This is a genomic window from Paenibacillus turpanensis (genome assembly GCF_011421635.1).
Lineage (GTDB): Bacteria > Bacillota > Bacilli > Paenibacillales > YIM-B00363 > Paenibacillus_AK > Paenibacillus_AK turpanensis.
In genome coordinates this window covers 173,015-229,420 of the sequence record NZ_WTLI01000005.1, presented here as the reverse complement: position 1 = coordinate 229,420, position 56,406 = coordinate 173,015, and the positions used below count along the sequence as shown (strand labels likewise).

48 protein-coding genes, 1 rRNA gene, 1 pseudogene and 1 riboswitch (1 of these 51 running past the window's edge) are annotated in these 56,406 nt (G+C 49.6%); of the genes and pseudogenes, 42 read left to right on the top strand and 8 right to left on the bottom strand.

Annotation, left to right across the window (positions count from 1 at the left end):
- The 11 genes from GQS10_RS06760 to GQS10_RS06705 form a co-directional block, all read left to right on the top strand.
- Positions 1 to 664 (top strand): 23S ribosomal RNA (locus GQS10_RS06760); the annotation flags it as partial.
- 344 nt (positions 665 to 1,008) lie between these two features.
- Positions 1,009 to 2,607: an ABC transporter substrate-binding protein gene (locus GQS10_RS06750; protein ID WP_424991770.1), complete on the top strand. Its 1,599-nt coding sequence runs from the start codon at positions 1,009 to 1,011 to the stop codon at positions 2,605 to 2,607.
- Positions 2,608 to 2,738: 131 nt separating this feature from the next.
- Positions 2,739 to 3,734 carry an ABC transporter permease gene (locus GQS10_RS06745; protein WP_207952170.1) on the top strand — a complete coding sequence of 332 codons (996 nt, stop codon included), beginning with the start codon at positions 2,739 to 2,741 and terminating at the stop codon, positions 3,732 to 3,734.
- Positions 3,731 to 4,546, top strand: coding sequence for an ABC transporter permease (locus GQS10_RS06740; protein WP_166240351.1), 816 nt, complete (start codon positions 3,731 to 3,733; stop codon positions 4,544 to 4,546). Before GQS10_RS06745 ends, GQS10_RS06740 begins: the two co-directional genes overlap by 4 nt.
- 18 nt (positions 4,547 to 4,564) lie before the next feature.
- Positions 4,565 to 5,518 carry an ABC transporter ATP-binding protein gene (locus tag GQS10_RS06735; RefSeq protein WP_166240349.1) on the top strand — a complete coding sequence of 318 codons (954 nt, stop codon included), beginning with the start codon at positions 4,565 to 4,567 and terminating at the stop codon, positions 5,516 to 5,518.
- Positions 5,511 to 6,128, top strand: coding sequence for an ABC transporter ATP-binding protein (locus GQS10_RS06730; RefSeq protein WP_166240347.1), 618 nt, complete (start codon positions 5,511 to 5,513; stop codon positions 6,126 to 6,128). The genes GQS10_RS06735 and GQS10_RS06730 overlap by 8 nt, the downstream gene beginning before the upstream one ends.
- A 319-nt stretch (positions 6,129 to 6,447) precedes the next feature.
- A complete protein-coding gene (locus GQS10_RS06725) occupies positions 6,448 to 7,662 on the top strand; it encodes a glycosyltransferase family 4 protein (protein ID WP_166240345.1) in 1,215 nt (404 codons plus the stop codon).
- Positions 7,663 to 7,863: 201 nt separating this feature from the next.
- On the top strand, positions 7,864 to 8,631 hold the full coding sequence (locus GQS10_RS06720) for a thiazole synthase (protein ID WP_166240343.1): 768 nt from the start codon (positions 7,864 to 7,866) through the stop codon (positions 8,629 to 8,631).
- Positions 8,632 to 8,644: 13 nt separating this feature from the next.
- Complete coding sequence (gene thiH, locus GQS10_RS06715; RefSeq protein WP_166240341.1) at positions 8,645 to 9,802, top strand: 2-iminoacetate synthase ThiH; 1,158 nt, start codon at positions 8,645 to 8,647, stop codon at positions 9,800 to 9,802.
- Between the two features lie 62 nt (positions 9,803 to 9,864).
- The gene (locus GQS10_RS06710) at positions 9,865 to 11,205 is read left to right on the top strand and encodes a radical SAM/SPASM domain-containing protein (RefSeq protein WP_166240339.1); all 1,341 of its coding nucleotides are present in this window, start codon (positions 9,865 to 9,867) and stop codon (positions 11,203 to 11,205) included.
- Between the two features lie 173 nt (positions 11,206 to 11,378).
- Positions 11,379 to 12,482: a TIGR04053 family radical SAM/SPASM domain-containing protein gene (locus tag GQS10_RS06705; RefSeq protein WP_166240337.1), complete on the top strand. Its 1,104-nt coding sequence runs from the start codon at positions 11,379 to 11,381 to the stop codon at positions 12,480 to 12,482.
- 564 nt (positions 12,483 to 13,046) lie between these two features.
- Here the strand turns inward: GQS10_RS06705 and GQS10_RS06700 are convergent.
- Both GQS10_RS06700 and GQS10_RS06695 read right to left on the bottom strand, forming a co-directional pair.
- A complete protein-coding gene (locus GQS10_RS06700) occupies positions 13,047 to 15,404 on the bottom strand; it encodes a lamin tail domain-containing protein (RefSeq protein WP_341805019.1) in 2,358 nt (785 codons plus the stop codon).
- Positions 15,405 to 15,754: 350 nt separating this feature from the next.
- Complete coding sequence (locus tag GQS10_RS06695) at positions 15,755 to 16,249, bottom strand: hypothetical protein (protein WP_166240335.1); 495 nt, start codon at positions 16,247 to 16,249, stop codon at positions 15,755 to 15,757.
- Between the two features lie 300 nt (positions 16,250 to 16,549).
- On the opposite strand from GQS10_RS06695, the gene GQS10_RS06690 reads away from it, so the two are divergent.
- The 11 genes from GQS10_RS06690 (at position 16,550) to GQS10_RS06640 (ending at position 27,376) form a co-directional block, all read left to right on the top strand.
- On the top strand, positions 16,550 to 17,011 hold the full coding sequence (locus tag GQS10_RS06690; RefSeq protein WP_166240333.1) for a flavodoxin: 462 nt from the start codon (positions 16,550 to 16,552) through the stop codon (positions 17,009 to 17,011).
- The gene (locus GQS10_RS06685) at positions 17,004 to 17,888 is read left to right on the top strand and encodes a WD40/YVTN/BNR-like repeat-containing protein (RefSeq protein ID WP_166240331.1); all 885 of its coding nucleotides are present in this window, start codon (positions 17,004 to 17,006) and stop codon (positions 17,886 to 17,888) included. The genes GQS10_RS06690 and GQS10_RS06685 overlap by 8 nt, the downstream gene beginning before the upstream one ends.
- Before the next feature lie 180 nt (positions 17,889 to 18,068).
- Complete coding sequence (locus GQS10_RS06680) at positions 18,069 to 18,611, top strand: hypothetical protein (protein WP_166240329.1); 543 nt, start codon at positions 18,069 to 18,071, stop codon at positions 18,609 to 18,611.
- 221 nt (positions 18,612 to 18,832) lie between these two features.
- Positions 18,833 to 20,068, top strand: a complete 1,236-nt coding sequence (locus GQS10_RS06675; protein ID WP_166240328.1) for an efflux RND transporter periplasmic adaptor subunit — start codon at positions 18,833 to 18,835, stop codon at positions 20,066 to 20,068.
- An 11-nt stretch (positions 20,069 to 20,079) separates the two neighbouring features.
- Positions 20,080 to 20,694, top strand: coding sequence for a TetR/AcrR family transcriptional regulator (locus GQS10_RS06670; protein ID WP_166240326.1), 615 nt, complete (start codon positions 20,080 to 20,082; stop codon positions 20,692 to 20,694).
- A gap of 30 nt (positions 20,695 to 20,724) precedes the next feature.
- Positions 20,725 to 23,862 (top strand): efflux RND transporter permease subunit, encoded by a 3,138-nt coding sequence (locus GQS10_RS06665; RefSeq protein ID WP_166240324.1) that lies wholly within the window; start codon positions 20,725 to 20,727, stop codon positions 23,860 to 23,862.
- A gap of 295 nt (positions 23,863 to 24,157) precedes the next feature.
- Positions 24,158 to 25,045 (top strand): SMP-30/gluconolactonase/LRE family protein, encoded by an 888-nt coding sequence (locus GQS10_RS06660; protein ID WP_166240322.1) that lies wholly within the window; start codon positions 24,158 to 24,160, stop codon positions 25,043 to 25,045.
- A gap of 14 nt (positions 25,046 to 25,059) precedes the next feature.
- Complete coding sequence (nfsA, locus tag GQS10_RS06655; RefSeq protein WP_166240320.1) at positions 25,060 to 25,809, top strand: oxygen-insensitive NADPH nitroreductase; 750 nt, start codon at positions 25,060 to 25,062, stop codon at positions 25,807 to 25,809.
- A gap of 142 nt (positions 25,810 to 25,951) precedes the next feature.
- The gene (locus GQS10_RS06650) at positions 25,952 to 26,350 is read left to right on the top strand and encodes a hypothetical protein (RefSeq protein WP_166240318.1); all 399 of its coding nucleotides are present in this window, start codon (positions 25,952 to 25,954) and stop codon (positions 26,348 to 26,350) included.
- Between the two features lie 69 nt (positions 26,351 to 26,419).
- Positions 26,420 to 26,755, top strand: coding sequence for a hypothetical protein (locus GQS10_RS06645; RefSeq protein ID WP_166240316.1), 336 nt, complete (start codon positions 26,420 to 26,422; stop codon positions 26,753 to 26,755).
- 57 nt (positions 26,756 to 26,812) lie between these two features.
- The gene (locus GQS10_RS06640; RefSeq protein ID WP_424991768.1) at positions 26,813 to 27,376 is read left to right on the top strand and encodes an SMI1/KNR4 family protein; all 564 of its coding nucleotides are present in this window, start codon (positions 26,813 to 26,815) and stop codon (positions 27,374 to 27,376) included.
- Positions 27,377 to 27,420: 44 nt separating this feature from the next.
- Here GQS10_RS06640 and GQS10_RS06635 read toward each other — a convergent pair whose 3' ends face one another.
- Complete coding sequence (locus GQS10_RS06635) at positions 27,421 to 27,606, bottom strand: hypothetical protein (protein ID WP_166240001.1); 186 nt, start codon at positions 27,604 to 27,606, stop codon at positions 27,421 to 27,423.
- A 215-nt stretch (positions 27,607 to 27,821) separates the two neighbouring features.
- Between GQS10_RS06635 and GQS10_RS23065 the strand changes: the two are divergent.
- From GQS10_RS23065 to GQS10_RS06625, 3 genes and pseudogenes are all read left to right on the top strand, one after another.
- A pseudogene (locus GQS10_RS23065) lies at positions 27,822 to 27,947 on the top strand (IS1595 family transposase); the annotation flags it as partial.
- A 17-nt stretch (positions 27,948 to 27,964) separates the two neighbouring features.
- Entirely contained in the window at positions 27,965 to 28,432 is a 468-nt protein-coding gene (locus tag GQS10_RS06630) for a VOC family protein (protein WP_166240312.1), read from the top strand.
- A gap of 328 nt (positions 28,433 to 28,760) precedes the next feature.
- Complete coding sequence (locus GQS10_RS06625; protein ID WP_166240310.1) at positions 28,761 to 29,018, top strand: hypothetical protein; 258 nt, start codon at positions 28,761 to 28,763, stop codon at positions 29,016 to 29,018.
- A 41-nt stretch (positions 29,019 to 29,059) separates the two neighbouring features.
- On the opposite strand, the gene GQS10_RS06620 is transcribed toward GQS10_RS06625, so the two are convergent.
- A complete protein-coding gene (locus GQS10_RS06620) occupies positions 29,060 to 31,150 on the bottom strand; it encodes a copper amine oxidase N-terminal domain-containing protein (RefSeq protein WP_166240308.1) in 2,091 nt (696 codons plus the stop codon).
- A gap of 238 nt (positions 31,151 to 31,388) precedes the next feature.
- Here GQS10_RS06620 and GQS10_RS06615 point away from each other — a divergent pair, with 238 nt between their 5' ends.
- Both GQS10_RS06615 and GQS10_RS06610 read left to right on the top strand, forming a co-directional pair.
- The gene (locus tag GQS10_RS06615) at positions 31,389 to 31,991 is read left to right on the top strand and encodes a hypothetical protein (RefSeq protein WP_166240306.1); all 603 of its coding nucleotides are present in this window, start codon (positions 31,389 to 31,391) and stop codon (positions 31,989 to 31,991) included.
- Between the two features lie 27 nt (positions 31,992 to 32,018).
- A complete protein-coding gene (locus GQS10_RS06610; protein WP_166240304.1) occupies positions 32,019 to 32,180 on the top strand; it encodes a hypothetical protein in 162 nt (53 codons plus the stop codon).
- A gap of 140 nt (positions 32,181 to 32,320) precedes the next feature.
- Here GQS10_RS06610 and GQS10_RS06605 read toward each other — a convergent pair whose 3' ends face one another.
- Together GQS10_RS06605 and GQS10_RS06600 are read right to left on the bottom strand one after the other, a co-directional pair.
- Entirely contained in the window at positions 32,321 to 34,093 is a 1,773-nt protein-coding gene (locus GQS10_RS06605; RefSeq protein WP_166240302.1) for a PAS domain S-box protein, read from the bottom strand.
- 124 nt (positions 34,094 to 34,217) lie between these two features.
- Positions 34,218 to 34,979, bottom strand: coding sequence for a spermidine synthase (locus GQS10_RS06600; protein WP_166240300.1), 762 nt, complete (start codon positions 34,977 to 34,979; stop codon positions 34,218 to 34,220).
- A gap of 225 nt (positions 34,980 to 35,204) precedes the next feature.
- Here GQS10_RS06600 and GQS10_RS06595 point away from each other — a divergent pair, with 225 nt between their 5' ends.
- The 14 genes from GQS10_RS06595 (at position 35,205) to GQS10_RS06530 (ending at position 53,047) form a co-directional block, all read left to right on the top strand.
- Positions 35,205 to 36,005 (top strand): undecaprenyl-diphosphate phosphatase, encoded by an 801-nt coding sequence (locus tag GQS10_RS06595; protein ID WP_166240298.1) that lies wholly within the window; start codon positions 35,205 to 35,207, stop codon positions 36,003 to 36,005.
- A gap of 146 nt (positions 36,006 to 36,151) precedes the next feature.
- The gene (locus GQS10_RS06590; RefSeq protein ID WP_166240296.1) at positions 36,152 to 36,670 is read left to right on the top strand and encodes a PadR family transcriptional regulator; all 519 of its coding nucleotides are present in this window, start codon (positions 36,152 to 36,154) and stop codon (positions 36,668 to 36,670) included.
- Between the two features lie 34 nt (positions 36,671 to 36,704).
- On the top strand, positions 36,705 to 37,376 hold the full coding sequence (locus GQS10_RS06585; RefSeq protein ID WP_166240294.1) for a FusB/FusC family EF-G-binding protein: 672 nt from the start codon (positions 36,705 to 36,707) through the stop codon (positions 37,374 to 37,376).
- 146 nt (positions 37,377 to 37,522) lie between these two features.
- A complete protein-coding gene (locus tag GQS10_RS06580) occupies positions 37,523 to 38,407 on the top strand; it encodes a nicotianamine synthase family protein (protein ID WP_166240292.1) in 885 nt (294 codons plus the stop codon).
- Between the two features lie 115 nt (positions 38,408 to 38,522).
- Positions 38,523 to 39,842: an opine metallophore biosynthesis dehydrogenase gene (locus GQS10_RS06575; protein WP_341805017.1), complete on the top strand. Its 1,320-nt coding sequence runs from the start codon at positions 38,523 to 38,525 to the stop codon at positions 39,840 to 39,842.
- A gap of 180 nt (positions 39,843 to 40,022) precedes the next feature.
- Positions 40,023 to 41,849: a cache domain-containing sensor histidine kinase gene (locus tag GQS10_RS06570; RefSeq protein WP_341805015.1), complete on the top strand. Its 1,827-nt coding sequence runs from the start codon at positions 40,023 to 40,025 to the stop codon at positions 41,847 to 41,849.
- Complete coding sequence (locus tag GQS10_RS06565; RefSeq protein ID WP_166240288.1) at positions 41,836 to 43,539, top strand: response regulator transcription factor; 1,704 nt, start codon at positions 41,836 to 41,838, stop codon at positions 43,537 to 43,539. The genes GQS10_RS06570 and GQS10_RS06565 overlap by 14 nt, the downstream gene beginning before the upstream one ends.
- A 139-nt stretch (positions 43,540 to 43,678) precedes the next feature.
- Positions 43,679 to 44,647: an ABC transporter permease gene (locus tag GQS10_RS06560; RefSeq protein WP_424991767.1), complete on the top strand. Its 969-nt coding sequence runs from the start codon at positions 43,679 to 43,681 to the stop codon at positions 44,645 to 44,647.
- Positions 44,648 to 44,659: 12 nt separating this feature from the next.
- The gene (locus GQS10_RS06555; protein WP_166240284.1) at positions 44,660 to 45,556 is read left to right on the top strand and encodes a carbohydrate ABC transporter permease; all 897 of its coding nucleotides are present in this window, start codon (positions 44,660 to 44,662) and stop codon (positions 45,554 to 45,556) included.
- A gap of 74 nt (positions 45,557 to 45,630) precedes the next feature.
- On the top strand, positions 45,631 to 47,337 hold the full coding sequence (locus GQS10_RS06550) for an ABC transporter substrate-binding protein (protein ID WP_166240282.1): 1,707 nt from the start codon (positions 45,631 to 45,633) through the stop codon (positions 47,335 to 47,337).
- 101 nt (positions 47,338 to 47,438) lie between these two features.
- Positions 47,439 to 49,493 (top strand): beta-galactosidase, encoded by a 2,055-nt coding sequence (locus GQS10_RS06545; RefSeq protein WP_166240280.1) that lies wholly within the window; start codon positions 47,439 to 47,441, stop codon positions 49,491 to 49,493.
- Between the two features lie 205 nt (positions 49,494 to 49,698).
- On the top strand, positions 49,699 to 50,577 hold the full coding sequence (locus GQS10_RS06540) for a sulfite exporter TauE/SafE family protein (protein ID WP_166240278.1): 879 nt from the start codon (positions 49,699 to 49,701) through the stop codon (positions 50,575 to 50,577).
- Positions 50,578 to 50,655: 78 nt separating this feature from the next.
- Positions 50,656 to 50,734, top strand: a riboswitch (ZMP/ZTP riboswitch).
- Positions 50,735 to 50,854: 120 nt separating this feature from the next.
- Positions 50,855 to 51,538, top strand: a complete 684-nt coding sequence (locus GQS10_RS06535) for an MOSC domain-containing protein (protein ID WP_166240276.1) — start codon at positions 50,855 to 50,857, stop codon at positions 51,536 to 51,538.
- 171 nt (positions 51,539 to 51,709) lie between these two features.
- A complete protein-coding gene (locus GQS10_RS06530; RefSeq protein ID WP_341805014.1) occupies positions 51,710 to 53,047 on the top strand; it encodes an MATE family efflux transporter in 1,338 nt (445 codons plus the stop codon).
- Positions 53,048 to 53,199: 152 nt separating this feature from the next.
- On the opposite strand, the gene GQS10_RS06525 is transcribed toward GQS10_RS06530, so the two are convergent.
- Positions 53,200 to 54,987, bottom strand: coding sequence for a sensor histidine kinase (locus tag GQS10_RS06525; protein ID WP_166240272.1), 1,788 nt, complete (start codon positions 54,985 to 54,987; stop codon positions 53,200 to 53,202).
- Positions 54,974 to 55,690, bottom strand: coding sequence for a response regulator transcription factor (locus tag GQS10_RS06520; RefSeq protein ID WP_166240270.1), 717 nt, complete (start codon positions 55,688 to 55,690; stop codon positions 54,974 to 54,976). The genes GQS10_RS06525 and GQS10_RS06520 overlap by 14 nt, the downstream gene beginning before the upstream one ends.
- A 175-nt stretch (positions 55,691 to 55,865) precedes the next feature.
- Here GQS10_RS06520 and GQS10_RS06515 point away from each other — a divergent pair, with 175 nt between their 5' ends.
- Positions 55,866 to 56,406 carry the 5' portion of an ABC transporter permease gene (locus GQS10_RS06515; RefSeq protein ID WP_166240268.1) on the top strand. The gene runs 149 nt beyond the window's last position, so 541 of the gene's 690 nt are visible here — the first part of the coding sequence; the start codon lies at positions 55,866 to 55,868; its stop codon lies off the right edge, out of view.

Sequence of the window (56,406 nt, the reverse complement as noted above, 5' to 3'; positions counted from 1 at the left end):
AAGCCGCAGCGAAAGCGAGTCTGAATAGGGCGAATTAGTTCGTGGACGTAGGCCCGAAACCGTGTGATCTACCCCTGTCCAGGGTGAAGGTGCGGTAACACGCACTGGAGGCCCGAACTCACTAGCGTTGAAAAGCTAGGGGATGAGGTGGGGGTAGGGGAGAAATTCCAATCGAACTCGGAGATAGCTGGTTCTCCCCGAAATAGCTTTAGGGCTAGCCTCGGGTGCCAGTCGTGGAGGTAGAGCTACTTTTTGGGTGCGGGGCCCGCCAAGGGTTACCAAGTTCAGAAAAACTCCGAATGCCACAGACTGTCAGGCCCGGGAGTCAGACGGTGAGTGCTAAGATCCATCGTCAAGAGGGAAACAGCCCAGACCATCAGCTAAGGTCCCCAAGTGCGTGTTAAGTGGGAAAGGATGTGGAGTTGCACAGACAACCAGGATGTTGGCTTAGAAGCAGCCACCATTGAAAGAGTGCGTAATAGCTCACTGGTCGAGTGACTCTGCGCCGAAAATGTAACGGNATCTTTATGTCGAGAATGGAACCGTTGTAGTTGATGTGGATGGCGCCTTAGCTTTAGATCGCCATTTCACGATGGATGCGGGGACGTTAACGCTTGCAATGGATGATGACAGCAGTCAAATTACGGTTGATGGAAGCCTGCATCTTGATGGTGGAGTTTTAAACTTAGATTTCTCTGACTATAAGATCGAAGGCTCCAAGAACATTACCCTTATTACTGCAAATACGATTTTAGGAGAATTTGACAGTGTGATCGCTGATGGTTACGAAGTTACTCTCACTTATGAGAAAAACCGTATCATTGCGCATGTAAAAGCAAAATAAGCATTACGTTTCAGTTCATATGAATGACAAACTCCCTTGTTTCTATTCGAAGCAGGGGAGTTTGTGCATTTTTAAAATGACTCCCATGCCAACGTGTGTTACAATTACTAACGTTCGTAACACAATTATACATAGAATAGTGGGTAGGAGTGGTGAGTCGGTTGATCAAGCATCGAATTCCTTTGATTTTGATCTGTACGATTATAATTTCTCTTGTTTTATCGGGCTGTTTTTCCAAGCAGGGCGGGGAGCAGCCGCCAGCTGCAAAGGATGAGCTCATGCTCGCCGTCGGTTCCGAGCCGGAAACCGGCTTTGATCCGACAACAGGCTGGGGGCGCTACGGCTCGCCTTTATTTCAGAGCACGCTGCTCAAGCGCGATCATAACTTGAAGATCGTTAACGATCTGGGGGAGGGTTACGAGGTCAGTCAGGACGGTAGGGTGTGGACCGTCAAGCTGCGCAAGGATGCGTTGTTCTCTGATGGAAAGCCCTTAACTTCAGCGGATGTAGTATACACGTTCCAAGCGGCGGCCCAAAGCGGCTCGACGATTGATTTGAGCAACCTTCAGCTTGTGGAAGCACAAGACGAGCATTCTGTCACATTTACGCTGAAGGAGCCGCAATCCACCTTCCTGCAAATGCTGGTCAGCACAGGCATCGTACCGAAGCATGCACACGGCAAGCAGTACGCGCAGCAGCCAATTGGCTCGGGACCGTATAAGCTAGTGCAGTGGGACAAAGGCCAGCAGCTTATTGTTGAGGCGAACCCGAATTACTACGGCACAAAACCATTTTTCCAGAAGATTACGTTCCTATTCTTAAGTGAAGACGCTGCTTATGCAGCCGCGAAGGCAGGCAAGGTCGATGTGGCGTACATCCCCGCCTCGTTCAGCAAGCAGCAGGTGCCCGGCATGAAGCTGGAGGCCGTGCAGACCGTCGACAACCGTGGAATTATGTTCCCGGTTACGCCCGAAGGAGAGCGCACGGAAGAAGGCCATCCAATCGGTAACAAGGTTACGTCCGATCCGGCCATTCGGAAAGCGGTCAATATCGCGATTGACCGGGAGCAGCTGGTGCAGGGTCTGTTGGAGGGTTATGGAACGCCGGCCTACACCGTCAATGACGGTCTCCCGTGGTATAACCCGGAGGCAGCCGTGAAGGACGGAGATATCGAAGGCGCGAAAAAGCTGCTCCGCGATGCCGGATGGAGCGACACGAATGGGGACGGCATCGTAGAGAAAGGCAACCTGCAGGCGGAATTTATGCTGCTTTATCCTTCAAGCGATACGATCCGCCAGTCGTTGGCGATCGCCGCCGCAGACCTGATCAAGGAAATCGGCATCCGCATTCGTGTTGAGGGAAAAAGCTGGGATGAGCTGGAGAAGCTGATGCATTCAAACGCTGTGCTTTTCGGCTGGGGCAGCCATGACCCGCTGGAAATGTATAACCTTTACCACAGCAAATACGCTGGGGCGGAGTACTACAATCCGGGCTATTACAACAATGTGAAGGTCGACGAATACATGGATCGAGCGTTACGGGCTCGGAGCGAGGAGGAAGCCAATAACTGGTGGAAAAAGGCTCAATGGGATGGTGAAACGGGTCTAAGTGCGAAAGGCGACGCACCTTGGGCGTGGCTGGTGAACCTGAACCACTTGTATCTCGTTCGTGAAAATTTAAGCATCGGCAAGCAAAAGATTCATCCTCACGGTCACGGCTGGCCGGTGACGGACAACATCGAAGAATGGAAGTGGATCGAATAGCTTCTAATCCTGGTGGATGAAGGATCAATGAAGCTATCACCAAAAATCATTGCAGAGCAAGGCAGGGAAGCTTACTATAACTCTACTTTGTGAGCGTGCGGATACGAACTCCGTAAGGAGAATTTATATCAATGTCACTGTTATTATCAAATCTATCCTTCCTATTGAAAAAGGGCATCAAGCTCGTAGTTCTGCTAATTGCAGTCAGCGCGGTTTCATTTATGCTGCTGAATGCTTCTCCAATTGATCCAGTTCAGGCGTACATCGGTGCCGACATGCTGCATGTCAGTGCCGAGCAGCGTGCGCAAATCGCCGAATATTGGGGGCTGAACGATCCGCCGCTGCAGCGGTATGGCAAATGGCTTTCCGCCGTGCTGCACGGGGATCTAGGTACCTCCATGATGTACCGCGCGCCGGTAGCTGAGGTAATCGGCGAACGGTTTTTGCATTCCTTTGCGTTAATGAGCGCGGCTTGGTTTCTGTCGGGTATCATCGGTTTCAGCGCGGGCTCTCTTGCTGCCATGAAGCAGGGCACATGGATCGATCGTCTGATCAAATGGTACTGCTATACGTTGGCATCGACTCCGGCGTTTTGGCTTGGATTACTGCTGCTGATCGTATTTTCCGTATGGCTGGGATGGTTTCCGATTGGCATGGGGGTGCCGGCCGGGGTGCTGGCGGAGCAGGTGACGCTGCTGGATCATCTTCGCCATATGGTGCTTCCCGCGCTTACACTGAGTATTGTCGGTATTTCCGCAGTGGCGCTTCATACCCGCGAAAAGCTTATTGAGGTGTTGAACAGCGACTACGTCGTGTTTGCGAGGGCGAAAGGGGAGCACGGCTTTCGCTTGTATTGGCGGCACGGCCTGCGTAATATCGCGCTGCCGGCCATTACACTCCAGTTCGCCTCCTTTAGCGAACTGTTTGGCGGCGCGGTGCTGGCGGAGCAGGTGTTTTCGTATCCGGGCCTTGGGCAGGCGTCCGTGGAGGCTGGTCTTCGCGGCGACGTTCCGCTTTTGCTCGGGATTGTCCTTTTTAGCGCAGCTTTCGTGTACACCGGGAATGCTGTAGCTGAACTGCTGTACCGCCTCGTCGATCCGAGGACACGGAAGGGCGGTGGGTTATGAACCGCAGACTTCAGACGGTAGGGTACGGCATACTATGCGTCGTTATTTTGCTCGGTATCGTTTTGACCGGATGGCTGACGAGCAGCGAGGCGATCGCAACGCATCTTGACCAGCGTAATTTGGCGCCTTCGTTGGCGCATCCCTTCGGTACGGATTGGCTGGGTCGAGATATGTTTACCCGCACCGCCAAGGGACTGCTGCTTAGCATAGGCGTCGGCGTAATGGCAGCCGCGTCGAGCTCGGTGATTGCGTTAGCGCTTGGGGCGGCGGCCGGAGCTCTCGGCGGAGCTGTCGACCGCATCATCCGTTGGGTGATGGACCTTTTTCTGAGTGTGCCGCATCTCATTAGCTTGATCTTGATTTCGTTTATCGCAGGAGGCGGGGTGCGCGGAATCGTGCTGGGCATCGCGTTTACGCATTGGCCCAGCTTATCCCGGCTCATTCGAGCGGAGATTTTGCAGCTTCGCTCGGCGGAATACGTTCAGGCTTCCCGCAGGCTCGGGCGGTCGCGCTGGTGGGTTGTCAGCCGCCATATGCTGCCGCATGTCGCGCCGCAGTTTGCCATCGGACTGCTGTTAATTTTCCCGCATGCGATCCTGCATGAAGCGGCGCTTACTTTTCTTGGCATGGGCCTATCGCCGCATCAGCCGGCTATCGGCGTCATTTTGTCGGAATCGATGCGTTACTTATCAACGGGGATGTGGTGGCTCGCCTTTTTCCCTGGACTTTGCCTGCTGCTGGTCGTCCGTCTGTTTGATAGGATCGGGGAAAATGTGAGGCGGCTCGCGGATCCGCGACAATCGCATGAATAGAAGTAGGAGGGTGATCAGATGAGCGGTAGAAATGTAGAAGCAGCGGGGCTGCCCCTCCTTTCTATAGAAGATCTGTCCATATCTTTCAACCAGTATCGTGGCTGGTTTCGTCAAGAAAAGGTGCAGCCGATTCATGGGCTGCATTTGCAGCTGAGGGCGGGGGAGGTTGTCGCCGTGGTGGGCTCCAGCGGCTCCGGCAAAAGCCTGCTGGCTCACGCGATCCTCGGAATTTTGCCGGGCAACGCAGAGGTTCGCGGGTCAATGCGCTTCGACGGCCGCGAGCTGTCGCCTGAGCTGCAAGCGAAGCTGCGCGGACGGCAGCTTGCCCTTGTGCCGCAATCGGTCAATTATCTCGACCCGCTGATGCAGGTCGGCAAGCAGGTGCAGGCGGCCGTGAAGGGAGGCGACGCTGTGCGCAAGCAGCGGGAGGCGTTTCGCCGGTACGGCTTGGCGGAGCAGGTGGACCGCCTGCTCCCGTTCCAGCTGTCCGGCGGTATGGCGCGCCGCGTGCTGGTGTCGACGGCGGCGGTCAGCGGCGCCCGCGTCATTATTGCCGACGAGCCGACGCCGGGGCTCGACGAGGCCTCGCTGGACGAGGCGCTCGCGAGCCTGCGCGAGCTCGCCGATGAGGGTGCTGCGGTCATGCTGATCACGCATGACATCGCCTCGGCGCTGCGGATTGCAGACCGCGTCGCCGTATTTTACGCCGGGACCACCGTTGAGGTGGCCCCCGCGGAGGATTTCGCCGGCGACGGCGGGGCGCTGCGCCACCCGTACAGCCGCGCGCTGTGGCGGGCGCTGCCGCAGAACGGCTTTGCGCCGGCGCCCGGCGCGCAGCCGCAGCCCGGCGCGATGCCCGCCGGCTGCTTATATGCGCCGCGCTGCGAGCTGGCTGCGCCGCCGTGCGCGCAAGCCCGCCCGGAGCCGCGAGAGCTGCGCGGCGGAATGGTGAGGTGTTTCGCAGATGCTTGAAGCAGCGCAGCTTGCATATCGGTATGAGCAGCGCGGAGCGTGGTTATTCCGCGCGCTGAATCTAACGCTCGAAGCAGGCGAGTTGCTCGGACTGACGGGGCCGAGCGGCTCCGGCAAGACGACACTCGCACGCATTCTAGCGGGTTATGAGCGTCCCGGGGAGGGAAGCGTCCTGCTGGACGGCAATCCGCTTCCGGCGAACGGCTACCATCCGGTTCAGCTCGTCATGCAGCATCCGGAGAAGGCGGTCAATCCCCGCTGGAAAATGGACCGTATCGTCCGGGAGGGCTGGGACGTCGACGACGCAACGCTGTCCCGGCTCGGTATTGAGCGTGAATGGTTGACTCGCTGGCCGGGGGAGCTTTCCGGCGGGGAGCTGCAGCGCTTCTGCATTGCCCGCGCCCTCGGGCCGCAGACGCAATACTTGATCGCCGATGAGATGACGACGATGCTGGATGCGATCACGCAAGCGCAGATTTGGCACGCGGTGCTTGACATCGCAAGGGAACGCAGCATCGGCGTGCTTGTGATCAGCCACGATCAAGCGCTTGCCAAGCGTTTATGCCACCGGATTGTAGATTGGAAAGACATCTCCTTGGGACAGAGCTAACAAACTGACGCTTCCTTTTTTCGACTAATAAGGGTGGGGGCTCTAAAGCCCCTTCCAGAATAGGCGATTTCTCCGCATATTCGACGCTTCTGCTTGGCCTCTATCGAATTTTCTCCTAGCTGCTTGTATAGACAAAGTAAAAATCAATCCTCCAAAAGTAAAGGTCCATAGAGTAAGTAAGATTATATAAAATCGTGGTATAATGTCGTAAATTGTTATAAAATAGAAAATAGAGTCGATTAGTATAAGCTTGTTGTTATTACGAATTGGATAATTACAGCTGAAGCACGTCTACATCAAGAAGGAAGCGATTGGAATAATGAAGGAAATACTCATGGTCTCCTATTTTTCTCCGCCCGAGTTGAATGCCGAATCCATATTGATCGCCAAAGCTTTAGGCAAATTGGTCGACAAATATAACATTGATCTCATTACAGCGGGCAATCTTCATGGAAAGAAAGATGAGCAGCTAGCGGATCTAGCTAACTTAGAGGCTGTTAACAGAATTGTAGTGGATACTCTAAATAAACCGGCATGGTTTGGTGAAGGAGCCATAAGAGATTCCATTTGGTACCGGTATGTGGATTATGTTTGGGAGGCAAGGGCCAAGCAGCATTACAGAGAGAAAAAGTATGATTTCATTTATTCAAGATCTCAACCAGGCATCTCTCATATGGTTGCACACCAATATAAAAAACAACTACATATTCCATGGGTGGCGCAGTTTAGTGATCCGTGGGCGAATAACCCTTTTCATAAGTATGGGCAAGCAAGATTGAAGCGAAAAGAAGAGGAAATTGTGCAATATGCTGATGTATTGGTTTTCCCGACCGAGGAAATACGCAAATTGTACGAAAGCACCTATCCAGCGATGGGGATTCGAAGTAAGTCGTATGTAATTCCGCATTGTTTTGAGGATTCTCTTTATCCAAATGAAGCTGGTAGCAAGAAGGAGAAAATGATCGTTTCTTATATCGGTGATTTTTACGGGTTGCGGAGTCCGGTTCATTTTCTGGAGGCAATGGAACTTGCTTTAAAATGGAAGCCTGACCTGGTGGACGTAATGGAGTTCCACATTTGGGGATACCTTGAACCTCGATACAAGGAGCTCATTGATTCGTTTCAAAGTATAAAGGAAATGATACACATTCATAACCAGACCGACTATTTGGATAGTCTTTCTAGAATGAAAACGAGCGACATACTGATCTTAATTGATGCTCCTTCGGAAGAAAACTTGTTTTTATCCTCAAAACTGATCGACTATTTTGGTTCACGAAAACCAATTTTAGGGGTAACACCTGAGGTTGGATCAGCCGCAGATTACTTAAGGCAATTTGGATTCCCGGTTGTAGATCCTTTAAATATATCGGATATTGCTGCTAATCTACTCGACATGATTGACCGGCTGCACTTTTACAAACACCGAGCAGAGAAAAATAATTATACTCCGTTTTCTACCGAGGAATATGTTCGGACACTTTGCTCCATATTCAAAAGTTTGGAGCAAAATCATCGGATGACGGCCGTGTGAGACTTTTATAACGATATACAAACTCCCTTGAGCGGCTTGTGCAAGGGAGTTTTTTTGTTTCGTGCTCAAATGGGATTCGATGCATGATTCCGCGTTGGAGCATGGAAAGATTTCAAACATGCTTGTGATTTTAATCACAAACTAGTTGCAGAAGGTTTGTTATGATATTCGGGACTTTTATCATTCGGAGGATCATGACGCATGGAGGACGTTTTTGTTATTGGAGGAGTGGAGCTGTCGAGCCGATTGTTTGTCGGGACCGGCAAATTCGGAAGGGAGTCGCTCATTTCCGATGTGATTCATTGCTCCGGCTCGCAGGTTGTGACTGTTGCGCTGCGGAGGGTGAATTTGCAGTCGCCGCAAAATCAGGTGATCGCCAGTATCCCGAAGGGGGTTCAGCTGCTTCCGAATACATCCGGTGCCCGCAATGCATTGGAGGCGATTCGGATTGCCAGACTGGCCAAAGAAGCCGGTTTGGGAAACTGGATTAAAATCGAAGTGATTCCCGATCAAACGTATTTGCTGCCGGATAACGAGGAGACGATCAAGGCTACTGCAATCTTGGCCAAAGAGGGCTTTCACGTGTTCCCCTACATGAATCCGGATTTAATCGCAGCACAGCGAATGCAAGAAGCCGGGGCTGCAGCCGTTATGCCGTTAGGTGCGCCAATCGGCTCGAACCGGGGACTGCAGACGAAAGAAATGATTCGAATTTTACTCGAGGAGATCGAGGTTCCTATTATTGTGGATGCGGGGATCGGTAAGCCGTCCGAGGCGGCCGATGCGATGGAGATGGGGGCAGCGGCGGTTCTTGTTAATACGGCGATCGCCTCGGCCAAGCATCCGGCTCTGATGGCCGAAGCGTTTGCAAGCGCGGTTCATGCCGGGAGGCTTGCCTATTGCTCCGGTCTTGGGATGGTTCGGGAGACAGCTTCGGCATCCTCGCCATTAACCGGGTTCCTTGGGTAAGGAGGTTGGGATGATGAGTTTTTATACAATATGCGAAGAGCTTTTGCAGACCGATTATACGGAACGTCAGCAGGCGGTAAGCAGATCGGACGTGCTGTCTATTTTGCAAAAGGATCGATTGAATTCAGATGATTTTTTTGCGCTGCTTTCTCCTGTGGCTGCATCTTGTTTGGAGGAAATGGCGCAAAAGGCGCATCGCTTGACCGTACAGCATTTTGGACGCACGATCCTACTGTATTCGCCGATTTATGTATCCGATTATTGCGTCAATTCGTGTGTATACTGCAGCTTTAGCGTGGAGCATGATTTCCCAAGAAAAGCACTGACGCTAGAGGAGGTTGCAAGAGAAGGCGTTGCCTTGGCAAAAACGGGCTTACAGCACGTGCTATTGCTAACTGGGGAATCCCCTCGTCATTCGGGTGTGACCTACCTAGTGGATTGCATTTCCGAGCTGAAGGAGTGTTTTGCTTCGGTATCCATTGAGGTGCAGCCTCTGGATGAAGAGGATTATGCAAGGCTGATCGAAAGCGGAGTCGACGGATTAACGCTCTACCAAGAGGTGTATAACAAAGAGGTTTATCGATCCCTCCACTTAAAAGGACCGAAGAGGGATTATTTGTACCGGCTTGATGCGCCGGAACGCGCTTGTAAGGCAGGGATGCGAACGGTGACGCTTGGACCGCTGTTAGGGCTGGATGATTGGCGGCGGGAGGTATTTGCAGCGGGGCAGCATGCCCGTTACTTGCAGCAGCGTTATCCTGCGACGGAAGTCGGGGTTTCATTCCCACGAATGAGGCCGCATTTGGGCGGCTGGAGCCCGAGTGAAGCGGTAGGGGATCGGGAGCTTGTGCAGGCGATGCTGGCCATGCGCCTTTATTTACCGCGGGCGGGAATCACACTTTCGACGCGGGAAAGCGCGGAGCTCCGTAATCGACTGCTGCGTCTTGGCGTGACGAAAATGTCGGCCGGCTCTTGCACTGCGGTTGGAGGTTATTCCGATCCCGGAGGCAGCGGATATGGAACTCCTCAGTTTGAGACATCAGATGAACGCAGTGTGGAGCAAATGAGAAATTATTTACTAAGCGAAGGGTACGAACCCCTGCTTACCGATTGGCCGCCTATGCTGGGGAGAGACGTATTTGACGGTGATGAAGAAGCGACCGGAGCCTAGGATTTGTTCCCTTGCTGTTGGAATCGGTTAAACGATGGATTGTATAAAGAGGGTTGTGAGTGATGGAGCAAAATTATACGATGTCCCGTTATACACGGACTATCCGGCTTTCGGCTGACAGCGAGGCCAGGCTGCTGTACAGCAGCTATACGGGGGCTATCGCGGAAATGGATGCGAAAGAATGCGCAGAGCTGAATCAACTGCTGTCGGGGATGCTGCGGGGTCCTTATTCTGCGGCAGTTCAAACCTGCATCGATTCCGGCTTTATTGTAGAAGCGGGGACGGATGAGCTGAAGCAGGCCGCCGCTCTTCGTCAAGCAACTCAGGAGAGCCGTTCGACACATTTGATTCTGATGCCGACGGAGGCGTGTAACTTCCGCTGCTCGTACTGTTATCAGCATTTTCCGCGAGGCGGCATGTCAGATGGGGTTAAGTCGGGCTTGAGAGCCTATGTCCAGGATTCAGCCCAGCGAATGGAGCAGGTATCGGTCAGCTGGTTTGGAGGAGAGCCCCTGCTGGAATATGACACGATTCTTGAGCTGTCCGATTCGTTCTTAGCAAGCTGTTCCGGTGCTGGCATATCCTATTCAGCCGATATGTCGACCAACGGTTATTTTTTAACGAGGGAGAGATTTCTGGAGCTCGTCCGGCGTCATGTAACCCGATTTATGGTGACGATAGACGGATCGCAGGACATCCATGATGCAAGGCGTATGCTTCGCGGCGGGGGAGGCAGCTATCGAACGATTATGCAAAATCTGCTTGATATAAGCGACACTTCGGCAGTCGCTTATATCGATCTGCGGGTCAATTTCGACCGCGATAACGAAGAGCATGTGCGGGAGCTGTTGTCGGAGCTATCCGGATATTTTTCGCACGATAAGAGGTTCCGTCTTTCGCTGCAGCCTGTCGGACGTTGGGGCGGACCCCGGGATGAGTTTATCCCCGTTTGCGCTCGCAACCATGCGGACCAGCAGATTTGGGGGTGGCTGGAAACCGCGCAGGAGCTCGGGCTTTCCTTGAGCCATACGATGGCCGACTCGCTGCTGCCGTCCGGATCGGTCTGTTACGCGGCAAAGCCGAACAGTTTCGTTATCGGCTCGGACGGCCGGCTCTACAAATGCTCGCTTGCCCTTGATGAGGAAGCGAACCAGGTAGGGCAGCTGCTTCCTGATGGGAGCATGAAGCTGGATGATTTAAAAATGGCGAAGTGGACCTCCTCCGGTGAAGAGCAGGATGAAGGCTGCCGCGCTTGCTTTTTCCGTCCGGCCTGCCAAGGCAGCCATTGTCCGCTGTACCGGATGAAAAGAGGGGAGCGGCCCTGCCCGAGAGAGAAACGGAATATAAAAAAGGTGCTGCAGCTTTTGCACAAGGAAACATTACAGCTGCAAGCGGGGAGGTGAAGCAGACATGAAGCTGATTCGCCCAGCACAAGGCTCAATAACGAAAACAGCGAACACGAAAATTTTAAAGTCGGTGCCAGGACATCTGTAAGGCTTTAATAGAATGAAGTCAATTACAAATGGCCTTAAATGAAATTGCCTAGTGTATCCAAAATCAACAGAGGAGGCGCATCATGAACGCTCTTGTAAAGGAAAGAGATTATGCGGTAAATCCGTTCATTGTCATTTGGGAGGTAACAAAGGCCTGTGCGCTGAAATGTCTGCACTGCAGGGCGGAAGCGCAGCATCAGGCGGACCCGCGGCAGCTTTCTTTTGAAGAGGGGAAACGGCTTATCGACGATATTGCCGGCATGGATCATCCACTGTTTGTTTTTACCGGCGGCGATCCGCTGATGCGCCCGGATCTGTTTGATTTAGCGAGTTATGCCGTGGAGAAGGGCCTTTCCGTATCGATGACGCCAAGCGCGACGCCAAAGGTTACCCTCGAGGCGGTCCGTAAAGCAAAGGATGCAGGGCTTTCTCGATGGGCATTTAGCTTGGACGGCTCATGTGCGGAGATTCATGACCATTTTCGCGGGACGAGGGGGTCCTTCGATTTAACTATGCGGGGGATCGGATACCTTAAAGAGCTGCAGATCCCGATACAAGTGAATACGACCGTTTCAAGGTACAATTTGCAGGATTTGCAGGCCATATCGGAAAAGGTGCGGGATATGGGGGCTGTAGTTTGGAGTGTCTTTTTCCTTGTTCCAACAGGGCGGGGCATGGAAGCAGACATGATCAGCCCCGAGGAGCACGAAAAGGTACTGAAGTGGCTTGCCGATGTACAGCGCAGCATGCCGTATGGGGTAAAGACCACGGAAGCTCCGCATTTTCGCAGGGTGCTGCTGCAGGAGTCGCAAAGGCTGGCCGATCTTTATGGGGAACCGACTGCGATTTCCTCAGGCGTTGTGAAGAGGCTCGATGTGCTTGGCCGAGCGCCGAAGGGAGTCAATGACGGCAACGGCTTTGTGTTTATTAGCCATATTGGAGAGGTGTATCCGAGCGGCTTTCTGCCGGTTGCCTGCGGCAATGTAAGGGAGCGATCGCTGCCGGACATATACCGTGAGCATCCGGTGATGAGAAGTTTGCGCAATAAAGCGCTGCTGAAGGGGAAGTGCGGTGTTTGCGAGTTTAACACGATTTGCGGTGGCTCGCGGGCCCGTGCGTATGCAGTGACCGGCGACTACTTGCAGAGTGATCCCTACTGCACGCATATTCCGAAGGCTTGGGCCTAAGCTTAGGTGTTTTTCATTATTTTGTGATTCTATTTTCCTATAAAAATGATAAAATGGATGTATGTCTCTACCTTATTTTGGAGGTATCATCCATGTTCTCGGTGAAAGGCTTTATTTCTTGGGTACTAGGTGGATTAAAGCGCGAGGAAGAAAAGATCGTATTAGCAAAATGGGAAAAGTTATGCGATATGTGTGATGGTAGAGGATACTATGATTTACTGAGTAATTGTGAATCGTGTGGGGGATCAGGCAAAGTCCGAATCAGTTATAAAGATACGCACGATTTGAAGTAAATGCGGTTTTATTTTTAGCAAGTAACAGCATTCCATAGTTGAGCAGCCGCCCCGAGCCGATTGGGGCGGTTTTTATGCTTAAAAGGAATGAGGTAGAGGATAGGAGTGAATATGATGAGTGGGAAAAAAAAGCAAAAACCACTCCATAGTCGGAGTGGCTCTGTAAGGATACGCGTATAAAGTTTTTTCTGTTTTAACGATCCTTCATATGGAGGGACTGCGAAGGTGAAGGTATTTAACTAGACTAATGTCACGTTAACTGTACTCCGTATTAATTCATTATGCGAACATGATCAATGTTTAAGCGTTGGCCGGTCGTGCCGGACACCACGATTTGGAAACGAACGGCGGACGTTTCATTTACGGAGATGCTTTTTTCCGTCAGTGAGGACGTTGCCGCAGCAGCGGAAGTGACATCTGTCCAGGTCGCGCCGTTATCCACTGATTTTTGCAGCTTCCATGTTGCTCCGGTGTCGCTGCCGAAGTTTGCTACATGAAGCTTGATTTCTTTTGCGGCGGACACGTTGAAGTTCATGGCTAACGAACCGGTGGCTCTGATACGAGCAGCCTTCGTGCCGTTCTTCTTATCGGAGCTTAAGCCGCCGATTAATGCATTATGAAACGCCCAGGATCCGGAGGAGAGTGTCACGTTGCCGTTGGTATACGAGTCCTTGGATCCGGTTTCGAACGTTTCATCAAGCTGAGCCGCTGATACAGCGACTACGTTTACAGTGAAGCTGTCATTGACCGAGCCGCCGCGTCCGTCATTCGCCGTAACAGTAATGCTAGCAGTACCCGCAGATACAGGCGTTACCGTTAGCTGCTTGCCGCTCACAGCCACTTTGGCGATGCCTGAATTGCTGGAACTTGCGGTCAGCGTTAGTGGATCGCCGTCCGCATCGGAAAATGTATTCGTCGCATCGATGACGACAGCACTGCCTCCCAGCGTTGCCGTTTGATCGGCGATCGGACTTGCTGCGATTGGCGCATGGTTGCTGCTGGTCGTTGTATGGATACCAAGGTTGGAGGTCGTATCCTTTGACTGGGCATCCCATTCCGCACTATTGTAGGAGGCCGTCCCGGATGTAACGGTGCCTTTGCGGATAAGCGTGAGGTCCGTGCCAAAGGAGGTCCCTGCCGTCCCGATGACATCTATAACCACTCCGCTTTTCTTCAACGTGATGGCATCGTCTCCGTTGAAGGAAATGCTGCTGCTCGTTGTATCTGCGCTATTGCGAATGGATGACGATGCGCTAGGATGGGCTAGAACATAGACGTCTCCGTGTTGAAGCGTTCCGTTTAGCGAGATGACAGACGTCGTGTTAGATTGTGTAATGGTATAAGAGGACAAATTTACAGCAGCGCCGGTTCCGTTGTAGATCTCAAGCGCCTTGTTATAGCTGGACCCTTCGACATATTCGGAGAAGAACAGGTCCCCAGTGCCGCCACCGCTGCCGTCTCCACCTCCGCCAGTTCCGCCGCCGCCCCCGTTTCCATTACAATATCCGTAACCATACGACCCGGATTTAAACGTACAGGTATCCCACCAATTATAGCCTGCCGAAGGCGCTGACCATGGCTCGGCCTGAGGCTCTGTCGACGTTGAAGGATTTTCCATGCTTAAAAGCGTTGTAACTGGATCAAGCTGCAATCCGTTAACCTGGCTTAGGCTCGTGTATGATTCCTTAGTCGCAAGCCAATTTACCATGTTGACCAGCAGTACACCGTCATCCTGTTCCTTGAAGCCGTCGTAGGTTTTTTTCGAGCCGCCGGTTTCCTCACGAAGATACTTTGGTGTCGCATCCTCCACTGGAGAAGAATCCCCAATGAACGCTGCTTTGCCTGCGCCCACCTTGGAGACCGCCGCGTATGGCCCCTCATTTCGGCCGCCGCCCTCATAAACCCCTTGATCAACAGCATGCGACCATGCGGCCGTAGTAGAAGGAAGATATACGATGCCCTTGGCTTTCTGCGGATCGGTAATGGCCAGTGTCGAGCCCGCATGCATGGCAACGGCTGACACGCCCTGCGTAATGTTGAACGACTGGGAAGGCTCCACAATGTCATTGGCTACTACGTTGCCGATCGCATTGTAACGGAACCGCACGCCAAAGTTAGAGCCGAGCCAGTCAGAGCTCGATACATCCTGCATTGCGGCAGAACTGCTTTCTTCCGCACTCATCCCTTGTGCAGGATTGCTCCATGCGCCACGGCGGTAGCCATTGAAGGCCTCGGAGGCGTCCCAGCGATTTTTGTTGCGGTCGGCATTATAATGGTCCGAAATGAAGAAAATGCTGCCGCCGTTCTGCACATATTGGAGCATGGCAGCTTGTTCTGTCGTTTTGTAAGGAGTATTCGCTTCAGCGATAATGAACACATCATAGCTTGAGAGATCGTTATACGTAATTGGGGTCGTCTTGCGGAGTTCTTTGACGTAGTACCCGTTGGTAGCGAGTGCATTGGCAAAATCCGAAAAGGCTCCATCAATTACCCAATCTGCAGCTCCGGCAGTTTGTCCGTGGGTATTGTCAAACAAAACCTTTTTCCCATTGGCCGTTCCCATTGGCTGCAGCTCGGGGGCAGGATCCAACGGACCTTCTGCGTTTGCAGCAGGAACCATGCTGCCCATCAATAGCGTGGCGGCGACCAACGAGGCGTACACCTTGCGGTGCAGCGTGTGAACGAACATTTTCAAATCATTTTCCTCCTCAATTATCACGAATAAAATAAGACCCAATGGCTCTAGTTCATAGGGGGACAAGCCATCCTGTCCAAACTAATCATCGCATAATTTTTACAAAAATTGTGTTAAGTTATTGCAAAAATGAAGAATCGGATGCGAAGCGGCGAGGGTAGGACAATAATGCGTAACGGAGGTAGGGAGAGGGGCTTTTGATAGGGAATAAAATGCGTTGAAACAAAAGATCCAAACGTCAATCAGCTGCCGTCTGGATCTACCGAATTAACTTTGTTGTCGACTTATTTAGCATTTTCCATAAAATAATCTTTGTAATTTATTTGAATCCAACCGGAAAATGTTTCAAAGTCTTTGCTAATTACAAGCATAAGCCTACGTTCTACTTGGTTAGTTATTGAATCATAACCAATTGAATAAATCTTATATTCCGTATTCGTGAATTTCTTAATAATATTAAAACGTTCCTGAAGGTTTAAATGATCCCAAATCGAATCTTTTAAATTTACATCCATCCGCGAATTGTTTGTAACCTGGTAACTCTCATTACCGAGAGTAATCGATCCTTCCAACTGATCAGGGAAGATTAAACTTTTCGTTATTTTAATATCTATCGTTGCTTTCACCAGCGAGGGTGTCTTTTCACCATCTTGTAAAGAAATATGGAGTTCCTTGGTTATGCTATCAGTCCAATTAAAAAGTAGAGTAACCAAAATTAAAGAAGTAATCGATACACTATACCAAAGCTGAGGTGTTCTTTTTATTTGTAACGCCTCCATACTAGGATCTAAAATCTACTTTTTTAACAACACAAATCAAATTATAGCCTAAACCCAATTAAAAACAATTATAGGTTTCTTTAGAACTTCGTACCCTTAGAAATAACTCCTTAGTTCCAAGTGGAACTCTGGGGTTTTGTTTTTTTGCAGGACTTGTTCAGACGACGGGGCGTCCGCACATATGACTTATAATTTTGCATAAAGTTAGTCATAAAATATGTTGATAATGATTATCATTCCTAGTAAAATAGGTGTCAGCCACATTGAGAATTATTATCACTTCAAAAGGAGCGGGAAAACATGGCGAAGATTTTAATCGCATACGCCAGTATGTCCGGGAATACAGAAGATATCGCAAATTTATTGAAATCAAAGGTAGAGCCTTACCACGATGCCATTGAAATGCTCGAGATCGAGCATATGGACGCAAAGGACTTGGCAGATTACGACGGGCTTCTCATCGGCTCGTATACATGGGGAGATGGGGAGCTGCCATATGAAGTGGAAGATTTTTTCGAGGAGCTGGCGAATGTAGATTTATCGGGTAAAAAAGCAGCGGTATTTGGCTCCGGTGACAAGGTATATCCCAAGTTTTGCGCTGCGGTTGACCTGATCGAACAAAGCTTAAAGGAATGCGGTGCAGAGCTCGTCCAAAACGGACTTCGAATTGAATTCACACCAGACACCAAAGAAGAAAAGGAACAATGCGAGCAGTTTGCGCTGAGCTTTGCGAAGGCGCTTGGGAATAAATCCGATGAATGAAACGTTTATGAGCGCCACGGCCGTTACTCGAGTAGGGAACGGAAATCTCGTAGTTGCTACTAAAGAGGGGGTCTTCGTCCGGACCGGAGACACATGGATTCATTCCTTCATGTCCCTTGGTAAACGAATTCGAGACTTAACGAGTCAGCAGGAGAGGGTTTTCGGTATCGGCGATGAAGGAACGTTTATTAAAAGTACCGACGGAGGGAGGAGCTGGATCGCGAGGCGGTTTTCGACTCAGGCATCCGGTTGGAGCATTTGCAGCGATTCGAAGGGAACTGTAGTCGCGCATGGAGAGAAAGTATTGTACGTTTCCACCGATTACGGGGACACCTGGAGCATAGTGAAGCCTTTCGAGCATAGTCATTCACCTTCGATCAGGTCCTTATGCTTAAATGGAAATTACATTTTTATCGGAACCAAAATTCATTCGTCTCAGGGTGGAGTTTGGTGTTATGATTTGAAGGCCGGCACCAACAATCGGATAAAGGTCGAAAATCAACGGATGATCTCCTCCATGCTTACTTATAATCAATACTTAATAACGGCAAGCGGATCTTGCAAAAGCTTTAACGGGAGCATTGAATTTTGCCGAATAGATGACGTTTTTAAAGGTCCGGCTGAGTGGGCGGCGTGTCATGGAAAACAGGCGCAGAGCTTTTTGGATTTGAGCGAGGATGGTGGTACCATTTACGCGACATCCACACAAAACACCGAAGGTTACGGAATGGTGTCCCATGTATGTTTGGATTCCAAAGAAATCTCTCCTTGTAATCTGGTGAAGGGGCACGGGTGGAGAATCAGCAGCAAGGATAACAATTATTTTGTAGCGGGGCTTTACGAGTCTATACATTATTCGAATGCTGCTTTTGCATGAAAATATAGAGTAAAAGTAAACGATACCCATAGGTTGAAACAGAAAATATAAAGAATGGAACGAGCATGGAGCAGTTTGCCGCGGCAGCTGCTCTTTTTCGTTACAGCATCAGGAGTTTAAAAGAAAATAGAATATTAATATATTGATAGGATGATTATTTGATTGTAAAGGTGAGAATAGATGGAAAAGAAAATAGTATTACTATATGGGAGCAAGCTTCCGCCTTATAAGCATATTGAAAAGATCTCACAAAAGTACTGGAGATATTACGAACGGGATCAGCGTAACGGGAACTATGAAGAAAATGAATTTTTCGAAGTATGGGTTTCCTTTCACTTTACGGATTCTGTTCCCGAAAAATTTACCTATGTCACATTATGTATCCCGATTAGAAGAAGTTTTTTATCCAAGCTCTATTCCATATTTGAAGCATTAGAGTGCAATGTACAATTATGTGATTTTACCCATTCGCACCCGACTACAGAGGTGTTGGGAATTACCTATGAAGGTTATTGTTATCGTTGTTCAAATGGGACTAAGCTATTGTTTATAAATTTGTATTGTGATGAAAATGGCCATGAGGATACTGTTTTTGAGCTTGAATGGTACCGAAAACTACCAGAAGACAAACGTTGGTATATTGCCAAAAAGGAAGAAGATCCGGAAAAAGCATTTGAGCAGTGGGTTGTAAATCAGATATCTCCTAATGCAGCCTCTTCATAAGAGGGGGACATCGTTTGAAACCGATGGGTTCGATAGCCGGCGATGGAGTTAGAATGAACGGAGAAGAGGAGAAGACGAGAACACCTGGCACTTTGCGACACTCCCCAGCGGAGTGTCTTTTTTGTGACAAAAATATCCGAATATTGCCAAGAGTCCAGCCAATTGCTATGATATGACTGACTAGTCAGTCACAAAGATAAAATGGGAGTGTGGGGACCGAGATGTGGTCGAAACAAAAAATACTTACCACCGCTTCATTGGCACTATTGCTTGTCATGGCTTCCGGCTGCGGCTCGCCGGCTTCACAAGGCAGTACAGAGCCGGTCACGAATGCAAAGATTGTTGGTGTAACGAAAGTAGAGTCCGCACTGATGGAGCAGCAAAGCGCGCTGTCAGCGGAAGTCATTCCATTTGTGGAGCTGGATGTGATCGTCAAAGCTGACGGAGATATCGCTAAGGTACATAAGAAGCGGGGAGATCAGGTAGCCAAGGATGAGGTGATCCTTGAAATCGATAAAACCGATATTGCCCGCGAAAAGCAAAAGGTCGATGCGGCGATGACGACGGCGTCCGAGCAGTATGAGAAGGCCAAGAAGGACCTCGCCGATACGCAAAAAGAGCTGACGTTATCCATCGATAAGACGGAGCTGGCCATTTCCGAGCTGGAACGTGATTACGCAAAGCTTCGTAACGACTACGATTTGGGACTTATTGAAAAACGGCAGCTGCAGACGATGGAAACGAAGCTGGAGCAAACGAGGCTCGATCTGGAGCTGCTCCATGATAAAAAGCAGACGCTGGAAACGAGCAACCCGCTCAGTCAAGCGGAATACCAGCTAACAACGGCACGGCTTGCCTATGAGGACTGGGAGCGGGCTCATTCTTACTATGATGTGAAGTCCCCGATTTCCGGCGTATTGACGTATATGCCTGCCGAGGAAGGGATGACCGTTCAGAAAGGCCTACAGATTGCAAAAGTACAGCAGCAGGATCTCATTAAGGTGAAGGCACAGCTAACGGAGTCGTATTTGCCACTTGTGGCCAATCAGGAAACACTCTCGTTCACACATCAAGCCACAGGGGAGTCTTTTACAGGTAAGGTTATTTACGTTTCACCGACCGCCAACCTGCAGACGAAGACGTATGAGCTTGAGCTTCAGACCGATAATTCCCAAGGCAAATTAAAGCCGGGCATGCGCGTTCAGCTGCAATTGTCTGCTGCGGCTGCAGCACCTTCTATGGTCGTACCGGAGGATGCAGTATTACGAGATAAGGATGAAAGCTATGTTTTTGTACTGAAAGGCGAACAGGCGGAAAAACGCATGGTCGTCACAGGACGGTTGACAGCTGGTAAGCAGGAAATTGTCTCCGGTCTTGAGAGCGGAGAAACGATTATTGTTCGAGGACATCTCCGTTTGGCGGACGGCGACCGAGTGTCCGTGGAAGGGCAGCAGTAGGAGGAGAGTATATGGTTAAGGACGCAGAGCAGACGAAGCAGAATATTATAACCGCCGCTTTAGAGCTTTTTACAGAAAAAGGGTACTACGAAACGAAGGTGTCCGATATCGTCAAGCGGGCCGGTGTAGCCCAAGGGACATTTTATTTATATTTTCCAACGAAGGAAAGCCTTTTTATACGAATCCTGAATAACACCAATCAAGCGATGCTGGAGCAGATCGAGCATATTTTTGCCGAAAAGGTTTCGTTGGAGATGTCGGAAGAGGAAATTAAGGAAAGCCTGTTTGCTACGATTAAGGGCTGTAAAACGATGTACCGTGAGCATCGGGATATTATGTATATTTTGCGGGTGCATGGTGTCTCCCAAATTCCGGAAGTGCAAAAAATTATGGAAGAAGCTGACCAAAGCCTGCATCGAATTATTATTCATCTGTTTAAAAAGTTTCAGCTCTTCCCGGAGTATGATCAAAACGCTTATGAGATCGCCGCCCGCGCCATTCATGGCATGCTAACGGAAACCTGCTTACATTACATTATATTGCAGGAATCTACCGAGGAAGACATTACGAAGGTAGCGCGTGTTTTGACCGAAATGATTTACGATATGACCTTAGGCAGTAAATAGATAGATCTGTGGGAAGAGGAGAGGGCTAATGTGATCGCTCGCGCGCTGAAATATCGTAAAATTACGCTGTTGTTTATGCTGATTGCCATGATTGTCGGCCTGACTAATTTTCTTGGTCTGCAGCAGCGGGAAAATCCTGAAATTACGGCATCCTTCGCGACCATTCGGACCATTTATCCCGGTGCTTCTCCGGAAAAGGTGGAGCAGCTTGTTACAAAGAAGCTTGAGGATAAAATCAACGAAATGGAGCATATCCTGAAGGTTACTTCCACCTCTCAGGAGAGTGTCTCCCTGATCGTAATCGAGCTGGTTCCGGGCACGGATACGGAACGGAGCTGGGATAAGCTGCGGCAGCAGATGCAGTCGGCCGAGGCGGATTTGCCTGATGGCGCGGAGGCGCCGGTCATCAATACGAATTTGACCGAAATATCGCAGCAAATTTTGCATTTGGTTGTGGACAGCCCGGAGCAGTTTGAAGGACTTCGTCCTCTGACCGAGCATTGGAAGGAGCAGCTGCGGTCAGTCAGCGGGGTGAGCAGTGTTGAGGTGGTCGGGCCGCCCGAGCAAGAGGTAAAGGTACAGCTCGACGATGCGAAGCTGGAGCAGTACGGGCTTCATTGGGGCCTCATCTCGCAGGCGCTTGCGAATGCCAACGATCGCGTGCCGATCGGGACGCTGGATCAGAACAACGAGAGGACGTACCATCAGCTAACAGGGGAATGGAGCTCCGCGGATGAGGTGGCGGAGACGATCGTATATCGTTCCCCGGCGGCAGGCTCCTCGCTGAAGCTGAAGGATGTCGCAGAGGTAACGCTGACTCCGAAGAAGCTGGAGCAGCGCATTTTCTATAATGGAAAGCCGGCGATTGATATCGCGATCAAGGCGCAGCGCGGCGTCGATATTCCATCGCTGCAGGAGCGGATCGACGCAAAGCTGGAGGAGTTGAAGCCGCAGATTCCGCCGGAGGTTGAGCTGGTCAGCGCCTTTAATCAGAAGGAAAGCGTAGATAAGCTGTTCTCTGAGCTGAGCAAGGAGCTGATAATCGGGATCATTGCCGTCATTGTCGTATGCTCCTTGGGACTGACATTAAGCACATCGCTGCTGGTGTCGACGGCAATTCCGCTTTCGATTTTAATCGGATTGATTCCCTTGAGTCTGTTCGGGGTCGATTTGAATCAGATCACGATTGTCGCTCTTGTGATAGTCTTAGGGATTCTCGTGGATGATGCGATTGTCGTAAATGACAACATCGAACGGCGGCTGCAGCTGGGGGATTCGCCGCAGCAAGCATCCCTTGTCGGAAGCCGGGAAGTGGGCGTATCGATTTTGACGGCGACGATTGCAACGGCGTCCGCGTTTTTCCCACTGTATTTCTTGAAGGGAAATATCGGTGATTTTATTCGTCCGATTCCGCTTGTGATTACCTTTACATTAGCCGTCTCCATGGTGATGTCGTTGACGGTCGTGCCGATCGTACGGCAGTGGGAGCAGGAGCGGAGGCTGCGCCTTGGCAAAGGCAGCGGTGCCGCTTCGGATAAGCGAAGCAGTCCGGGACTGCTCGGCCGCCAATTCGAGCAGCTCAGCCTATTTTACGAGCGGAAGCTTACCGGCGTAATGAAGCGGCCGGTGCTGGCGGGCGTGGTCGCGATGGCGATCGGCACCTCCAGCTTCGGGCTGCTGCCGCTGCTCGGCGTGCAGTATTTCCCGCCGGCGGAGCGCGAGCAGCTGCTCGTCGATATTGAGCTGCCAACCGGCAGCACCTTCGCCGATACGTCGGATACGACGGCGGCGATCGGCGCTTGGATTCAGCGCCAGCCCGGCGTCAAGGAGGTATCCGCTTACGCCGGACGTACCGCGCCGAAGTTTTATTATACCGAGGAAGACCGGTTCGACAGCCTCACGGGGCAAATATTAGCGATTGTGGACCTGGATGTAGTGCATACCGGCGCTTTGGTTTCTTCTTGGCGTAAGGAGCTGTCGGCCCTTTATCCGGGAGTGCAAATTACGCCGCGAGAGCTGGAGAACGGCCCGCCGGTCGGCGCACCGATTGCGATTCGGCTGAGCGGCTCCGACCTGGGTGAATTGCAGCGTTTGTCTGCGCAGCTGCAGCAAACGCTGACGACGATTCCGGGCGCGGTCGATATTTCCGACGATATCGGAAAGCCGGCTCCGACGGTCAATATGGTGCTGGATAAGGATAAACTGAATTATTATGGAGTAACCGAGAAGGAATTGACTGCCACGGTGAGATTGGCGACGGAAGGCATTCAAGCCGCTGATCTGCTGCTGGACAATAAACTGGTCGATATCACGTTGTTCCGCGACCATCCGGACGGCGTAAAGTCGGTACGTGATCTGCTCGTGCCTTCTTCAACAGGTGCACTGTATCCGGTGCAGGAATTTGTGCAGTTTGAGCAAACGGAGACGCTGTCCAAAATTCAACGCTTTAACTACATGCGTACGGTCACCGTCCGCGCGTATACCGACGGCGTGCTCGCCGCTGATATTATGAAGGTGCTGCAGCCGCAGCTCGATGCGATGCAGCTGCCTGACGGCTACTCGGTGAGCGTCGGCGGTGAAAACGAAGAGCGGGACAATTCGTTTGCGGCGATCGGGCAGTTATCGCTGGTCGTGCTGATGCTGATCTATATCATTATCGCAATACAGTTTTATTCGTTGTCGACGCCAATCCTCATCTTGTCGACGGTGTATTTGGCGCTTGGTGGAGCGTTAATTGGTCTATTCATAACGGGTGCACCTATCGGCTTTATGGCGTTAATGGGTGTCGTTAGTCTCTCCGGCATGGTCGTGCGTAACGGGATCGTATTAATCGAGTTCGTCGAGCAGGCAAGAGAGGAGCGCGGCTTGAGCTTGAACGAGGCTATTGTGGAGGCCGGAAAGGCGCGGCTTCGTCCGATCCTGCTGACGGCGGCGACGGCGGTCAGCGGCTTGATGCCGATGGCGATTGCCGGGGGAAGCCTATGGCGTCCGATGGCGGTATCGATCATCAGCGGGCTTATTTATTCGACAGTGTTAACGTTAGTCGTTGTTCCTTCGCTTTATAAGGTATTGATGGAGTGGAAGCTGCGGCGTGCGAAGAAGAATGGACATGACATGAACAGGCATGGTACGCATCCCGGACATCACGGGCATTCTTTGAATGGGTAACAGAGTTGCGCGCAATCATGACAAAGCATTGGAAGCTTGAATGGCGGGACGGTAATGAATCTACGTAGAGAAATCTGAGACCCCCAGATGAGTTAAGAATTTGAGATCGCCAACCGTTCCAATGCACTTGAACTGGAACGGTTGGTGATATTTTTTGGTTTCAAAAATGAATATTTTGGTTACGGATGGTATCATAGTTATACGCAAAGTGTAATGCAGCATATAGCGGTCGGGTTCATATTTTGAGCTCATTTCGATTATTGTCATAAGTTCGCCGATATGAGGAGGGCAGGACGTGCACAAACCTCAGCTTTTAGCAGATGTGAGAGCTTCGCTTGGGGAAGGTCCGGTGTGGGATTCTCGCAGTAAATCATTGTATTGGGTGGACATCATTGAAAAACGGTTATTTGTCATGCAGCCGGAATCAGACTCGAGTCAGTATCGCACGCTGCATTTTAACCAATCGATTTGTGCAGTGGCTCCGAAGAAGGATGGCGGATTCATAGCTGCAGCGGAGAACGGCTTTTACACCTTGGATGATGCGGGCGGTGAACTGACGCCGGTATACGATCCGGAATCGGATCGACCCGGCAACCGTTTTAATGATGGCAAATGTGATCCGCAGGGCCGATTCTGGGCGGGTACGATGCACCATGAACAAATTCTCGGGGCGGGCGCCTTGTATCGTTTGGATCAAGATTTGAATTGCTCGAAAATGGTTGATGGGGTAACGATCTCTAACGGACTAGCCTGGAGCTCGGACAGCACAGTGCTGTATTATATCGACACCCCGACCCGGCAGGTCGATGCTTTTACATTTGATTCATCCACTGGGGAGCTCTCGGATCGACGCACGGTCATCGATTTCTGTGATGAAGAAGGCTTTCCGGACGGGATGACCATCGATGCAGAGGGCATGCTTTGGATCGCGCATTGGGGCGGTTGGCAGGTGTCGCGCTGGAATCCGGTTTCCGGCAAGTGCTTGGATCGGATCAAGGTGCCCGCCGCACAAGTAACCTCCTGTACCTTTGGAGGCACCGATCTGAAAACCTTGTACATCACCACGGCAGCTATCGGTCTTTCGGAGGCTGATCATCGTGAGCAGCCTCATGCCGGAGGGCTTTTCGCGGTACAAATGAATGTCCGGGGCACCGATACGCATCCGTTTGGAGCTTACATTTGAGAGGAGTCACTAAGATGAATACGGTTATTGAAACGATATTAAATCATCGTTCGATTCGAGAATACGAGGACCGGCCGCTTAGCGAAGAGCAAATCCGGCTGATCGTTGAAAGCGCACAGGCTGCGTCGACCTCCAGTTATATCCAAGCCTATTCGATTATTGGAGTAAAAAATCCCGAGACGAAGCGCCGTTTGGCCGAGCTGGCCGGTAACCAGCCCTACGTTGCTGCCAATGGCCATTTCTTTATCTTTTGCGCGGATTTGCACCGGCATGATGTGATTGCGGAGATGGAAGGAGCCGATCTGACTGCGTCTTTGGAAAGCAACGAAAAATTTATGGTGGCTGTGATCGACGCTGCACTCGCTGCGCAAAATGCCTCCATTGCCGCAGAGTCAATGGGTCTTGGCATTTGTTATATAGGAGGGCTTCGTAATCAGCTGGAGGAGGTCGGCCGCTTGCTTCAGCTGCCGGATCGTGTGCTGCCTTTGTTCGGGTTGAGCGTTGGTTACCCTGCCAATCCGTCGGACAAGAAGCCGCGGCTTCCTATGGAGCATGTGTATCATGAAGAGACTTATCCGCAGGATGATGCGGTTTACAAGCAGCAGTTGACCGCTTATAATGAGCAAATTTCCAGCTATTATAATGAACGGACCCATGGCAAACGAAAGGATACGTGGACAGGACAAATGGCGAAAATGCTGTCTAATCCGTCTCGTATGTATATGAAGGAGTTCGTGCAAAGCAAGGGTTTCGATAAAAAGTAACATGATGTATGGTTTAGTTAAAACTTATCGGTGAAGAGGAGAAGCTGCCGTCTGAAATGGCAGCTTCTTTTTTATATTGTCGAGCTATTCTTTGTGTTTTTATGTTAAAATATGGAACGTGTACAATATGGAGGTGTAACAGTTGACTACATTATTTGCGCAAATCGGTCAGCTTTTTTTAGGAATCCTTTTTTTAGTTGCAGGTGTAAACGGCTTTTTCGTGATTTTTGGGCTTGAACCCTTTATCGCGACTAGCCCGGCTGCGATGGCATTGTTTCAATTTGAATATTTGCTAATCACTGAAAAATCTTTAGAAGTGATCTGCGGAATCTTACTATTAACTAGACAATTTATCCCTCTTGTCCTAGCTATATTATCGCCTATTGTAGCCAATATTTTTTTACTGCATTTGTTCATTGACCATTCATTGCTTCTTCTAGCTACCCTTGTCGTTATCACACATGGTTATTTGTTGTTCTATTATAGAAGCCATTTTATGAACCTGCTGGTAAGAAAGCCTAAACATCCGACTACATTATAGGGTGGTTCATGACATTCATGACATAGCAATAATGAGATCGTCCACACGTACTGCAGAGAGGTGAGAATTTTGCAAGCAGATACATTTTTATCAGTGGTGCATTTCTTTTTTTGGATCGGTGTTTTAATGGTTGTTTTAATGCCGATCGGGACATTCCTTGATGTCTTTGCAAATTATATAGCATCAGGCAGGCTGGCCAAAGCTTTTGAATTCGTTTTTAACATCATTCATTTCCTCATCTTCACGCTAGGTATTTCTTGGATTGATCAATTGTTGCACTCCGTGGAACTCAACACAGTAGTGGAATTTTTACTTGCACTGGTTATCTATATTGGGCTCAACCTCATTCAGCAGCTTGGAGATTATGTTAAGCGGAAAGACCAGAGTGAAAGAGACGAGAGCTAGATTATTTTCATCATGCGTAAGTTGTGGAATGAAGTGCTGAATAGGAGCTGCTTAGCTGTGGGCGAAGATCAAAATGTGCAGTGGGATCAAGTTTTTGATGAGATATATGAAAGGAAAGAGGGGGTTGGTCAAGAGGAGTTAACCGACTTTACCCGAGTATGGAATGTCCAATTGTCGGATTTGGAAATTCAGGATATTCAGAACAGACTCGTGCAATTATTTAAGAGCCCGCCCTTTGACCCAACACTATGGAGGTTACCACAAAAGGATTTGCCATTATCTTATTTGGATTTTTTACGTTATTCAGATGGTGGCGAATTTCAAACAGGGGATAGATACTTTCAATTTTTCAGCATTCATGAGTTAAGAGAATATAACTTGGCTTATGAATTTCCAGAGTATATGGAGGGCTGTATATCTTTTGGTATGGATGGAGCTGGAAATCACTACATTTTTGATATGAGAGAGCCTATGAGAAATCATGAGTATCCTATTATTGCTGCTCATTCAGGAGATCTGGACTACAGCGGGAGCATAAGGGTAGCGGACTCATTCCTTGAACTATGTGAAGAAAGAACTTCATTAGATGATCTGAGAGAGAAAATAGAGAGTAACACGTAATATAGGCGGCCGAGAGACGTTTTATAGTCACGGACCGCCTTTTTTTATCGGTTTGTAAAATGTAATCCCTGCAGAGACGGCAGCTTCACCACGGTCAGCTTACCGGCGATGATCCCGTAAGCGCGTCGATGAGTGCGATCGGAATAGGAGTAAACCCACATTTTTTTCGATTCGTCAAACCCCAGGTATTTCATAAACTCAATTCTTTTGCGCAAATCCTGAATCGTCATAAATTCTCTCCTTCCGATGGGGACCTTTTTTATTAATTCGGGGAGAAAGAGAGTGTTACGGGGGTATGTGGCATTGGTAAAAGTTCACAGGTCATCATGGGCCGAGAACGAGGTAACTCACTTTCTAATAAAATAAGCCTGTTTTCTAAAAGATTGTTGCTGTTCTGCGAAAGTTATCTAAAATTTGTTATAATATGTTTCAATTTCGTCTAAACAAAGGGAAGTCATTGCCTAAAATTGCTATTAAACTCGATATGCACGTTTCAACCGCATTTTATTGGAGGCATAAGATTCTAAACTCTTTGCGTTCATTAGGTCATACCGCTTTAAGCGGCATTCTAATCCGAGGTGATTATCCATGATCAAAGGTTTGTTCGAAACTCATATTAACGTATCCGATTTAGAAAGGTCATCAGAGTTCTACGAGAATACTTTGGGTTTAACGTTAGCGTATGAAGACTCAAGGCGGTGTCGTTTCTATTGGCTTGGTGAACGTGGTAAGGCGATGCTGGGGCTATGGGAGAAAGAGCCTTCCCAAATCATTCGCCAACACTATGCTTTTGAAACATCAATTGAAAAAATGAAATGCATAGTTCCTTGGCTCAAAGAAAGAGGTCTTAAAGTCCGTAACTTTTTGGACGATGGTACTGAAAATCCGTTTGTATTCGGTTGGATGCCTGCCGTTTCCGTTTATTTTTCTGATCCAGACGGACATTCATTAGAGTTTATATCCATGTTGCCTGATGAACCCCAGCCTGAATTAGGTTTAGTAGCTTGGGAAGAATGGGAAAAGAGCCATGGAAGAAGCCTTAAGTTACAGAAGTAATTTATTACTTTTAACATTTGATTTAGCAACAATATTTACGAAAAAAGTCTAAAATAAAGACTATTTAATTGACATATGTTAAAATATGGATGTGAATTTGCAGTGCAGTTTTGCAAGCAGCGCGAAGTAAATCGGGGGCTTATGCATGAGAAAGTTCTTGCTTTCTTGCATCAGGTATATGAAGAATTGCGAGATTACTGCAGCATTGTATCTGTATTGTGGATTTAAATACGTGGAACTATGGGAAAGAATAGTCCAGTCCTAACAGTTTCAAGCTAACGAGCTTCGGTTACATCGTATCCATTGGACAGGAGGTAACAGCAACATCATGCCTATTTCTGTGACCGGTGCTCTAATTGTGGTACTGATTTTCATAGGTTTTTATGTGCTCGTGGCTTGGGGGATTCTTTACTTTATTCATAAGCGCACAACGAATCCATCTAGAAGAAGTGCGCAGTTTTTATTTGCAATTGTTATTATCGTTGCGGTTCTTCTTATATATAATGGTTTACTCGATACCTGGTTCATATTATTGACCTTGCCATTATGTATTCTCTGCGGAAAATATATAAGACAAAATAAATAAGGAAGAGGGCTTGAATGTATCCCTCTTCCTTTATGATAACCTTATTGCTGCGGCTTTTCCCAATGTAACTCCGCTTCAAGTCGCCATTTTTTCAATTCACTTTCACTTGGCTGCTGAGGTTCGTCATCGGTCGAGATCAGCACCAATCGTGACTCTCCAATCCAATCCACCTTCGCCCCCAGTGCCTCGGCGACAAAACGCGCGGGAATATAGGTACTGCCATTAATTAATTGTGGTGGTACATTCAGTTGAAGCTTTCTCCCGTTTACAATGGCGATCTTATCATCCAGTGTAAGTTCGATATGGACTTCTCCTTTGGTGGCCGTGACTACGCGCCGTGTCGGATCCCATTCCACGGAAGCTTGCATGCTTTCCAGCAGCCCGCGAAACGGAAGGAGAGTAAAATCGTTGACGATGACAGGCTCCTGGTTAAGAGACAGGAAGGTACCGTCAAGGACAATTCCTGCCGAATAGTGAATTCGATCAGGTTGGGTAAGCAAGTCTTCAACCCAAGGGGACAGGGCAGGTTTGTAATTGGATAAGGGTTCGCCCAACATATTGACCCAGTTTCCGGACAGAGCCTCGAGCCTCGGTGCAGCACCGGTGTAGAATCGTGGTACGTCAGGCTTCAGCTTAAGCTCGTAAATCAAGTTAGCATGATTAATATCCTTACCCATAACATACCGCAGCTCCACATTATAGTTCGACATCAGCATTCGTTTGGCCTGAGCAGGGGAAATAACCGGGCGGACAGGCTCGTTATATGGTGTTTCCGACAAATTGGAGTTCATCGAAAAGACATAGCCTGAGTAGGCGTTGACACTGATCTCTACATTTTCGTTTTCGATAACAACACCGTCCGCAATTCTGCTATAGTGGAACCGGTATTCCGGTGTTGTTTGACCAATCATCAAATGTGTTCGGCTTTCTACTAATTGATGCGCATAGGCAGGCATAGCCTGCAGCAAAAATGTCTCCGCGGTACGTCGAGCCTGCTCCTCGTCGATCTGCGGAGCCGTTGCCCAGCTGAAATCGGTTCCATCCGCCATGCCGTAGTTCACAATTTGACCTGTTAGGGCTTGAACATGAAACGTATCGATACGAAAACGCCCCTCATCCTCCGTAGGTAAGACGAGATCAAACCGTTGACTGCCGCTTTCGCGATCGCGTATCTCGAATGTATCTACGTGACTGCCATTGCTTTTGAGCACCTGTTTGATGCGTGAGAGCATTTGTTCATCATCCCATGGGGACGGCTTTACGAGCGGCTCTAAAACCGTGTCGCTGATCGGCCTCGATTTCCCCTTCATCCATTCGGAAATCACTTGTAGTTCACCGGTTGCCGCATCCATAAACAGAGCCTCGTCTATGGAGTAGGAGTAGAAGGGAACGGAGCTATGTAAAGTGGAATTCATCAAAACGGGCTGTATTTTATCGTAAAATAAGGCCCGGGCTTGATCCAGAGGGATGACATCAGCAGGATGATCGAACTTCACAGCCCACCATACCATATCATAGGAGCTGATCTTCCCGGTTGGATCGACATAAACCGTAAAATGCTGCTGTTCGTACGGAACATCGTTCACAGCTCTCATAAATCGTACTTTGCGAAGGGACTTGTTGTCGTGTCTGGTGCTGTATTCGGACTCCGGGTACGGGTTGATCACCCAGACTGCGTCAAGCTCCCAATTCAACCCTTCAATGAACGACTTCGCAATCGCGTTCGCCTTCTCTGTATCGATCGGGGCAAGCTGCTCCGTAGATGAAGAGGTGGCGTTACTCAATCTCGCGGATACCATTTGCACAGTTCCATCTGCAGCGGACAAGCGTACTTCGTAACTTCCATAGGGAATACCTTCCGTGTTTTGTTTCGTGAAGGTCAACCACCAAGTATCCTTTGAATCCTGGGGCCACTGCACTGCCCTCTCCAGTTTTGCTTCCGAAGGGATAAAGGCAAGTGCGCGCGCACGAGCGACAGCATCGTCCTCATCCCGGATCGGAGCCGAGCTTACCGAGTTCATCGCTGCACTAGCTTGATGAACAGCGAACGCTTCGGCAGATGCCGGAGGTAAGAGGGAGGCCACTCCGACGAATGTCAGCATCCCGGCTGCAATCATTTTCTTCAACATCATACCGTTTCACTCCGTTTAATAAATATTGAGGTCATTTCTCTAGACGCACCAGGAGCGGCAAAGTTGCGGGAGGAAGAAAATATAAAGTCACACCATATTTTGCCTATTAGCAGTTGTTGATATCCTGAACTGGCGCCTGCTGGAATACATTTCCACGTGATGAAGACATGATTTTTATGATCTATCTTGTAACAATTTCAAGGTAAAGTCCGTCTTATATTATAAGGGAGGAAATAACTTGAAAAAATTACTGTTGAGAGGAACGATTGTTGTTTCACTCTTTACGTTGTTTGGGTGCCAGCATAGCATCGTACCATCCGATAACCCTATGCTTGAGAAAAGTATAGAAGTAGCATCCCTTTCAAGCGTCGTTGAAACAAATCAGGATAAGGAGCGTTTTGTCGAACCTGAACCATCGGAATGGGTGGAATACTCCAAGCTCGTTAGAGAGTACATGTACCATCGAACTCAAGCTGTGCTTCACAAGGATATCGATATTTTGTGGTCAAAGTATCCGGAGTTAAAAGAGAATATGGATCGTGAAACCGGAGTGAATGTCGAAAAATATGATGTCGAATATTTCTCGAGATTTGGACTTCAGGATGCCAATTTCGACATCGAAGGTTATGAAAAAATAAAAGTAAGCACAATAAATGACAATGAAAAAATAGTTTTAGTTCACGGCAGCATTGTTTATTTGAAAACTGATTTTGATGAAGCAGGAGGGGAATATGTAATAAAGGTCTTTTTACAAAAGAAGGATCAACAATGGACCGTAGTGAAAACGGACGAGTACACCATCCCCGAATACAAAGAATGGTTAAAACAAAAAAATAGTTAGTACTACAAATTAGGATAGGTAATCCAAATGGTTAAGCAAATAGTAGGTGTTGGCCTTTATTTTATTGGTGCTTTGTTTGTTGTTTTCTTTTTTGTTGGAGTTCGTACAATAGAGGCTATACAGATGGCAAGCCTAATAACCGTTGTACATATGCTCATGCTTTTTATCGATAGGCATGATAAAGGGTAAGCCCGGTGCGCCACTCCACATGAGGTGACATCGAAGGTTAAATGGATACCTTAGTGACCTTATATTTGTCCAAAAAAAAGGAGCTGCCCTTCATCGGCTAGCTCCTTTGCCTTTTTATGAAAATAACTGTGCTTTCGTATTCATGGATCATTTGGTTCCAGTGGCAGCTCTATATCGATGGTCGTGCCGACTCCGACTCGGCTCGTTACGGTCATCGTTCCTTGATGGGATTCCACGATTTTCCGCGATACCATGAAGCCAAGACCTGTCCCTTTTTCTTTCGTGGAATAGAAGGGTTCCCCCATGCGGGCAATGCGCTCCTCGGGAATCCCGCAGCCCTCGTCGGAAATGAGGATATGCATGTCATCACCGGGGTTACTTGGCGTAAGCAGTCGCAGATGGATATTGCCGCCATGGGGCATCGACTCGATGGCGTTTTTCAATAAATTTATGAATACCTGCTTCAGTTGATTTTCGACTCCGCGAACCTTGGGCAGGTCATTATAATCCAGATGGATCTGTACATTTTGCATGATCGCCTGCACATTGATTAATGTGATCACGGACTGCAGGGTACCGACCAGATCCACCGACCTAAAGGCCGCAGCTTGCGGCTTAGCCAGCAGCATGAGTTCACGGGTTATCGATTCGATGCGATCCATCTCTTCCTGAAGGATATCGAAGATGTACCCGCGCTCATCTGGATTATAACCTTGAAGCAGCTTGATAAATCCTTTAATTGCCGTAAGCGGGTTTCGGATTTCGTGAGCGACAGCCGCTGCCAACTGACCGGCAATGTTCAGCTTTTCTGCTTCCAGCAGCAGCCGCTCTGTCTGCTTCTGCTTCGTCATATCCTTCATGATCCAATAGCTGCCAAGAACAGTTTCATTCACAATGATGGGCACAATTTGACATTCAATAATCAATAAGGTTTCATCCTTACAGGTCACCTGGATTTCCCAAGGATCAACCGCTCTTCCTTGGAGAGCTTCTTCGACAAGCAGGGAGACATCATAAGTACGATCAATACGTAAGATATCATCGATTTTCATGCGAAGCAGCTCCTTTCTGGAGTGCCCCAGCAGGTTAACGCCAGCAGGGTTGCTGTCCACGATCCGGCGGTCGATATCGAGAGTATAGATCGCTTCGGGATTAAATAATAGCAGCGACTTGAGCCTGGATTTGTTGCTCAAATTCCCATACTCTGCATTCTTTAACTGCGTTAGGTTTTTGGCAAGACCGTAGACACCGACGATTTCACCGTCGACAATGATAGGGAAATTTGTCACATGACAAGTGATGATCGCACCGCTTTTATGAATAAGCAAACTTTCGTACACCTGTGGAATGCCTTGTGCCGCTAACTCAAAATGCCGCTGCGTTTGCTGACTGGTTAATGGGTGCATGAAGGGGGTATACGACATGTCTAGGAGCTCCTCAACGCTATAACCAGTAAGTTCTACGGTGGAGGGGTTGACACTGAGAAACTTCCCATGTAAGTCGAAGGAGAACACGGCGTCGGGGTTTTGGTGAAATAAGGATTTATAATGCTGCTCTCGCTCCAGGGCTGCTTTTTTCTTTGTCGTAATGTTGCGGAAGAAAACCATAAGCCCCTGATGAGAGGGAATAGCACGCACATTGTACCAAGCGTCCAGTGGCGCTGGATAATATTCTTCAAATTCAACCGCTTTCTTCTCGCGAAAAGCTTGATGATAATGGGTGAAGAAGGAGTTGTGGACCGCCTCGGGAAACTCTTCCCACAGCGAACGCCCGATAAGATCCTTGCATTCCCTCTGAAGCAGAGTAGATGCGACTTTATTCATATACGTAAAGTTCCAATTTTCATCGACTGAAAAGAAACCATCGCTCGTATGCTCAATAATTTCCCGTACATCCCATTGTTCAAATACCATTATGTCTAGCCACCAATCAAAATAAAGATACTACTAAATTCTTCAAGGAATCGTACTTCCCCTGCAAATTTTCAAAAAAAAAAGCCGAAGCATAAGCCTTTTAGCCTACGAATCAGCTTCGGTTTTAGCCTGAAATGTTTTCATCCCGTATCAGATGCCCTTGTCCGATGTGAATCGGAAGGAAGCCGGCCATTTGCTTGCTCAGATATGTGATCGGACCATTTCGTCCCATAAGCAATACATTTTGTACATCGCGTTTTCCTCCCGAAGGCAGAAGAAAGGCTTGGGTCGTGGTGAACACGGATCGGAGGGTGGTGGCGATCGCCTTTACCAGGCTGTCATTCTCCCCGCGTCCAACCAAGTTAAGAATGACGGAACCGCCGCTTATCAGCTTCATTTTTACCAGCTCGAAAAATGGTTTGGACAGCAAATGCAGGGGAGTGCCCCTCGCATTAAACGCATCCAGCACGATATAATCAAACGCGTGGTCTTGTTCTTGCTCCAAAAGGGAACGACCGTCGCCAATGACGACATTTTCACCCCGATAATCAAAAAAAGCTCTGCTTACGTCGTAAACGAGAGAATCAAGCTCCGCCACCTTTACTCTTTTATCCGCGAAATAGGTGGCAATGGTGCCGATTCCGTGTCCGATCATAAACACATTGTCCAATGCCGGATCGTTGTGTTCCATCAGGTGAATAATGGCCCTTGGATATTCGAATACGATGCGCTTCGGCCGGTTCAAATCCATTGCGCCTTGTATCTCCGCATTCGCAAATTTCAACACGCGAAAGCTTCCTTTTTCCCCGTACAATTCCGTCGTGTCATACACTGAAATTTCGTTATATTCGCTGCGCTGTGCATACAAATGGTTAGCCTTATTCATGGTAAGCTCCTCTTTGGCAGGAGATGAAAATACTTAAAATGAGTATAACATGACCTCGATTCTCCATTCGAAAATGCTTGAAGCGAAGTTAAGAAATGATTAAGAAATGGGTAAGATCCAGTTTATTTCATTCGTGTAAGATCGAGCTTGTACCATGCTAGAAGGGGGCGAGACCCAACGGCAGCATGGTACAAGACGAACATCTAGGAGGCTGACATTTTTACCATGGAGCATTTGTTGGATGCTATTATTTTAGGGATTATCGAAGGATTAACCGAATTTTTGCCTGTCTCTTCGACGGGGCATATGATTTTAGCCGGGCATTTGCTCGGGTTTGAAGGAGAAGCCGCGGACACGTTTAAAATTGTGATCCAGCTCGGAGCGGTGCTTGCTTTACTCGTGCTGTACTGGAAGCGATATATTGAAATCGCTAAGGGCCTGCTAACGTTTCGTTTCTCCGAGAAAGGCAAGCTGAATGCAGTTCATCTTGCGGTTGCGATGTTTCCGGCATTGATCGTCTATTTGCTGTTCAAGGATGTCATCAAAGACGTCTTATTCGGCCCGGGGCCCGTATTGATCGGTTTAGTTGCCGGAGCGGTTCTAATGATTATCGCCGCGCAGGCCAAGCGCAAGGTCACGGCGGAGTCGACCGACGATATTGATTACAAGCAGGCGCTGGGCATCGGTATCTTTCAGTGTCTTGCGCTGTGGCCGGGGTTCTCCCGTTCGGGCTCGACGATCTCCGGGGGCATGCTGCTCGGCACGAGCCAAAAGGCGGCGGCAGACTTTACGTTTATCATTTCGGTTCCGGTGATGCTGGGGGCGACGGTGCTGGATATGTATGACAGCAGAGAGTTTCTTACGTCGGGGGATCTCATGCTGTTCCTCGTTGGCTTCGTCGCGGCTTTTGTCGTTGCGATGCTTGCGGTGGTTACCTTTTTGAAGCTCATTAAGCGGCTGCGGTTGGAATGGTTTGCGCTCTACCGGTTTTTACTGGCTGTACTGTTTTTCTTATTTGTCATGTAGTAATGGCGGCGGCAGACGAGTCCTTCTTTTCGAAGAAGGAGGGTCTGTCGTTTTTTATGCCTTCATATATTGATTCGATATATATTGATATGGTATATTTTGACCAGCGTAATTCCTACATTTGGCATGGATGAAGGAGGGTAGGCATGAGAAGCCAGGATGTAATTTTGGGGATGCTGATGGATTCAAGCATTTCAGGCTATGATATTAAGCAAAATTTCGAGAAGTTATTTTCTTATTTTTATAACGCGAGCTACGGTACGATCTATCCGACGTTAAGCAGAATGGAGAAGGAAGGACTCATCACCAAGCAAAGCTTCGTGCAGGAAGGCAAACCGAATAAGAACGTCTACACCATTACGCAGCTGGGCAGGAAAGCGTTCCTGGAGTATTTGCAAAGTGAAATTCAGAATGCCGAGGTCAAGTCGGATTTTATGATTCGCTTGTTTTTTGGAAAATGGGCGGAGCCCGCGCTAATGATTCGGTGGATGGAAGAGGGGATTCGCAAAACAGAGGAAACGCTCGCGAAGCTGCGTACGGAGCAGGAGCAGTGGAAGGACGAGCTGAGTCCGAGCCAGTTGATCTGCCTGCGAATAGGGATCAGCAATAATGAAGCGGTGCTTGCGAATTTGCAGGAAGGGATCGCTCAAATCAAGTCAATATAAAACAGCACCGAGTGGAGAAAGAGAGGATACCGCTATGGAACCATTTTTACAAAATCATCAGTATAATCGTGTTGTTGCACAGGCGAAAGCGATATTATACGCATTGCAATCGTCAAGCGACCGTAAGGTCGTTGAGGCTGCGCGCTATAATGCATGGAGTAAGGTGATGGAAGCATGTTCCGGGCTGGACCGGGAACGGATGGCGTTAATCGAACGGATGCAGGAGCTGCAAACCTCTGAGGAGTTTCAGGTGTATTTGAACGAGCTGGCAGGCTATGCCATCCCGTTTCCAGATATGACGGAGCGAGTGCTGAAGAGCTTGTTTCCGAAGGTGAAGAAGCTGCGTCCGCCGGAGCTGGAACGGTTCGGCAATCGCCCGCTTACGTATTTAGGCTGGAGCGATCAAGGGGCGAGCCGAATGTTTCTCGTCTACAACCAGCCGGACAGAGAGGGAGCCGGCGGACAAGGACGTCTCGTAGGGATTGAAGGGCGTTTTACGGCCGGGGAGAAAAAAGGGGTTTGCGCGTTCTGCAATAAAATTGGGGAAGCGGCTCTTTTTACAGCGGTGACGAAGAAGAGGATGGGCAATAATCCCGATTATTATAAAGCCGTTGGCCAGTACATCTGCTTTGACAGCGACGCTTGTAATGCCAGAATTACGGATTTGACTGCATTGGATGTATTTTTCGCAGAAGTAACTGGCTAGTTGAAGGGTTGGACAACTTCAGTTCATTCGCATAGAAACCGGCTATTTCTCTAAAAAGAGATAGTCGGTTTTCTCTTGTTTGTAATTAATCGTAACGATTACGAAATTTTCGTTGACAAGATGGAAAAATATGCCTAAAATATCGATTGAATACTAATCGTAATCATTACGTTTTTACATGCGCAAGTAATCTTGAAAGGAGTGGGATTATTTATTCTGCGACAAGTTCCACGAGAGAAAAGTATGAGCTGCTGCTTGCACTAGACCTGCTGGAATTTGAAATTAGGCAGCTAACGGAGTACGCCAAAGATTGCAGCGATTGCTACGAGCTGCTGCGGGTAAAGCTGGATCAGCTTACCGAATGGATCGAAAGCGAAAGTCTGATCACCAAATGGACGAAATGGGGTGAGGAGCCGGAGGCTCGGGAACGGGCACTGCAGCTGAGAGACTCGGCAGTGAAGGCCTTATGCGACGTGGAAAAGCATCAATCCGCATGTATGGTCGATCATGAGCAGCAAGTGAGCCTATATTTTGCCGCGTTATCCAACGCGATTAGCGATGAGATCCGGCAGTTTGGATTGAATGAAGCGTCCCGTGTGTTGTTTATCGGCTCGGGGGCCTTGCCGGTTTCCGCCTTGACGACTGCCAAAGTAGTTGGGTGCAGGGTGACCTGCCTGGATATTGACTCCGAAGCGGTATCTCTTGCGGAGCGAATTGCAGAGAAGCTGGGAATGAGCGCGCGCGTTCAATTCACAAGCAAGCGGGCAAGTGAGCTTTCGGATATTCAGCATTTTACCCATGTAATGATTGCTTCGCTGGTGCCCAATAAACAGGAGCTTCTCGAAGAGCTACATCAGATCATCGGCATGAATACGCGGGTGATGCTCCGGTACGGCAACGGATTAAAGGAGATTTTTAATTATCCATTTGATAAATCGCAAGCGGCGGATTGGCATGAGGAAAGCATAAGGACCCCGGATACCTTCTACGATACTCTCATTTTGAAAAAAGCAGCCCCCGTTCATGTGTAACGAATTCGAGAGGAGTGAATGAAAAATTTATAGCAACCATCCAAATCCCGCTCAGACTGACGATGTTAAGCAAAATCCCCCTGTTTCGCTGCAAGAAAAATTTACCTTGGGCGCCGTGCTTTTCGCAGGAGCAGGTCCAGCTGCACTGCAAACTGCGGTGCTGATGGCGAAGGCTGGCTGCGAACGGATCGGCTTTGCCAACCGTTCCGGCTCGCGAAATGACTTTTTACGGGACAAGCTGAACGATGCTGGAGCCTCCATTACGGTCACCGTCCATCAGCAAAAGCATGCAGCTCTTGCCGGTACAGCCAAGGTGGACTGTTTTATCGATGGTTATGCCCAGGTGGCAGACGAGTGGGATACGCTCTTTTTTTGCACCCCTTGCGAAGCGTACCTTGATATTGTGCGGGAGCTCAATATCAACGCGCTGCTGCGGGTCAAAACTATTGTTTTGCTTTCCCCGGGGCTCGGTTCGGCTATGCTGGTACAAAGTCAGCTCGATCCTCACTCCCGCGGCCGCATAGAGGTGATCAGCTGCTCGACTTATTTTGCGGCGACAAAGCCGGACAATCCGAACGGAAGCAATCCGTGGACCGCTGCTACGAAAGCAGTGAAGCGGCGAATCTACATTGGATCCAGCCGTAGAAATTGCCCCGGTGCCGAGTCGATCCGTCAATTGCTGCAGTCGTCCGGGATTGACTGCCGGCTCGTGAACCGGCCGCTGGACGCAGAGGCCAGAAGCATCACGCTGTATGTGCACGCACCGCTTTTTATCAATGATTTTTCCCTTGACGTCGTATTTGGCGTAACGGAAACGAAAAAATATTTGTATAAGCTGTACCCGGAGGGGCCGATTACGCCGCAAGCGATCGAGACGATGGTCGACCTGTGGAAGGAGATCAGCGAGCTGCTGCGTAAGCTTGGAGCAGAGCCTATTAACCTGCTGCAATTTTTAAATGATGATAATTATCCGGTTCATGAAACGTCTCTTTCCCGCAGCGATGTGGAAGGCTTTCCACATTTTGAAGCGACTCGCCAGCATTATTTGCTGTACATCCGGTATGCTTCGCTGCAGATCGATCCGTTTTCCATTCCGGATTCGGAGGGAAGGTATTACGATTTCTCCGCCGTGCCTTTCAGCAAAGCGGTTCGTGCTGGAGACGGGAAATGGGTAATTCCGCGCATCCCCTACGAGGACTACCGTAAGCTTAAAATCGTTGAGGCACTGGCATTTCTGCTTGGGGTGAATACGCCTGCTATGACAAGACTGCTGGAGTTGTTTGAAAGCAGACTTGCGGCCTCCATCGTGCAGCACGGGGAGGTACATGTTGATGCGGGACTTCTGGAGGACCGGAAACGAGCATCTATGGAGGCGGAAGCCGTGATGAGCGAGCTCAGTAGGGAACAAAGTGAAGGCCTGAAGGCATCAACTTAAACCAAGTAAAAAATCATAATACAGCTGTGATGAATCGTAATGGAGCGTCTTTCCCCATGCTGTGGAAGGGCGCTTTTTGTTGTTTTCGGTATACTGAGAGGGAATGGGCTATAAAATGTTCCAATAAATAGTTTATTTTGGTAAAATGTAAGCGCTACCGCAAATATAGGGGGTGCGCTTGTGATCGCTTGGAGATGGAATACGCTTGTCCGAAGAACGAACGATATTCGATTAAAGCATAAGCTGATGATTGCCTTTATCGTCGTCGTTTTTATCCCCGTCATGATTGTCGGCGGGTTGTTAACGTCAGCGTATCGCCAGCATGTCCTGCGGCAGGCGACAGAGCAGACGCTGAACAATGTGGAAAAAATTAAATCAAGAACGGAAGAGATTTTACGGATGCCGATCGAAATTTCAAGCAATTTGATGGTCGATAAACGATTTGGGCATTTGGTGAACTCTGATTATGAGCATGATTTCGATATGGTAAAGGCTTATTGGGATTACGATGTGCTTAAGGATTACGTGAAAAACTACGAGGAAATTTTCAATATCCGCTTTTATACGATGAATTCTCGGCTTCTAAGCAACTGGGAGGTATTGCAGCCGAGTGATGTAGTAAAGCAGTCGGGGTGGTATCGGGAAGCTGTCGCCAACAAGCTGCCGATGATCAACTGGCACTTTATTCCCGACGAAACGAAAGGGAATCAACCCTATTTAAGCCTGGTACGCAAAATCTACTTTATGGAATACCGGACGGAGGGGGTGCTTGTTATCGATGTCGACTATGAAAAGCTTCACGCCATTGTAAAGCAGGAGCCTCACAATACGATGATCGTCGATGATCAGGGCTATATTGCTGCGGCTACCAATGAAGGCTGGGTCGGAATGCATATCGCCAACACCGATTTTGCCGAGGTTCTACAGCATCGCCAGGAAGGGATTTACGATTTCGTTTATGGCAGCGAGCCATCGAAAATCGTTATAAAACCACTGGTACCCGAGGGAAGCCGGAACGGGCTCCGTATTGTATCCGTGTTCACGGTAGAAGGAATTGTGAGCGCCGCCGATCGTATTAGCAGGCTCGGCTTCGTCATTATGCTGATCAGCATGCTGGTCGCGGTAGTCCTCGTCTATTTTACATCTTCACTGTTAACAAGAAGACTACTGCTGCTCAACAAGGTGATGAATAAAATCGCGATGGGGGATCTGAACGCCGGGTCTAAGGTGGATGGGAATGATGAAATCGGTCTTTTGTCAAGGCAGTTAAACCATATGGTAGACAGCATCCGCGGGCTGATGCAGGAGGTTTCGGCCTCCCACGAGCAGCAATCTCTGCTGGAGCGAAGGCAGCGGGACATTACCTTCAAGATGATGGCGAGCCAGATGAATCCTCATTTTCTTTTTAATGCACTGGAGTCGATTCGGATGAAGGCCCATATCCAAGGACAGCAGGAAATCGCCCATGTTGTAAAGCTATTGGGTAAGCTCATGCGCAGAACGATCGAAATCGGCTCACAGACGATAACGCTCAAGGAAGAGCTTGAAATGGTCCGGTATTACTTAGAGATTCAGCATTTTCGTTATGGAGAGGGGCGCTTGCGCTATGAGCTTGAGATTGCCGAGGAGGCGCTTGACGTTCGTCTGCCCGCGCTGATCATTCAGCCTCTCGTTGAAAATGCGGTCATTCATGGGTTAGAGCAGGTTGAGTCCGGCGGCTTCGTACGGGTGTTCATTCAACCTGTAGGAAACCTGCTGGTCGTAGAGGTTTCAGATAACGGATGCGGGATGAAAGAGGAAAAATTGGCTGCGGTGCTGGAGGGGCTTGCCGATCCGGAGAATGGGGAAGGCGGCGACAGCCGAATCGGTATTCGTAATGTTCATCAGCGTCTGGTCCTGCATTTTGGCTGTGACAGCGGGCTTTCTATACGAAGCGTGCCGGGAATGGGCACTTCGGTTTCATTTCAGCTTCTGCTAGAAGGGGGACATACACTTGCACCTTTATAAAGTAATGCTGGTCGATGATGAGCCGATGATTCGCCAAGGGCTGCGTACGATTATCAATTGGGAAGATAACGGGTATCAGGTTGTAGGTGATGCAGGCAACGGACGGGATGCCGTGCTGAAGTATAAAGAGCTTGCACCCGATATCGTCGTCATCGATATCCGGATGCCGGTCATGGATGGACTGCAGGCCATCGCGGAGATCCGCAGGACGGATAAGCGTTGTTTGTTTCTGATCGCGAGCGGCTATGCCGATTTTGCGTATGCCAAGCAGGCGATGGTGCATGGTGTGACCAGCTACCTGCTGAAGCCGATCGAGGAAGAGGAGCTGGCTGCGGAGCTTGGGCGCATGAAGCTTGAGCTGGACCAACGGCGGCAGACCGCCGAGCTTTCCAAGCAGGAAGCGGCACTGAAACGGGAAGCGCTGCTTGCCGCGCTTGCCGCTGCTGAAGGGAACGAGGAGGCAGCGGCAGCGGCGGCGAAGGAGCTGGAGCCGCTGATTGGCACCGCATCGTGCTACCATGTGCTGCTGTTTCAGATGACGGAAAGTGCGGCTTCACCCGGAACGAAGGCGCTGCTTAAGCAGCGATGGAAAAGCGCCTTTGAGGAGCCGGGCAGCGGCTTTTTGTTTTCAAGCGGGACGGAGCTTGCGATGCTGTGGCCGAAGGATCTCCATTCGCCGGCTGCCCGCAAGGAGCTCCTGCTGCAACTGCAGGACAGCGCAGATGAGTTATGCCTTGAGTTTACGGCAATCGCCGGCGTGAAGGTGCATTCGCTGGCGGAGCTCGCGCGCTCCTGCGCCTCCGCGCATGAGATGCTTCGCCGCAGCTTTCATCTATGCGGCGAAGGAATTCATCTCGCCGGCGCCGCTGTCTGTGGCGGACACGGCGGACGAGAGCCGCAGCGGAGGGTGCACGCTTCGCTGCAGGAAGAGCGGCTGTGCGCGGAGGCTGACGGTCCGCCGCCAGCGAAAAGCCCGGATCTGGCGGCGCTGGCGGACCGCCTTTACTACGCCGTCGATATGGGCTGCGCCGAGGCTACGGCGAGGGCGCTTGATGAAGCGGAGAAGCAAATCCGCGACTTCGATGATTCCGAAGCGAATATGAAGAAAAGCTTCGCGCAATTGGTTAACGCGGCTTTCAATAAGCTGGCGCTTACGCATCAGGCGGATGTGGTGCAAATTTCCATGCCGTTAGTCGCAGAGCTTTATCGGCAGACGCGCTGCGAGGCGATGATGCGTTATATTCACCGTCAGTGTCAGGAGCTCGCACTGCGTCTTCGCAATGAAAGCAGCGAGCCTATCATAAAGCAGATCATTCATTTCATGGAACGGCATTACGCAGACCAGCTAAAGCTTGAAACGCTGGCGGAGCTTTTCAAATACAACAGCGGATATTTAGGCAAAATGATTAAGCAGCATACCGGGGAAAACTTTAACACGTATTTAGACAAGGTGCGGATTCGCCATGCGATCGAGTGCTTGGGAAGGGGCATGAAGGTTCGGGAAGTCGCCGAACGGGTCGGGTACTCCAACGTCGATTACTTTCACAGCAAATTTAAGAAGTATGTAGGCATTTCGCCGTCCTCTCTGAAAGGAAGCCCTGAAAAAGCTGCGCAGCTCTGCAGCTCGCGATTCCAAAGCTTACAAGGGACAAACCTAAATAGAGGGAAGCAAACGAAGGATCAGACTTAGGAAAAGGAGTCAAATGCTCACAGACATTTGTGAAAGCGCTTATTTGTATATGATTTTCGGATGAATTAATCGGGTTTTGACGGTCATTCTCCTTCGATATGATGAATGCAAGGAAGAAATGACGGTGAGGTGTTGTTCTGTGAAACCGCTAACAACGAAAGGGGAAGCGCAGCCACCAGGGGTCACCTCTGCGCGGAGGCGGCGCTTCTTCCGAACGATGCTTCAGCAGCGTTACTTGTATCTCATGTCGATGCCCTTTCTCGTTTGGCTGGTCATCTTCAGCTACGTTCCTTTATGGGGCTGGCTGATGGCGTTTCAAAATTACCGGCCGGGGCGTTCGTTGATGGAGCAAAAATGGGTTGGGCTTCAGAACTTTCAAGAGCTGTTTGCCGATGAGCGCTTTTACCTCGTGCTGCGCAATACGCTCGGGATGAGCATCATGGGCTTGATCGCAAATTTCACAATCCCGATTGTTTTTGCGCTGCTGATCAATGAAATTCGGGGGGCGCTGTTTAAGCGCTCGATCCAAACGATTTCGTATTTGCCGCATTTTGTGTCGTGGGTCGTCGTGGCCGGGCTCGTCTCGAAAATGCTCTCTACTGATGGTGGCGCGGTGAACCAGCTGCTCTTGTGGCTTGGTTTCATCGATCAGCCGGTTTCGTTTATGGCGAAGGGAGAATGGTTCTGGACGATCGTTACCTTAAGCGATGTGTGGAAGGAAACGGGCTGGAACTCAATCATTTTCTTAGCGGCGATTTCCGGAATCGATCCGGAGCTTTATGAAGCGGCAACGGTGGATGGGGCCGGACGAATTCGCAAAATGTGGCACATCACGTTGCCGGGGATTCAGACGACGTTTATGGTGCTGCTCATCCTCTCCATCGGCAACCTGCTCAGTACCGGCTTCGAAAAGCAATTTCTGCTCGGAAACCCGCTCGTACGCGATTATTCCGAGGTCATTGATTTGTATGCGCTGAACTATGGAATTGAGTTAAGCCGCTTTTCGTACGGCACCGCAATCGGCATCTTTAATTCGGTGGTTGGTATCCTGCTTGTTTTTACAGCCAATGGCTTCTATAAGCGCTTGACTAAACAAAGCGTTATTTAAGGAGGGAGGGACATGAAGCAGCTTCTGGGAGGCCGGTTTAGCGATCGCCTCTTTGATGGGTTCTTATATGTGGTAATGAGTCTCGCAGCTGTAGTCACGATGTATCCGTTTTTGAATGTACTGGCCATTTCCTTGAACGATTCGATGGATACGATCAAAGGGGGGATCACCATTTTCCCCCGGGAGTTTACGCTCCAAAACTACGAGACGATTTTCCGGTTCGACGGGCTGTTAACGGGGCTGCGAAATTCGGTCATTCGAACCGTGCTCGGCGCGGCCATCGGCGTATTATCCGCATCCATGGTTGCTTATGTGCTAAGCCGTCAAGATTTTCAAGCGCGAAAATGGCTCTCCGTCGTGTTTGCGCTGACGATGTATTTTTCCGGCGGGCTTATTCCGGTGTATATGCTTATGCGCGGCCTCGGCTTAATCGGCTCGTTCTGGGTATATATCGTTCCCGCCATTCTTAGCGTGTGGAATGTGTTTATTATCCGCTCTTACATCGACGGGCTGCCCGCTGCGCTGCAGGAATCGGCGAAGATCGACGGCGCGAACGACTGGACGATTTATTGGAAGGTGATTTTGCCGCTATGCCAGCCCGTGCTTGCAACGATTGCGCTTTTCGTTGCCGTCGGCCACTGGAATTCGTGGTTCGATACGTTCCTGTACAACTCGTCCAAGCCGCATTTGACAACGCTGCAATACGAGCTGATGAAGGTGCTGCAGTCCACACAGTCGGGCAACGAAAGCTACCGCGACCCGAACACGCAGCAGTCGATGGCGTCGGTTTCTCCGGAATCGATCAAGATGGCGATTACGATTGTCGTTACCGTGCCGATCCTGACCGTTTATCCGTTTCTTCAGCGGTATTTTGTGAAGGGCATGACGCTTGGCGCGGTGAAAAGCTAGGAAAAATTTTGCAAGGTCGTCAATGTCGTCTTGTGAGAGCTACCAAATTCGAACGATGAGGAGGGTATTGATCCATGTCGAATAATTTTCGATTTGCGGGAGGATCACCGGTCCGCCGCCGCTTGTCCGCACTAGTATTGGCTGCTTCCTTAGTGGCCGCTGCCGGCTGCACAAACTCCGGCCCGTCAGAGCCTGCCGAGGGGGAGGGCGGCTCCACCGAGCCGATGACGATTCGGCTCGTCAATGGTGATGTAAACCCGAACTGGGACGATATGCAGAGCGACATCGGCAAGGTCATACAAGAAAAAACAGGCATTACGCTGAAGCAGGAGTTTCCGGTCGGGGGCAATGATACGGATTTATTTTCCATCATGGTCGCCAGCGGCGATTACCCCGATCTGGTCATGCCAAAGGGCAGCGCCGGAAAGCTCGTCGATGCCGGAGCGCTGATCGATTTAACGGAACTTATTGATAAGCACGGTCCGAACATTAAAAAGGTGTACGGCGAATATATGAACCGGCTGCGCTGGAGCAATGAAGACCACTCGATCTATATTCTTCCGGTGACCGGCGTGAATAATAAATACTTTGACGCTGGAGGCGGATTCCAAATTCAGCACCGCGTGCTGAAGGAGCTCGGGTATCCGAAGATTGAAACGGTAAAGGATTACGAAAATGCGATCCGCACCTACTTGAAGGAGCATCCGACGGATGCGGACGGCAAGCCGAATATCGGCATGTCGCTGAACGCCGGGGAGTGGCAAATTCTCATTTCTACGACGAATCCTGCGTTCCTTACCACAGGCGCACCGGATGACGGCGAAATGTACATTGACCAAAAGACGTACGAGGCGAAGCTGCACTATTTGCGGCCGGAGGAAAAGGAGTATTTTCGCTGGCTGAACCATATGTACAATACGGGGCTGCTTGACCCGGAAAGCTTCATTCAGAAATACGACCAGTATAAGGCGAAGATCGCCAGCGGCCGCGTACTCGGCACAATCGATCAGAAGTGGGATTATGAGCAGGCGGAATATGTATTAAAAAAGGAAGGTAAGTTCGACCAGACGTATGCCCGGCTGCCGGTGACGCTAAATGAGTCGTATAAGGATCATTCGTTCCAGGAAACGGGGTATTTGGCCGGCTGGGGCATCGGCATTACGAAGAGCGCAAAGGACCCGGTGCGTTTGATCAAGTTTCTGGATTATCTCGCATCCGACGAAGGCCAAGTGCTGCTGAACTGGGGCATCGAGGGTGTTCATTATAAAGTGGAGAACGGCAAGCGCGTGTTTCTTCCTGAATATCAGGAGATGAAGACGAACGACAAGAACGGATTTAAGAAGAAAACGGGGATTGAAAACTACTTTATAGCGCCTCGTTACGGCGACGGCGTGAAGGACCCGAGCGGAAATTATTATACAACGATTTTCCCGGAGCAGGTGATCTCCGAGTATACCGAAGCGGACAAAGAGACGCTGAAAGCATACGGCAAGACCGTGTATAAGGATTTTTGGCCGAGTGAGGACGAATTCCCGATGCGTCCATATGGCGCCGCATGGTCGATCAGCTTTGAAACGGGCTCTGAGGCAAACGTCATTTTCGAGAAAACGCAGGATATTATGAAAAAACGGGTGCCCGAGGCGATTATGGCGAGTCCGGAGCAGTTTGATGCGGTGTGGGACGCGTTTATGCAGGATTTGCAAAAAGCGAAGGTCGACAAGCTGAACGAGGAATATACGAAAATGGTCCGTGACCGCATCAAGCTGTGGAGCGGTGAATAAGCCAAACTAAGCTGGAGAAGCAAGGCCGCCCCGAATCCGTGAGGCTAACGGCGCGGCCTATTTTCTTGAATTCCAATTTTATGAAAAGAGGCGTGATAGCGATGTTGAATCCAAGGCTTCCTAAAATATGGTACGGAGGCGATTACAACCCGGAGCAGTGGGATCCATCGGTGATGGAAGAGGACGTGCGCATGTTTAAGGTTGCCGGAATCGACGTGGCGACCGTGAATGTGTTCTCTTGGGCCAAGCTGCAGCCGGACGAGGAAACATATCGCTTTGAAGAGCTCGATAATGTTATGGATCGACTGTACCGCGATGGGATTTATGTGTGTCTTGCCACTTCGACCGGGGCACATCCGGCGTGGATGGCGCGCAAATACCCCGACGTATTGCGGGTCGATCACATGGGGAGAAAGCGGAAATTCGGCGGAAGGCACAATTCGTGCCCGAACAGCCCCACCTACCGGCTGTACTCCGCCCGTTTAGCGGAGAAGCTGGCGGAGCGTTACGCCGGGCATCCGGGACTTCTCCTATGGCATGTGTCCAATGAATACGGCGGATACTGCTACTGTGATTTATGTGCGGCGGCATTTCGCGCCTGGCTGCGCGAACGTTATCAAGATTTGGATACGCTGAACAGGATGTGGTACACCTCATTCTGGGGCCATACGTTTTATGATTGGGACGAAATCGTGCCGCCTAACGAGTTAAGTGAAGAATGGGGGCGCAGCCGCTCCACCTTTCAGACGATCTCACTCGATTATCGAAGATTTCAATCCGACAGCCTGCTGGCGTGCTACCGGCTCGAATACTCGGAACTGAAAAAGTATACCCCGGATATTGCGGTGACGACCAATATGATGGGCACTTATCCGGAGCTTGACTACTTTCGCTGGGCGCCTTATTTGGATGTCATCTCCTGGGACAACTATCCGTCGCATAATACGCCGTTTAGCTTCACGGCGATGACGCATGATCTTATGCGCGGCCTCAAAGGCGGTCAGCCGTTTATGCTGATGGAGCAGACGCCAAGCCAGCAAAATTGGCAGCCGTACAATGCTTTGAAGCGCCCAGGCGTGATGCGGCTGTGGAGCTATCAAGCAGTTGCCCGCGGCGCGGATACGGTCATGTTCTTTCAGCTGCGCCGCTCGATTGGCGCCTGCGAAAAGTTCCACGGTGCCGTCATCGAGCACGTGGGGCATGAGCATACCCGCGTGTTCCAGGAATGCGCGGAGCTGGGCCGGGAGCTGCAGGGACTGGCCGACCGGCTCCTTGACGCCCGCGTTGAAGCGAAGGCGGCGGTTGTGTTTGATTGGGAGAACCGCTGGGCAGTGGAGTTGTCCAGCGGGCCAAGCGTTGACCTGAAGTACGTTGACGAGGTGCATAAGTATTACGATGCGCTGTATCAGCTGCATATTCAAACCAACATGATCGGCGTCGAGGAGGATTTCGCGCGATACGAGCTCATCATTGCTCCCGTGCTGTATATGCTGAAGCCCGGTGTCGCAGAGAAAATAAGACGCTTCGTCGAGCGTGGAGGCATCTTCGTGACGACGTTTTTCAGCGGTATTGTGAATGAGCAGGATATAGTGACCGTCGGCGGTTATCCGGGTGAGCTTCGCTCCCTGCTTGGCATCTGGGTGGAGGAAATCGATGCGCTGCCACCGGGACAGATGAATGAGCTCGTGCTTACGGAGCGGGGACAGCCCAGTGAACTAAAGCGGCAGCGCTATTCATGCGGCCTGCTTTGCGATTTGATTCACTCGGAAGGGGCAGAGGTCGCTGCCGTGTATGGGACAGATTTTTATCAAGGTATGCCGGCGGTCACGGTAAACCGCTATGGCAAAGGGCAGGCGTGGTACGTCGGAAGCAGTCCGGAGCCGGAGTTCATGCAAGGTTTACTGGCGAACCTATGCGCGGAAAAGGGGATTGCCCCTGTGCTTGATGCGCCTTCCGGCGTGGAGGTGACGCAGCGCAGTAAAGCCGGAAAGACGTACACCTTTATACTGAATCATCGGGCGGAGGCGGTGGAGGTGACACTTCCGGATTCTCCCATGACGGAGCTGCTCACCGGTGTATCCTGCTCTCGCGTGCTGCGGGTTGAAGGCAGAGGGGTCGCGATATTGGAATCTGGCCCGTCTTTTGACCGTTTTTGAAGAAAGAATGGGCGCTTGTCATTCTTGAGACGATAAAGGACAAAGCTGGAAAATATTATAAGCGTTACTTATAACAACCCTTAATATTATTTATGATAAAAGTTTCCACGTCACTCCATCCTTCATATGCTGGCCTATAGAAAAAGCTAAACAACGGCTTGATCCGTTTCAGCTACGGCTAGCACGTATTGGAGGAATGGTTACTTTGAGAAAGCTACTGATCTTTACCATTATCGGTTTTGCGGCACAGCTCGTTGATGGAGCGCTCGGAATGGCGTATGGCGCTACATCTGCTTCATTGCTGCTGTTTTTCGGTGTAGCCCCGGCGGTGGCATCGGCTTCGATTCATATGGCGGAAATTGCTACGACCGCCGCATCGGGTGCTTCGCATATCTGGTTTAAGAACGTAGACAAAACCGCCGTCATCCGGCTCATTATTCCCGGCTCAATCAGCGCCTTTATCGGCGCCGCATTTTTGAGCAGTCTTCCCGGGGAAGCTGTCAGACCGTTTGTCTCGTTTTTCCTGCTGGCACTCGGCGTTTATATCCTGCTTCGCTTTTTACTTCAATCGCGTCCGAAAAATGAGCAGGAATCGTTTCGCCCAACCAAAAAGCTGCTTACTCCGCTTGGTCTAGTCGGAGGCTTTATGGATGCCGTTGGAGGCGGGGGATGGGGCCCGATCGCGACACCAGTTCTCCTATCCCAGAAGGGGAGCACGCCGCGCAAGGTGATCGGCACCGTCGATACAAGTGAGTTCGCGATTGCGGTTTCAGCTACTCTCGGCTTCGCCATCTTCCTGGGATGGGAACAATTCCATTGGCAGTGGGTTATCGCCTTTATGATCGGCGGTGTGGCCGCCGCGCCGCTAGCTGCATGGCTGGTAAAAATGATTCCATCGTATTTGCTTGGGGTGCTGGTCGGCGGATTCATCATTCTAACGAATGCAAGTACGGTTATCCAATCCTTAGACCTCATGCCCGCTTCTTGGATCGGCGCAGCTTATGTACTTATCATTGGTCTCTGGATCAGTGCAATCGTATATCAGGTAAAGAACCGTAAACGGTTTACGGCTGCGCAGCAATAAACAGGATCACCAAGAACATTGCTAGTCTAAAAAAAGGATTGAAATGTCTCCATTTTGTGCATATGATAAAAAGTAGAATTTGGTATGTGCAACTGGCGTAACGTGGCCGACCACGGGGGAGCACATATGGATACCGCCGTACGCCTGGGCAAAGGTAAGGGAAGCGAACTTCCTTTGCCTTTTTATTTTTGCAGGTAAGTGGTGTGAAGCGGATTAAAAGAGGATCCCAATGTGTGAATGGAGTAAAGAGTATACAATGAAAAGGAGTGAGGAGCACATGCATAAAGCGGTGGACATGGTTTCGTTAAATGTAGGATTGCCGCAGTCGTTTGCTTATCAAAACAAGGAAGTGATGAGCGGCATTGTGAAAAAGCCGGTAGCTGAACGAGTGTTTCTCGGCACTCTGCACTTCGAAGGTGACGGACAGGCGGATTTGAAGCATCATGGCGGTAAGGAAAAAGCGGTCTGCGTTTATCCTTATGAGCACTACGATTTTTGGGAGAAGGAGCTTACTCTCAAGCTGGAGCACGGCGCATTCGGGGAAAATCTCACGACTTCCGGTCTTGTAGAAGAGCAGGTACATATCGGCGATATATATGAGCTGGGAGAGGCGGTCGTGCAAGTGAGCCAGCCGCGCCAGCCCTGCTTTAAGCTGTCGATGAAATACGGGATCCCGGAGCTTCCGGTAAAGGTTCAAGAAACGGGTTATACCGGGTATTATTTTCGAGTTCTCCAAGAAGGTTACGTCGGACCAGGAGATCGGCTCGTTCTCAGGCAAAAGCATCCCGCCGAAGTTTCCGTCTCTTACGCAAATCAAATCATGCATCACGACAAGCATAATATCGACGGTATAAAGCGGATTCTTTCGGTAGATGCGCTTTCGGAAAGCTGGCGGGCGACCTTCGAAAAGAGACTGAAGGGGATTCATACGGATGCCTCGGAGAGGTTAAACGGAAAATAGTAGAATAATAACATTGCAGCGTCGGCCCTCATGGGCCGATTTTTTTGTGTCGCGAGCACCATTTACGCTATGCAAACTAAAAAACAGTTGACGCTTCGAATGGTTCTTGCTATAAATTGAGAGTCCAATTAATCGTAACTATTACTTTTAAAAGCGAGTGATTTTGATACTATGAGTTTACCGTCCGTTTCCGCACATCAGGGGAATGCTCTGGGTTCCATGCACTCCCATAAAGCCTTTCTCCTTCTTTCGATTCCACTCATTTTATCCGCCTTGTCTACGCCATTGCTTGGAGCCGTGGATACAGCCGTCGTCGGCCAGCTGAAGGACCCGGTTTATATTGGGGCAGTTGCCGTGGGGGCGCTCATTTTTAACTACTTGTACTGGATTCTCGGATTTCTTCGGGTAAGCACGTCAGGGTTTACCGCACAAGCGGACGGCGCCGGGGATTCCAACGAGCTTGTTATGGCTTTTGTTCGGCCGTTTTTGTTGGGCCTCGGATTCGGATTGGTGTTTCTTTTGCTGCACAAGCCTATTTTACAAGGGGCTCTATTCTTTATTCATCCCTCAGATGAAGTGGCTGCACTAGTCGAACAGTACTACGCTATTCGCATATGGGGAGCACCGCTGTCACTGGCCAACTACGCGGTTTACGGATGGCTGATCGGACGGTCGAAGGTAAAGCTTGCGATGTGGATGCAGCTGCTGCTGAACGGAATGAATATTGTTTTGGATTTTGTTTTCGTACTCGGACTTGACATGGGGGTAGAAGGAGTTGCATGGGCGACCTTGGCGTCGGAAGCTCTTGTCTTTCTGATCGGGGCCATTGCCGTTTGGCTTCACATTAGCCGTATTCCTAAAACGTGGAGCAGCTTATATGATTCCAAACGCTTTCTGGAAATGCTGAGCGTGAACCGCGATATGTTTTTACGTACCTGCTGTTTGCTGCTCGTCCTCGGCTTGTTTACCTCGGCCGGAGCAGGGCAGGGGGATGATGTCTTAGCTGCGAATGCGATATTAATGCAAATCGCACTCTTGATCTCCTATATCTTCGACGGGTTTGCAAACGCCGGCAGCATTTGGGTGGGCAAGGCGTACGGGCAGCGAAGCGAACTTTTGCTTCGGCATACTATAAAGCTTGGTGCAGTATGGTCCTTCGCAGCGGCGCTGGTCATAACAATTGCTCTTGTCGTGTTCCATCGCAGCTTACTTTCGTTGTTTACGGAATCCGTAATGGTCAGCGAGCTTGCCGGGCAGTATTCGATTTGGCTTTTAATATTTCCCATCGTTATTTTTTGGGGGCTGATGCTTGCGGGAATATTTAATGGGGCAACAGATTCGGTGCCGACTCGTAACTCTATGGTGATCTCCATGCTCGTGTTTGTACTTATTCTTTACTCCACGTCGTCTTGGCTTGGTAATCATGGACTTTGGTTTGCTTATATTGCCTTTAGTCTCGTTCGTTCCATTACCTTATGGTACTACCTGTCAAAAATAAAAGCGATTTAGCCAGTGAAGCTTCGTTCTGTGGAACGGGGCTTTTTTGCTACCGTGAAGCCCTGCATGCAGTTTGGCTGCGCCCGGGACAGCTGAAAGCGAACCGAGAGGACACGCTTGCTTTTGCTCCGGCCGCTTTTGAGCTCAGCAAGCGGTTGTTGACGCTATTCGGAAGATTGATGCGGATTCTCGTTAATCCGATGCAAACTCGGTTCAACCGGCAGCAGGATTCGGATGGCTGTTCCTTCGTTTGGAGCGCTCTTGACTTGGATCGAGCCTCCATGCAGCTGCACCAGCTGCTTCGTAATCGCCATACCGAGTCCGCTGCCGCTCTCGGTTTCACCTGTGTTGGTACCGCGGTAATAGCGCTGGAACAGCTTATCCTGCGTTTCCTGATCCATCCCTTTGCCATCGTCAGCGACGGATATGCTTAATAAGTACGTTTCGATAGACGCTACAGATACCGTAATCGAGGTCCCGAGCGGATTATGCTTTATCGCATTTGCGATTAGATTATTCATGATTCGCTGAAACCACTTCGGATCAACAGATGCCCAGGCATCTCCATCATGAGGCTGAAACACAAAACGCATTTCACTATTAGCCGGATCGTTAACAAATTGGATGACCGTCCGCCGTATAAATTCGTTCAACTCAATCGATTCGCGTTCATGAGGCAGCGCATGATTTTTCAGCTGATACGTTAACGTCAAATCCTCCAGCAATTCCATCATATACTTTGATTTCTCGGCAATGGTTGCCGCGAATTCTCTAGTTTCCTCCACAGACCACGTATAGTCCGCCGACTCGAGCATCTGCGCGTAACCGGAAATCGAGGAAAGCGGCGTCTTTAAATCGTGAGAAATGCCCGTAATCCATTCTTCTCGGGTTTTTGCGGCCTGGAACCGGTCACTCTCGTTGCTGCGCAGCGTTTCCGTTAATTGGGTCAACGTGGCAATCAGATCCTTATAAAGCCGGTACCTTCGTTTTAGCTTTCCGTTTCTTCCGGTCAACACAGGGCGGCCGTGCGAATCATACGGCAGATCATACACCCCATTGCCAAGCGTTTGAATCCATTTCATGAGAGATAACAACGGAAGTCCGAATTTCCGCGCATACCATATGGTTCCTCCCATCAGCAGAAGGATAAACAGGCCTAGCACCATCATCATCTTTTGGCTGACTGCTTGCGTGAGCTGGGCCTCCTGTGCCAAGGATAGCTTCGATAACGCAGTGCCGACGAGCACCGTCTGACCGGTAGTTTCATCCCAATATGCCGCTGCGGACGGCTTCACTCCATCGCCGGTCAGCGATAGGACATCCTTCAACCCGTAGGCAGTGGGTTGTCCATCCGCACGTATGGAATCCATAACCTGACCCTTCGAATCGAGCAGCTGGGCCCAGCCTTGATGCTCGACAAGCTGTTGTACAGAAGCTGGAGAAAGCCGAAGCTTTTGGCGCTCCCAATCCACCTCGCGAGTAACGGTTTGGACTAACAAGGTGAGAGGATCCGTTTTTCCATATAAAAGGATATATGACTGGGAATCGCTGTCGTCCTGAACCTCCCAATGGGCGTATTGGATCGGTTCTATAGGTTGACGGCTTCCCAGCAGCACTGAGGTAAGCCAGCTCTTTGTGATGGAAGAAGAAAGAGCTTCGGGAGCGTTAAAAGAACCGACCATAACCCCATCATAGGTAACCAAAAGAAGCCACCCTTGTTGATTCAAGACGGTTTCCTTTAGTGTCTCATCGAATACGACCTCTTCACCTCGAATATCCATTCGCTCCTCAAAATAATAAGCATCGGAAAAGGATAAATCCTGAGTTATTTTATCCTTCATTGTGGAATAACCGATGATAGCAAAGCAGGCCGTTATTAAAACGATCAAAATAATGAAAACCAAGGTCATTTGCATGAAAAACTGGATGATAAAGCGTCTATGCACGTTCATGGCTGCCACCTTGGGGTACAAATTTATAGCCTAAGCCTCGAACAGTTACGATAAACTGCGGGTTGCTGGGATCTTCCTCTATTTTTTCCCGAAGCTTACGAATGTGAACCATAACGGTATTGTCCTCGCCAAAGTACAGATCTCCCCAAACTTTTTCATACAACTGGCTTTTGCTGAATAATTGGTTCGGATGCTTACAGAAGAAGAGGAGAAGCTGGTACACCATCGCAGGCAGTACGACCGGTTTTCCCCTTACGGCAACTTCACCGGATGCGGGATCAAGCTGAATATGACCAAATTGATAAACAGCTTGATTCGAATGATTCGTGGAGGCCGTGTGGCGGCGAAGATGCGCTTTCACTCTGGCTACAACCTCCAGCGGGTTAAAGGGTTTCGTAATGTAATCATCGGCACCCAAGGCAAAGCCGGAAAGCTTATCTAAATCCGATGAACGGGCCGTTAAGAAAAATATAGGCGCGTCGGTCGTTTCCCGTATAAAAGGGCAAATTTCAAAGCCGTTGCGGTCGGGCAGCATCACATCGAGGAAGATGAGATCATAGCGCTTCGTACGGCATAAAGCTAATGCTTGCTCCGCGGTGGTGGCCGTATCGATGGATGTAAAATGTTCTTTTCGTAATATTGCTGTCAACATATGAAGGATCGCCTGTTCATCGTCGATCAGCAGAAGCTGTGCATCCTGCATCAGGTTTTTCTCCCATTCTTCATTTTTGGTACACTCATCATAGCATTTAGAATCCTAATTTTTAACAAAATTAAGATAAAAATAAGGTAGCGTTTCGCGGCGCTTAAGCAAGGCGAGCTATACTGTGTAAAGAAAGAAACAAAATGAGTAAGAAAGCGAAGGGAGCTAACTTTGAATGTTTGTCATTAGTAGAAGAGAATTTTTCGGGTTGTTTAAGGGAGTGAAATCGATCATTTTGATCGCCATTTTATTTCTCACCTCTTATTACTCCGCAAAATTTGCCCATTTTTTGTTGTCGGAGCTGGAGCTTACCGGAAAAGATGCAGAAAACGTTCATGCGACGGGCTTGCTAGCGCTCATCCTGTTTTTAGGACAATTGTTTGTTATGGCTTTATCGCATGATTGCGTGAACCGGGAAACGCATGACCGAACCATTCGTTTTTTGGTGACTAGGACCTCAAGATTTTCGATTTTGGGAGGTAAATTTGTTGGGGTTTGGCTGTTCTGGCTGGCGAGCATAACGATCTCGTTTCTGCTCGTGAGCATTTACTCCCGCAAGCTCGACTTCTTCATTTATTCGCAAACCTTAAGCACGGTTACGTATTATATCGCTTTAACTGTTTTGTTATCCGTTCTGATTCCGAAGCCAAGTATAACGATGTTTATAGGGGTCGTGATCGGCTTATCGCTGCCCGGCTTTGGCTTTTGGCTAAATT

What these genes read in the sequence shown, in the direction of transcription:
- GQS10_RS06745 (WP_207952170.1), top strand. Translation starts at nt 2,739, where the DNA reads ATGTCACTGTTATTATCAAATCTATCCTTCCTATTGAAAAAGGGCATC.
- GQS10_RS06740 (WP_166240351.1), top strand. Translation starts at nt 3,731, where the DNA reads ATGAACCGCAGACTTCAGACGGTAGGGTACGGCATACTATGCGTCGTT.
- GQS10_RS06735 (WP_166240349.1), top strand. Translation starts at nt 4,565, where the DNA reads ATGAGCGGTAGAAATGTAGAAGCAGCGGGGCTGCCCCTCCTTTCTATA.
- GQS10_RS06730 (WP_166240347.1), top strand. Translation starts at nt 5,511, where the DNA reads ATGCTTGAAGCAGCGCAGCTTGCATATCGGTATGAGCAGCGCGGAGCG.
- GQS10_RS06725 (WP_166240345.1), top strand. Translation starts at nt 6,448, where the DNA reads ATGAAGGAAATACTCATGGTCTCCTATTTTTCTCCGCCCGAGTTGAAT.
- GQS10_RS06720 (WP_166240343.1), top strand. Translation starts at nt 7,864, where the DNA reads ATGGAGGACGTTTTTGTTATTGGAGGAGTGGAGCTGTCGAGCCGATTG.
- thiH (WP_166240341.1), top strand. Translation starts at nt 8,645, where the DNA reads ATGAGTTTTTATACAATATGCGAAGAGCTTTTGCAGACCGATTATACG.
- GQS10_RS06710 (WP_166240339.1), top strand. Translation starts at nt 9,865, where the DNA reads ATGGAGCAAAATTATACGATGTCCCGTTATACACGGACTATCCGGCTT.
- GQS10_RS06705 (WP_166240337.1), top strand. Translation starts at nt 11,379, where the DNA reads ATGAACGCTCTTGTAAAGGAAAGAGATTATGCGGTAAATCCGTTCATT.
- GQS10_RS06700 (WP_341805019.1), bottom strand. Translation starts at nt 15,404, where the DNA reads ATGGGCAGCATGGTTCCTGCTGCAAACGCAGAAGGTCCGTTGGATCCT.
- GQS10_RS06695 (WP_166240335.1), bottom strand. Translation starts at nt 16,249, where the DNA reads ATGGAGGCGTTACAAATAAAAAGAACACCTCAGCTTTGGTATAGTGTA.
- GQS10_RS06690 (WP_166240333.1), top strand. Translation starts at nt 16,550, where the DNA reads ATGGCGAAGATTTTAATCGCATACGCCAGTATGTCCGGGAATACAGAA.
- GQS10_RS06685 (WP_166240331.1), top strand. Translation starts at nt 17,004, where the DNA reads ATGAATGAAACGTTTATGAGCGCCACGGCCGTTACTCGAGTAGGGAAC.
- GQS10_RS06680 (WP_166240329.1), top strand. Translation starts at nt 18,069, where the DNA reads ATGGAAAAGAAAATAGTATTACTATATGGGAGCAAGCTTCCGCCTTAT.
- GQS10_RS06675 (WP_166240328.1), top strand. Translation starts at nt 18,833, where the DNA reads ATGTGGTCGAAACAAAAAATACTTACCACCGCTTCATTGGCACTATTG.
- GQS10_RS06670 (WP_166240326.1), top strand. Translation starts at nt 20,080, where the DNA reads ATGGTTAAGGACGCAGAGCAGACGAAGCAGAATATTATAACCGCCGCT.
- nfsA (WP_166240320.1), top strand. Translation starts at nt 25,060, where the DNA reads ATGAATACGGTTATTGAAACGATATTAAATCATCGTTCGATTCGAGAA.
- GQS10_RS06635 (WP_166240001.1), bottom strand. Translation starts at nt 27,606, where the DNA reads ATGACGATTCAGGATTTGCGCAAAAGAATTGAGTTTATGAAATACCTG.
- GQS10_RS06630 (WP_166240312.1), top strand. Translation starts at nt 27,965, where the DNA reads ATGATCAAAGGTTTGTTCGAAACTCATATTAACGTATCCGATTTAGAA.
- GQS10_RS06625 (WP_166240310.1), top strand. Translation starts at nt 28,761, where the DNA reads ATGCCTATTTCTGTGACCGGTGCTCTAATTGTGGTACTGATTTTCATA.
- GQS10_RS06620 (WP_166240308.1), bottom strand. Translation starts at nt 31,150, where the DNA reads ATGATGTTGAAGAAAATGATTGCAGCCGGGATGCTGACATTCGTCGGA.
- GQS10_RS06610 (WP_166240304.1), top strand. Translation starts at nt 32,019, where the DNA reads ATGGTTAAGCAAATAGTAGGTGTTGGCCTTTATTTTATTGGTGCTTTG.
- GQS10_RS06605 (WP_166240302.1), bottom strand. Translation starts at nt 34,093, where the DNA reads ATGGTATTTGAACAATGGGATGTACGGGAAATTATTGAGCATACGAGC.
- GQS10_RS06600 (WP_166240300.1), bottom strand. Translation starts at nt 34,979, where the DNA reads ATGAATAAGGCTAACCATTTGTATGCACAGCGCAGCGAATATAACGAA.
- GQS10_RS06595 (WP_166240298.1), top strand. Translation starts at nt 35,205, where the DNA reads ATGGAGCATTTGTTGGATGCTATTATTTTAGGGATTATCGAAGGATTA.
- GQS10_RS06590 (WP_166240296.1), top strand. Translation starts at nt 36,152, where the DNA reads ATGAGAAGCCAGGATGTAATTTTGGGGATGCTGATGGATTCAAGCATT.
- GQS10_RS06585 (WP_166240294.1), top strand. Translation starts at nt 36,705, where the DNA reads ATGGAACCATTTTTACAAAATCATCAGTATAATCGTGTTGTTGCACAG.
- GQS10_RS06555 (WP_166240284.1), top strand. Translation starts at nt 44,660, where the DNA reads ATGAAGCAGCTTCTGGGAGGCCGGTTTAGCGATCGCCTCTTTGATGGG.
- GQS10_RS06550 (WP_166240282.1), top strand. Translation starts at nt 45,631, where the DNA reads ATGTCGAATAATTTTCGATTTGCGGGAGGATCACCGGTCCGCCGCCGC.
- GQS10_RS06545 (WP_166240280.1), top strand. Translation starts at nt 47,439, where the DNA reads ATGTTGAATCCAAGGCTTCCTAAAATATGGTACGGAGGCGATTACAAC.
- GQS10_RS06535 (WP_166240276.1), top strand. Translation starts at nt 50,855, where the DNA reads ATGCATAAAGCGGTGGACATGGTTTCGTTAAATGTAGGATTGCCGCAG.
- GQS10_RS06530 (WP_341805014.1), top strand. Translation starts at nt 51,710, where the DNA reads ATGAGTTTACCGTCCGTTTCCGCACATCAGGGGAATGCTCTGGGTTCC.
- GQS10_RS06525 (WP_166240272.1), bottom strand. Translation starts at nt 54,987, where the DNA reads ATGAACGTGCATAGACGCTTTATCATCCAGTTTTTCATGCAAATGACC.
- GQS10_RS06520 (WP_166240270.1), bottom strand. Translation starts at nt 55,690, where the DNA reads ATGCAGGATGCACAGCTTCTGCTGATCGACGATGAACAGGCGATCCTT.